The 55837-nt window shown below is 61.8% G+C and carries 57 protein-coding genes (2 of these 57 only partly in view); 26 read left to right on the top strand and 31 right to left on the bottom strand.

Annotation, left to right across the window (positions count from 1 at the left end; all coding sequences use genetic code 11):
- Positions 1-114: the 3' end of a class I adenylate-forming enzyme family protein gene (locus AB8A27_RS21005; protein ID WP_441243581.1), read on the top strand. 1425 nt of this gene lie to the left of the window's left edge; the window shows 114 of its 1539 coding nt (coding positions 1426-1539); its start codon lies off the left edge, out of view; the stop codon is at positions 112-114.
- Positions 115-268: 154 nt separating this feature from the next.
- Here AB8A27_RS21005 and AB8A27_RS21000 read toward each other — a convergent pair whose 3' ends face one another.
- The 3 genes from AB8A27_RS21000 to AB8A27_RS20990 form a co-directional block, all read right to left on the bottom strand.
- Positions 269-496, bottom strand: a complete 228-nt coding sequence (locus AB8A27_RS21000; protein ID WP_441243580.1) for a SlyX family protein — start codon at positions 494-496, stop codon at positions 269-271.
- On the bottom strand, positions 489-1286 hold the full coding sequence (gene trhO, locus AB8A27_RS20995; protein WP_441243579.1) for an oxygen-dependent tRNA uridine(34) hydroxylase TrhO: 798 nt from the start codon (positions 1284-1286) through the stop codon (positions 489-491). The genes AB8A27_RS21000 and trhO overlap by 8 nt, the downstream gene beginning before the upstream one ends.
- Positions 1287-1520: 234 nt before the next feature.
- On the bottom strand, positions 1521-1736 hold the full coding sequence (locus tag AB8A27_RS20990) for a CsbD family protein (RefSeq protein ID WP_371420105.1): 216 nt from the start codon (positions 1734-1736) through the stop codon (positions 1521-1523).
- Between the two features lie 165 nt (positions 1737-1901).
- On the opposite strand from AB8A27_RS20990, the gene AB8A27_RS20985 reads away from it, so the two are divergent.
- Entirely contained in the window at positions 1902-2438 is a 537-nt protein-coding gene (locus AB8A27_RS20985) for a cupin domain-containing protein (protein ID WP_115033206.1), read from the top strand.
- Between the two features lie 45 nt (positions 2439-2483).
- On the opposite strand, the gene AB8A27_RS20980 is transcribed toward AB8A27_RS20985, so the two are convergent.
- The 11 genes from AB8A27_RS20980 to ygfZ all read right to left on the bottom strand — a co-directional run bounded on the left by AB8A27_RS20980 (position 2484) and on the right by ygfZ (position 15855).
- Positions 2484-3821, bottom strand: coding sequence for an amidase (locus AB8A27_RS20980; RefSeq protein WP_441243578.1), 1338 nt, complete (start codon positions 3819-3821; stop codon positions 2484-2486).
- Between the two features lie 71 nt (positions 3822-3892).
- Positions 3893-4861 carry an ABC transporter substrate-binding protein gene (locus tag AB8A27_RS20975; RefSeq protein ID WP_441243577.1) on the bottom strand — a complete coding sequence of 323 codons (969 nt, stop codon included), beginning with the start codon at positions 4859-4861 and terminating at the stop codon, positions 3893-3895.
- 34 nt (positions 4862-4895) lie between these two features.
- A complete protein-coding gene (locus tag AB8A27_RS20970) occupies positions 4896-5753 on the bottom strand; it encodes an ABC transporter permease (RefSeq protein ID WP_441243576.1) in 858 nt (285 codons plus the stop codon).
- Positions 5750-6532: an ABC transporter ATP-binding protein gene (locus tag AB8A27_RS20965; protein ID WP_441243575.1), complete on the bottom strand. Its 783-nt coding sequence runs from the start codon at positions 6530-6532 to the stop codon at positions 5750-5752. The genes AB8A27_RS20970 and AB8A27_RS20965 overlap by 4 nt, the downstream gene beginning before the upstream one ends.
- 195 nt (positions 6533-6727) lie before the next feature.
- Positions 6728-8419, bottom strand: a complete 1692-nt coding sequence (locus AB8A27_RS20960; RefSeq protein ID WP_441243574.1) for a thiamine pyrophosphate-dependent enzyme — start codon at positions 8417-8419, stop codon at positions 6728-6730.
- A gap of 185 nt (positions 8420-8604) precedes the next feature.
- Positions 8605-10113, bottom strand: a complete 1509-nt coding sequence (locus AB8A27_RS20955; protein WP_441243573.1) for a flavin-containing monooxygenase — start codon at positions 10111-10113, stop codon at positions 8605-8607.
- 143 nt (positions 10114-10256) lie between these two features.
- A complete protein-coding gene (locus AB8A27_RS20950) occupies positions 10257-12950 on the bottom strand; it encodes a DUF2339 domain-containing protein (protein WP_441243572.1) in 2694 nt (897 codons plus the stop codon).
- 128 nt (positions 12951-13078) lie between these two features.
- Positions 13079-13585 (bottom strand): tyrosine phosphatase family protein, encoded by a 507-nt coding sequence (locus tag AB8A27_RS20945; protein WP_441243571.1) that lies wholly within the window; start codon positions 13583-13585, stop codon positions 13079-13081.
- Between the two features lie 103 nt (positions 13586-13688).
- A complete protein-coding gene (locus AB8A27_RS20940) occupies positions 13689-14303 on the bottom strand; it encodes a YfbR-like 5'-deoxynucleotidase (RefSeq protein WP_441243570.1) in 615 nt (204 codons plus the stop codon).
- A 27-nt stretch (positions 14304-14330) separates the two neighbouring features.
- Positions 14331-14957: a DNA-3-methyladenine glycosylase I gene (locus AB8A27_RS20935; RefSeq protein ID WP_441243569.1), complete on the bottom strand. Its 627-nt coding sequence runs from the start codon at positions 14955-14957 to the stop codon at positions 14331-14333.
- A gap of 13 nt (positions 14958-14970) precedes the next feature.
- Positions 14971-15855: a CAF17-like 4Fe-4S cluster assembly/insertion protein YgfZ gene (gene ygfZ / locus AB8A27_RS20930; protein WP_441243568.1), complete on the bottom strand. Its 885-nt coding sequence runs from the start codon at positions 15853-15855 to the stop codon at positions 14971-14973.
- Between the two features lie 150 nt (positions 15856-16005).
- On the opposite strand from ygfZ, the gene AB8A27_RS20925 reads away from it, so the two are divergent.
- Positions 16006-17340, top strand: a complete 1335-nt coding sequence (locus AB8A27_RS20925) for a dihydroorotase (RefSeq protein ID WP_441243567.1) — start codon at positions 16006-16008, stop codon at positions 17338-17340.
- Between the two features lie 181 nt (positions 17341-17521).
- On the opposite strand, the gene AB8A27_RS20920 is transcribed toward AB8A27_RS20925, so the two are convergent.
- Complete coding sequence (locus AB8A27_RS20920) at positions 17522-17788, bottom strand: hypothetical protein (RefSeq protein ID WP_441243566.1); 267 nt, start codon at positions 17786-17788, stop codon at positions 17522-17524.
- A 186-nt stretch (positions 17789-17974) separates the two neighbouring features.
- On the opposite strand from AB8A27_RS20920, the gene AB8A27_RS20915 reads away from it, so the two are divergent.
- A complete protein-coding gene (locus AB8A27_RS20915; RefSeq protein WP_441243565.1) occupies positions 17975-19261 on the top strand; it encodes a DUF445 domain-containing protein in 1287 nt (428 codons plus the stop codon).
- Positions 19262-19442: 181 nt separating this feature from the next.
- On the top strand, positions 19443-20213 hold the full coding sequence (locus AB8A27_RS20910) for an esterase/lipase family protein (RefSeq protein ID WP_441243564.1): 771 nt from the start codon (positions 19443-19445) through the stop codon (positions 20211-20213).
- 151 nt (positions 20214-20364) lie between these two features.
- On the opposite strand, the gene AB8A27_RS20905 is transcribed toward AB8A27_RS20910, so the two are convergent.
- Positions 20365-21588 (bottom strand): bifunctional alpha/beta hydrolase/OsmC family protein, encoded by a 1224-nt coding sequence (locus AB8A27_RS20905; RefSeq protein ID WP_441243563.1) that lies wholly within the window; start codon positions 21586-21588, stop codon positions 20365-20367.
- A gap of 348 nt (positions 21589-21936) precedes the next feature.
- Between AB8A27_RS20905 and AB8A27_RS20900 the strand changes: the two genes are divergently transcribed.
- The 3 genes from AB8A27_RS20900 to AB8A27_RS20890 all read left to right on the top strand — a co-directional run bounded on the left by AB8A27_RS20900 (position 21937) and on the right by AB8A27_RS20890 (position 24948).
- On the top strand, positions 21937-22941 hold the full coding sequence (locus AB8A27_RS20900) for a TRAP transporter substrate-binding protein (RefSeq protein WP_441243562.1): 1005 nt from the start codon (positions 21937-21939) through the stop codon (positions 22939-22941).
- Positions 22942-23048: 107 nt separating this feature from the next.
- The gene (locus tag AB8A27_RS20895) at positions 23049-23615 is read left to right on the top strand and encodes a TRAP transporter small permease (protein WP_441243561.1); all 567 of its coding nucleotides are present in this window, start codon (positions 23049-23051) and stop codon (positions 23613-23615) included.
- Between the two features lie 40 nt (positions 23616-23655).
- Positions 23656-24948, top strand: a complete 1293-nt coding sequence (locus AB8A27_RS20890) for a TRAP transporter large permease (RefSeq protein WP_092145799.1) — start codon at positions 23656-23658, stop codon at positions 24946-24948.
- A 9-nt stretch (positions 24949-24957) separates the two neighbouring features.
- Here AB8A27_RS20890 and AB8A27_RS20885 read toward each other — a convergent pair whose 3' ends face one another.
- The 3 genes from AB8A27_RS20885 to AB8A27_RS20875 form a co-directional block, all read right to left on the bottom strand.
- On the bottom strand, positions 24958-25743 hold the full coding sequence (locus AB8A27_RS20885; protein WP_441243560.1) for a FadR/GntR family transcriptional regulator: 786 nt from the start codon (positions 25741-25743) through the stop codon (positions 24958-24960).
- Between the two features lie 73 nt (positions 25744-25816).
- The gene (locus AB8A27_RS20880; RefSeq protein ID WP_441243559.1) at positions 25817-26338 is read right to left on the bottom strand and encodes a hypothetical protein; all 522 of its coding nucleotides are present in this window, start codon (positions 26336-26338) and stop codon (positions 25817-25819) included.
- A gap of 430 nt (positions 26339-26768) precedes the next feature.
- On the bottom strand, positions 26769-27266 hold the full coding sequence (locus AB8A27_RS20875) for a YbaK/EbsC family protein (protein ID WP_441243558.1): 498 nt from the start codon (positions 27264-27266) through the stop codon (positions 26769-26771).
- Between the two features lie 191 nt (positions 27267-27457).
- Between AB8A27_RS20875 and AB8A27_RS20870 the strand changes: the two genes are divergently transcribed.
- Complete coding sequence (locus tag AB8A27_RS20870) at positions 27458-28174, top strand: glycosyltransferase family 25 protein (protein ID WP_441243557.1); 717 nt, start codon at positions 27458-27460, stop codon at positions 28172-28174.
- 18 nt (positions 28175-28192) lie between these two features.
- On the opposite strand, the gene AB8A27_RS20865 is transcribed toward AB8A27_RS20870, so the two are convergent.
- The 3 genes from AB8A27_RS20865 to AB8A27_RS20855 all read right to left on the bottom strand — a co-directional run bounded on the left by AB8A27_RS20865 (position 28193) and on the right by AB8A27_RS20855 (position 31142).
- Positions 28193-29410 carry an O-antigen ligase family protein gene (locus AB8A27_RS20865; protein ID WP_441243556.1) on the bottom strand — a complete coding sequence of 406 codons (1218 nt, stop codon included), beginning with the start codon at positions 29408-29410 and terminating at the stop codon, positions 28193-28195.
- Positions 29407-30282: an amidohydrolase family protein gene (locus AB8A27_RS20860; protein WP_441243555.1), complete on the bottom strand. Its 876-nt coding sequence runs from the start codon at positions 30280-30282 to the stop codon at positions 29407-29409. The genes AB8A27_RS20865 and AB8A27_RS20860 overlap by 4 nt, the downstream gene beginning before the upstream one ends.
- A gap of 89 nt (positions 30283-30371) precedes the next feature.
- A complete protein-coding gene (locus AB8A27_RS20855) occupies positions 30372-31142 on the bottom strand; it encodes an IclR family transcriptional regulator domain-containing protein (protein ID WP_092145785.1) in 771 nt (256 codons plus the stop codon).
- Positions 31143-31248: 106 nt separating this feature from the next.
- Between AB8A27_RS20855 and AB8A27_RS20850 the strand changes: the two genes are divergently transcribed.
- The 6 genes from AB8A27_RS20850 to AB8A27_RS20825 all read left to right on the top strand — a co-directional run bounded on the left by AB8A27_RS20850 (position 31249) and on the right by AB8A27_RS20825 (position 36867).
- Positions 31249-31725 (top strand): MaoC family dehydratase, encoded by a 477-nt coding sequence (locus tag AB8A27_RS20850; protein ID WP_441243554.1) that lies wholly within the window; start codon positions 31249-31251, stop codon positions 31723-31725.
- A gap of 20 nt (positions 31726-31745) precedes the next feature.
- A complete protein-coding gene (locus AB8A27_RS20845; protein WP_441243553.1) occupies positions 31746-32186 on the top strand; it encodes a MaoC family dehydratase in 441 nt (146 codons plus the stop codon).
- Between the two features lie 63 nt (positions 32187-32249).
- Positions 32250-33221: a tripartite tricarboxylate transporter substrate binding protein gene (locus AB8A27_RS20840; protein ID WP_441243552.1), complete on the top strand. Its 972-nt coding sequence runs from the start codon at positions 32250-32252 to the stop codon at positions 33219-33221.
- A gap of 240 nt (positions 33222-33461) precedes the next feature.
- Positions 33462-33587, top strand: coding sequence for a type B 50S ribosomal protein L36 (gene ykgO, locus AB8A27_RS20835; RefSeq protein ID WP_055038661.1), 126 nt, complete (start codon positions 33462-33464; stop codon positions 33585-33587).
- Between the two features lie 101 nt (positions 33588-33688).
- Positions 33689-34333: a tetratricopeptide repeat protein gene (locus AB8A27_RS20830; protein ID WP_441243551.1), complete on the top strand. Its 645-nt coding sequence runs from the start codon at positions 33689-33691 to the stop codon at positions 34331-34333.
- A gap of 215 nt (positions 34334-34548) precedes the next feature.
- The gene (locus AB8A27_RS20825) at positions 34549-36867 is read left to right on the top strand and encodes a mechanosensitive ion channel domain-containing protein (protein ID WP_441244972.1); all 2319 of its coding nucleotides are present in this window, start codon (positions 34549-34551) and stop codon (positions 36865-36867) included.
- Between the two features lie 94 nt (positions 36868-36961).
- On the opposite strand, the gene AB8A27_RS20820 is transcribed toward AB8A27_RS20825, so the two are convergent.
- The gene (locus AB8A27_RS20820; protein ID WP_441243550.1) at positions 36962-37144 is read right to left on the bottom strand and encodes a hypothetical protein; all 183 of its coding nucleotides are present in this window, start codon (positions 37142-37144) and stop codon (positions 36962-36964) included.
- A gap of 204 nt (positions 37145-37348) precedes the next feature.
- Here AB8A27_RS20820 and AB8A27_RS20815 point away from each other — a divergent pair, with 204 nt between their 5' ends.
- The 3 genes from AB8A27_RS20815 (at position 37349) to AB8A27_RS20805 (ending at position 39573) form a co-directional block, all read left to right on the top strand.
- Entirely contained in the window at positions 37349-38068 is a 720-nt protein-coding gene (locus AB8A27_RS20815; RefSeq protein ID WP_441244971.1) for a DUF3750 domain-containing protein, read from the top strand.
- Positions 38069-38142: 74 nt separating this feature from the next.
- Positions 38143-39105 carry an alpha/beta fold hydrolase gene (locus AB8A27_RS20810; RefSeq protein ID WP_441243549.1) on the top strand — a complete coding sequence of 321 codons (963 nt, stop codon included), beginning with the start codon at positions 38143-38145 and terminating at the stop codon, positions 39103-39105.
- Positions 39106-39147: 42 nt separating this feature from the next.
- Positions 39148-39573 (top strand): OsmC family protein, encoded by a 426-nt coding sequence (locus AB8A27_RS20805; RefSeq protein WP_441243548.1) that lies wholly within the window; start codon positions 39148-39150, stop codon positions 39571-39573.
- Between the two features lie 176 nt (positions 39574-39749).
- Here AB8A27_RS20805 and pyk read toward each other — a convergent pair whose 3' ends face one another.
- Positions 39750-41183 carry a pyruvate kinase gene (gene pyk / locus AB8A27_RS20800; protein ID WP_441243547.1) on the bottom strand — a complete coding sequence of 478 codons (1434 nt, stop codon included), beginning with the start codon at positions 41181-41183 and terminating at the stop codon, positions 39750-39752.
- Positions 41180-41788 carry a DUF1036 domain-containing protein gene (locus AB8A27_RS20795; RefSeq protein WP_441243546.1) on the bottom strand — a complete coding sequence of 203 codons (609 nt, stop codon included), beginning with the start codon at positions 41786-41788 and terminating at the stop codon, positions 41180-41182. The genes pyk and AB8A27_RS20795 overlap by 4 nt, the downstream gene beginning before the upstream one ends.
- A 177-nt stretch (positions 41789-41965) precedes the next feature.
- Between AB8A27_RS20795 and AB8A27_RS20790 the strand changes: the two genes are divergently transcribed.
- Both AB8A27_RS20790 and AB8A27_RS20785 read left to right on the top strand, forming a co-directional pair.
- Positions 41966-42268 carry a DUF1244 domain-containing protein gene (locus AB8A27_RS20790; RefSeq protein WP_441243545.1) on the top strand — a complete coding sequence of 101 codons (303 nt, stop codon included), beginning with the start codon at positions 41966-41968 and terminating at the stop codon, positions 42266-42268.
- 185 nt (positions 42269-42453) lie between these two features.
- The gene (locus tag AB8A27_RS20785; RefSeq protein ID WP_068728829.1) at positions 42454-42729 is read left to right on the top strand and encodes a DUF2312 domain-containing protein; all 276 of its coding nucleotides are present in this window, start codon (positions 42454-42456) and stop codon (positions 42727-42729) included.
- 355 nt (positions 42730-43084) lie between these two features.
- Here AB8A27_RS20785 and AB8A27_RS20780 read toward each other — a convergent pair whose 3' ends face one another.
- From AB8A27_RS20780 to AB8A27_RS20755, 6 genes are all read right to left on the bottom strand, one after another.
- On the bottom strand, positions 43085-43603 hold the full coding sequence (locus tag AB8A27_RS20780; protein ID WP_441243544.1) for a hypothetical protein: 519 nt from the start codon (positions 43601-43603) through the stop codon (positions 43085-43087).
- A gap of 471 nt (positions 43604-44074) precedes the next feature.
- A complete protein-coding gene (locus AB8A27_RS20775; protein WP_441243543.1) occupies positions 44075-45739 on the bottom strand; it encodes a DUF882 domain-containing protein in 1665 nt (554 codons plus the stop codon).
- A 284-nt stretch (positions 45740-46023) separates the two neighbouring features.
- On the bottom strand, positions 46024-48210 hold the full coding sequence (locus AB8A27_RS20770; RefSeq protein WP_441243542.1) for a L,D-transpeptidase family protein: 2187 nt from the start codon (positions 48208-48210) through the stop codon (positions 46024-46026).
- A gap of 313 nt (positions 48211-48523) precedes the next feature.
- A complete protein-coding gene (locus AB8A27_RS20765) occupies positions 48524-50026 on the bottom strand; it encodes a sigma-54-dependent transcriptional regulator (protein ID WP_441243541.1) in 1503 nt (500 codons plus the stop codon).
- A 62-nt stretch (positions 50027-50088) separates the two neighbouring features.
- A complete protein-coding gene (locus AB8A27_RS20760) occupies positions 50089-50742 on the bottom strand; it encodes a TerC family protein (protein ID WP_092145758.1) in 654 nt (217 codons plus the stop codon).
- A 136-nt stretch (positions 50743-50878) separates the two neighbouring features.
- The gene (locus AB8A27_RS20755; protein WP_441243540.1) at positions 50879-51220 is read right to left on the bottom strand and encodes a hypothetical protein; all 342 of its coding nucleotides are present in this window, start codon (positions 51218-51220) and stop codon (positions 50879-50881) included.
- A gap of 146 nt (positions 51221-51366) precedes the next feature.
- Between AB8A27_RS20755 and AB8A27_RS20750 the strand changes: the two genes are divergently transcribed.
- From AB8A27_RS20750 to AB8A27_RS20725, 6 genes are all read left to right on the top strand, one after another.
- On the top strand, positions 51367-51660 hold the full coding sequence (locus tag AB8A27_RS20750) for a helix-turn-helix domain-containing protein (protein WP_441243539.1): 294 nt from the start codon (positions 51367-51369) through the stop codon (positions 51658-51660).
- The gene (locus AB8A27_RS20745) at positions 51657-52094 is read left to right on the top strand and encodes a hypothetical protein (RefSeq protein ID WP_441243538.1); all 438 of its coding nucleotides are present in this window, start codon (positions 51657-51659) and stop codon (positions 52092-52094) included. The genes AB8A27_RS20750 and AB8A27_RS20745 overlap by 4 nt, the downstream gene beginning before the upstream one ends.
- A gap of 25 nt (positions 52095-52119) precedes the next feature.
- Entirely contained in the window at positions 52120-54030 is a 1911-nt protein-coding gene (locus tag AB8A27_RS20740) for a M3 family oligoendopeptidase (protein WP_441243537.1), read from the top strand.
- Between the two features lie 173 nt (positions 54031-54203).
- The gene (locus AB8A27_RS20735; RefSeq protein ID WP_092145749.1) at positions 54204-54356 is read left to right on the top strand and encodes an aa3-type cytochrome c oxidase subunit IV; all 153 of its coding nucleotides are present in this window, start codon (positions 54204-54206) and stop codon (positions 54354-54356) included.
- Positions 54357-54438: 82 nt separating this feature from the next.
- Positions 54439-55569, top strand: a complete 1131-nt coding sequence (locus AB8A27_RS20730; protein ID WP_092145747.1) for a Re/Si-specific NAD(P)(+) transhydrogenase subunit alpha — start codon at positions 54439-54441, stop codon at positions 55567-55569.
- An 11-nt stretch (positions 55570-55580) separates the two neighbouring features.
- On the top strand, positions 55581-55837 hold the 5' portion of the coding sequence (locus AB8A27_RS20725; protein WP_092145745.1) for a proton-translocating transhydrogenase family protein. It continues 58 nt past the right edge of the window; 257 of the gene's 315 nt are visible here — the first part of the coding sequence; it begins with the start codon at positions 55581-55583; the stop codon falls past the right edge of the window.

Here is a 55837-nt window from a genome sequence, read left to right as displayed (position 1 = left end):
TTTCAGCGACTCAACGATGTCGTGCTGGTCGATGTGCTGCCGCGCAGCGCCATCGGCAAGGTGCTAAAGCGAGAGTTGCGAGATCGGAAGTTGGCGGCGGACTTGTCCGCGTAAGCGCCGGTCGATCAGCCTGTCGTCCCCGCGCAGGCGGGGACCCATAACCACGGTCGATATAGTCTAAACGACAAGGTTATAGTTGCAGCGTTTTTCCCAGTTCTCCAGTGTGTATGGGTCCCCGCCTGCGCGGGGACGACACCTGAGACCGTCTTCAATAATGCGGCGGAGGTTCATTCCGCGGCGCGCCGCTGTTGCTTTCGGCTTCCTGCAGCCGCTCACCGAGCGTGGCGACTTGCCGCGTCAGCATGTCGATCTGTTTCCACTGAGCGGTGATCGTCGCATTCAGCGTCTCGATCGTGTCGTCCTGATAGGCGACGCGGGTCTCGAGCGCGTCGAGGCGTTCGCGCAAGCCCGTCAGGTCCTTTGCGGTCTCACTCATCGGATGCGCTCTCCCGCAGCATCGCAAAATCTTCCGAATTGATCGGCAGGTCAGGCTTGATCGACTGGCTCTCGACGAGGCCATGGCCGAGCGCGACGCGCTGGTCGAACACGAAGCATTCGCCACGCCAGCGGCTCTCGGCCTCGGGTATCTCTTCGAGATATTTCAGGATGCCGCCCTTGAGGTGATAGACGTCGGCAAAGCCACGCGACAGCAGGTAAGAGCTCGCCTTCTCGCAGCGGATACCACCGGTGCAGAACATCGCGATCTTCTTGTGCTTCTCGGGATCGAGCGTGCGCGCGACGAAATCCTTGAACTGGCCGAAGCTTGCGATCTCCGGATCGACCGCGCCCTCGAACGTGCCCATCGCCACTTCGAACGCATTCCGCGTATCGAGTACCAGCGTGTTCTCGTCAGCGATCAGATCGTTCCAGTCGGCGGCATCGACATAGGTGCCGACGGTCTTGGTCGGATCGGTCTGGGGATCGCCGAGGGTGACGATCTCTTTCTTCAGCCGCACTTTCATGTGCAGAAACGGCATCATGCTGGCGCGAGAGAATTTCAGCTCGAGATGGTTCAGCCGGTCGCTGAACATCACACCTGCCCGAAGCTCCGCCATCAGCGCATCTATGGCAGCGTCGGTGCCAGCCACGGTGCCGTTGATGCCTTCCTCGGCCAGCAGGATCGAGCCTTTGATCCCGAGATTGGTGCAGTACGCACGAAGCGGTTCGCGCAATGCGCGAAAATCCGGCAGCGCGGCAAATTGATAGAGGGCGGCGACCTTGAACATGGCGGGGGTTTACCAGCCGGACCGGCGAGGGGGAAGTCCGGGAACTGACCGAAATATCGTTGCCATCAGGGCTTTGGACCGGATGCTCCCCTGCGCAGGTATTGACCTATGTCATTCCGGGCGCAGCGTAACGAGCTGACGGACAGCAAAAAACCGGCCCCTTTTGGGACCGGCTTCTTTTGCAGCGTCACCCGCAACCGGCGAAGGAGTCAAAACTCCGCCGGCAGAGACATTCTAGAGTTTGCGGTTCGCAAAATCGGATGCCTTATCGGCGGCGTCCTTCGCGGCCTGCTTGGCGTCGCCCACGGCCTTCTGCGCGTGGCCCTTGCCTTCCTGGATCAGGCCTTCGCCCTGCAAGCGATCCGAACCGACGGCCTCGCCAACGCCCTGCTTGGCCTTGCCGATGGCTTCATTCGCGGTTCCCTTGATCTTGTCGGCGGTGGCACCCATAAGATACTCCTGTCATGCTGCAGACGCAGTTCCGAGACCATTCTCGATGCGCGCTGCTTGAGCTTCGCAAAGACAATTGCCAGCTCAATTGAATGTTCCTCACTCCCGGGGAGGTGATGTCGCACGCGGTGGCACCATTTCTTCGGAACCCAAGAAGGCAACGACATGTCCGGCCATGGTCACGACCACACTCATCCGCACGATCATTCACATGATCATTCCCATGACCATGATCCGGATCGCTGGAAGCATGACGGCATTCGCGTGATTCCGGCCGACAAGCTCGACACCAATGTCCCGTCGACGAAGGGCATGGACCGCGCGGCGGCGATCAATTTCGCGCGTGTCGGTGCGCAGAAGCTGTGGGCCGGCACCGTGTCGATCCAGCCGGATGCCAAGACCGGCGCGCATCATCACGGTCATCTCGAAAGCGTCATCTATGTCGTGAAGGGCAAGGCGCGGATGCGCTGGGGGGATCGCCTGCAGTTTACGGGAGAAGCCGGCCCGGGTGATTTCATCTTCGTGCCGCCTTACGTGCCGCATCAGGAAATCAATGCCAGCCGTGACGAAGTGCTGGAATGCGTGCTGGTGCGCAGCGACGGCGAAGCAATCGCCATCAATATCGACATCGAGCCGGTCGAGAAGCCGGAGACCGTGCTGTGGGTTGATCCCACGCATCCAGATGGTGCAGTGAAGAAGTAAGTATCAAGCTGAGGCCCTCGCCCGAGATTGGGCGAGGGCCTTTTGCTATTTGATTTCGGGCAAACCCGGCGAAAACGCCAGCGCACTTTCGATCCACTTCGCAACACGCAGTGTGCGCAAGTCGTTCAGGTAGGGGCCGACCACCTGCAGGCCGAGCGGCAGATGGTTCTTGCCAAACCCGGCTGGCAGCGACAGCGCGGGCACGCCGATCAGGGTCCATGGCGCGCAATATTCGGCATCTCCGGTATAGCTCAGCCCTTCCGGAGCTTCGCCATAGGCTGGCAGTGTCAGCACAGCATCGTAATTCGTCATCTGCGCGGTGAAATCCGCACGCAGCGTTGTCTGCAGCGCCTTGGCCTTGAGATAGGCGGTCGCACTGATGGCGCTGCCGGTCTCGACCAGCTTCTTCAGGTGATCGCTGGTCTTGTCTGGATAGCGCGCGACGAGATCGCCGAAGATCACCGCGCCTTCGGCGGCCAGGATGGTATTGATCGCGTCCCAGTTGCTGCGATCCAGTTCCGGCAGTTCAAGTTCTTCGATCGCTGCACCGGCGCCTCGTAGCCGCGTGACCGAGGCCTCGAACACCTGCTGCTGCTCGCTCTCCGCCTTGGCGAATTTGGCGAAGCGCACCACCGCAAGACGTGGCGACGGCAGCGGTGGCACGCCGCGCTCGACGGAAATCTCGAAACCTGGCACCGGCGCGCCATGCGGATCGCTGTGGCTGGTGCCCGCGAGCAATGACAGCGCATAGGCAACGTCGTCGACTTTGCGCGCGAAGAAGCCAATGTGATCGAGCGACTGGCTCAAATGATGCGCGCCACTCCGCGGGATGGCGCCGAAGCTCGGCTTGAAGCCGACCACGCCGTTGAAGGCTGCGGGGCGGATGATGGAGCCCAGCGTCTGCGTGCCCAGCGCCAGCGGCACGATGCCGGCGGCGACCGATGCGGCCGAGCCCGAAGACGAGCCGCCCGGTGTGTGCTTGCTGTTCCATGGATTGGTGGTCGGCCCGGGATGGCGCCAGGCGAATTCGGTGGAGACCGTCTTGCCGAAGATCGTGGCGCCGAGATTACGCAACCGTTCGACCACCCAGGCATCGCTTGAGGGCACGTGATCGGCATAGACGGCCGATCCGTTGGTGGTCGGCATGTCGGTGGTGGCGATGATGTCCTTGATGGCAACGGGAATGCCGGACAGCGGTCCCGGTTTGCGCACGGTGTCGGTGGGGAGGACCTCGAAGGCCTTCAGTACTGGCTCGGCGGCCTTCGCCTGTGCGAGGCGCTCCGATGCGTAGTGGTCCGCTGCAGATGTGTTGCCTTTGAACAGCCGCAGCAGGTCCAGAACCCCCGCGCCAGATGTTGCGGTGCGCGCGGTTGTATTTGTCATGTGGGTTCGTCCTGAACGTTTCTTCTGGAATCAAGAGAGGCGCGCAGCCGCCGAGCTGCGCGCCTTCGATATTACTTCATCGCCAATGCGGGCTCGATATATTTCTTCACGACAAACTTGTCATAGTCGGGTTGAGCGGCGAGGTTGCCGAGCGCGATCTGGGTGTCCATGGAGATCTTCAGCGAGGGGGCGGAAATATCGACGCTGTCCGGATAGACACCGTCGGCCAGCATGCGCTTGACGGCGGATTCGATCACCGCAGGATCCAGCGTTGGAAATTCCTTTTGCGCAATGGCCACGGTCTTGGCAGGATCTTTCTTCATGAACCGCATCGCCATTTCCATGCCGTTGGTGACGCGCTGCGCCAGATCCGGATTGACGTCATTGCGCGCTGTCACTGACGAGAATGCATAGGCGCCGTAGCTCTTCGGGAAGCCGTAGACCACCTTCATACCCTTGGCGACTACCTGATCGAGGCCGGGTTCGTACATCACGGCGACGTCGGCCTGTTTGGCGAGGAACGGCCCTGGCTCGCTGCCGATCGCGACGGGGATCATCTCCACGTCAGTCTTGCCGTCCATGCCGTTCTCTTTCAGCAGCTTCAGGAACAGCGAGGTGCTGGTGGTCGGCATGGTGCCGACGACCACCTTCTGGCCCTTCAGGCTTTTGACATCGGTGAACTTGAAATCCGGTGAGGTCGCGATCCACACGGCGGCGCCGTTGACAACATTGGCGATGATGCCGACCGGCGCGCCCTTGGAGGCGGCGATGGCGGTCCATTCCGGACCATGGATCGAGAACTGCGCGCTGCCGGAGATCACGGCTGAGAGTGCGACCGTGGGCGAGCCTGCGGTTTCCTTGGTGAGGTCGAGGCCCTGCGCGGTGAAGAAGCCCTCATTGATGGCGACGTAAAGCGGTAGATACAGCATCGACTGGAAGGCCTGCGACAGCACCACCTTTTTGTTCTGCGCCATGGCGGGAGTGGCGAGCAGGATTCCAGCCAGCGCGACCGCGCCGGTGATACGCTTCAACAACGACATGGAACGTCTCCTTGAGTGAGAAGGGAAAGAGAAGTCAAACCTGGACCTGATGCGAGGTGGTTGCCTGTTTCCACGGCAGCGAGGTGCGCTCGATGATGTCGATGACGTAATAGAGCGCGAAGCCGAGGATCATCAGCGTGAACAGTCCGACCCAGACCGAGTTGAGATCGTAGAGGCTCGAAGCCGTGAAGATCATGTGGCCGAGGCCACGCTGCGACGAGATGAATTCGCCGACCACGGCGCCAACCAGGCCAAAGCCGATATTGATGCGGAAGGTGGCGATGATCGATGGCAGCGTGGAGGGGACGACAGCCTTCCAGAACACTTGATGCTTGTCGGCGCCCATCGAGATCATCAGCGACTGCAGGTCGACATCGGCATCCTTCGCGGCCTGATAGGCAGCGATCAGGGCGACCAGAGCTGTGAGCGAGACGGCGAGTGCGACCTTCGAGATCAGGCCGGTGCCGAACCAGAGCACGACAATCGGTGCCAACGCGATCTTCGGGACGGAATTGATGGCGACGATGAAAGGCTCGACCAGTCTGGCGACGAATACCGAATACCAGAGTGCCAGCCCGAACAGCGATCCGAAGATCGTGCCGATGATGAAGCCGAGAATGGCCTCGAACAGCGTGTACCAGGAATCCGACAGCAGCTCGCCGCTCAGGATCAGCTTATAAAACATCCTGAAAATTCCTGACGGAGATCCCATCAGGAAGGCGGAGATATAGCCGGCATGCACGCCGGCCTCCCACAGTGCGAAGAAGATGGCGACGCCAAGAAGCTGCAGTACGGCACGACCAAGCGTAGTGTCGAAGATCGAGCGGTTCTTGCGGATCTTGCGCGGAGCGGCCTTTTTGCGTGCAGGCGTGCCAGACATCACGAGAGTCATGATGTTTTCTCCGTCTGGATATCGAGTTCGGCGCAGAGCGTCTTGAAATAGGTCGAGAACTTCACGTCGTTGCGGGCCGTGATAGGCGACGTCGCCTCGATGTCGATCTCATGCACGACCTTGACCCGCGCAGGGCGGCCGGAGAGCACGACGACGCGCTTCGACAGCGCGACGGCTTCGTCGATGTCGTGGGTTACGAGGATGACGGTCTTGTTGTAGGTCTGGACGGCGTCTTTCAGCACGCCTTCGAGATACAGCCGTGTCTGGTAGTCCAGCGCCGAGAACGGCTCATCGAGCAGCAGGATATCGGGATCCATGATCAGCGTGCGGATCAGCGCCACGCGCTGGCGCATGCCGCCGGACAGGGTCTTGGGATAGGCATTCTCGAAGCCGGCAAGGCCGAACTGCGTGAGATATTCGCGAGCCTTCTCTTCGGCTTGTTTCTGGTCGACGCCGCGCGTCTCCAATCCGAGCAGCACGTTGCCCATCACCGTGCGCCACGGAAACAGCAGGTCCTTCTGCATCATGTAGCCGACGCGGCCGCGCAGGCTTTCGATTTCCTCGCCGCGATAGGTGATCGTGCCGCCATCGGGCTCCAGCAGGCCGGCGATGATGTTGAAGATCGTCGTCTTGCCGCAGCCACTAGGGCCGATGATGCTGACGAAATCACGCTCGTTGATGGTGAAGGAGAGATCGTCGAGTACATTGACGTCGCCGCCCTTGCCGGCAAACGACTTGCTGATGTTCTGGACGCTGAGCTGAACTTGTTTCGGCGGCATGATGCGGTTTCCTGGGTACCGCACATACGCAAGCTGCGTGCCACCTCGGGCACGAAAAAGCCCCAAGCAATCGCGCAGGTTTTCTGCTGAGTGCTTGAGGCTTGAAGCGTTTTGCCCCGGCTTTGGGCAGGCTCGAATTATTCTCGGCGAGAAATTGAGCAGCGACGCCGAAGTGTATTTTTGGCGAACACTTTGTCAGCCCGTCACCGCCATCACCGCTTCTCTGATCTTCGCCAGCGCATAATTGCCAACCATGGCGGCGTCGATATGCGGCAGGTTCGGAATCTCGTCGGCGGCCACCACGCAGTCGACAATCGCCGGCCCGTCGCAGGCCAGCGCATCGGCGATGGCCTTTTTGAGGTCGCCCGGCTGCTTGGCCGTGAAACCTTGCGCGCCGCAGGCACGCGCCAATGCCGCGAAATCCGGGTTGGGGAATTCGATGGCCTCGCGGAACGGTGCGAGGCCAATGCTTTCGGCTTCCAGGGTGATCAGACCGAGCGCCGAATTGTTGTAGACAATCACCTTGATGGGCAGCTTGTGCTGCACGGCGGTCATGAACTCGCCCATCAGCATGTTGAAGCCGCCATCTCCGGTCAGCACGATGACCTGCTTGGTACGGTCGAGAATCTGCACGCCATTGCCTTGACCCACGGACGTGCCGACGGCGGCGTTGTTGAACGAGCCGATGATCCGTTGCGTGCCGTTCTGGCGGATCCAGTTTGCCGACCACAGCGTGTTCAGTCCGGTGTCGAACACGAAGATCGCGTCGGGCCGTGCCAGATCGCTGGCGATGCGCGCTACGGCCTGCGGGTGGACCTTGTTCTTGCTGCGGGCGGGATCGGCCTGCTTGTCGAGCATCTCGTCCCACTTCTTGCGGGCGCGGCGCGTTGTCTCGAAGAACTCGCCGTCAGTCTTGGTCTGCACCCTGTCGAGCAGCATCTTCAACGCGGGGCGTGCCGAACCGATGACGCCAAGGCTCGTCGGTGTGCGCCGGCCGAGCGCTTCGGCGCGTACGTCGATCTGGATGACATTACCTTTGCGCGGCAGGAAGTTCGAATAGGGATAGTCGGTGCCGATCATCACCAGCAGGTCGGCGTCGTGCACGGCATTGTAGACGGCCTTGGTGCCGATCATGCCGAGCCCGCCCATCCATCTGACGTCATCGAACGCCATGATCTCCTTGCCGCGCACCGAATGCACCAGCGGGGCCTTCAACTTGTCGCTGAGCGCGCGCAGGAGTTCGGCGGTGCCGATGGCACCATGGCCGCACATGATGACGACGCTGCCGGCCTCGTCGATGCGGCGCGCGGCTTCCTGTATGGCGGCATCATTGGGCAGGATCTCGCCGCGCGGCACCAGCGTGGCAAGGCTCGCTGTCGCCCCTTCGGCTTTCGACGACAGCACGTCGACAGGCAGCGTCAGATGCGCGACGCCAGGGCCGGCATAGGCGGTGGAGATCGCCTGATGGATCACACCGGGCGCCTGCGCCGCGGTGGTGATGGTCTGGGTGTAGAGCGCGACGTCGCGAAACAGCAGGTCCGGCTCGGTGGTCTGGAAGAAGTCGACGCCTTTGGCTGCCCGCGCCATTTCGCCAGAAAGCGCCAGCACCGGGGCATGATCGCGCGCCGCTTCATAGAGACCGGCGACGAGATGCGTGCTGCCCGGCCCGGTGGAGCCGGCGCAAACGCCGAGCTTGCCGGTGAGCTTGGCCTGGCCCGCGGCAGCGAGCGCCGCGCCTTCCTCATGGCGGACCCCGACCCATTCGATATTGCTGCGCCGGACCGAGTCCGCCAAAGGATTAAGCGAGTCGGCGATCAGGCCGAAAATCTGCTGTACGCCAATCGTCTCAAGCACATGGACAATCTCATCTGCGACAGTTTTCGACATGGGAGCTCCGATTTCTGGAATTGGCTCTCCGCCGGGAGGCGGGCTAATGCAGCGATGCGGTCGGTCCAATTGTGATTGGAGCCGAAAGATCGCACTGCAGCAATAGCTGAGCCGCGAAACGGTTTCATGATCGTCAATTAAGTTCGCGCAATGCTTGGACAAATGCGCGATGTGTTGAACCTTTGTTACATGTATCTGAAGATCGGATCGTCATAGTCGATGGCCGGAAACACGTCCTTGTCGCTCCAGTAGTTCTGGTTGTGCTGCCACTCCTGCTTGTCGCCACGCTTCGGCAGCAGATGCATGCCGCGCATGATGTAGCCCGGGTTGAAGTCTTCGGGGTCGATCCAGGGCAGCAGCGGCATGTCGCTGTCCTCAGGCCGCAGCATCGGCGTCACCTTCGTCGCACCGGTCTCCTCCATATGATTCAATAGCCCGCAGACGAAATCAGCCACGAGATCGACGCGGAGAGTCCAGCTGGCGCGTAGATAGCCGAAGATCCACACCATGTTGGGCACGCCGGTGAACATCATGCCGCGATCGGTCACGGTGTCGGAGAAGTTCAGCGGTGTTTCGTCGATGGAGAAAGCGATATCGCCGAGTACGTTCAGGTTGAAGCCGGTGGCGGTGACGACCACATCGGCATCGATCGTCTTGCCTGATTTCAGCGTGATCCCGCGCTCGGTGAAGGTTTCGATCTCGTCGGTGACCACGGTCGCTTTGCCGGCCTTGATGCTCTGGAACAGGTCGCCATCCGGAATGAACGCGATGCGCTGCCGCCATGGGCGATAGCGCGGCGTGAAATGCGTGGCGATGTCGTAGTCCTTGCCGAGATAGGCCTGCACACCCTTCAGCAGTTCCTCTTTCACCACCTCCGGCTCGCTGTTGGTTCGCTTGGTGAAGGCCTGCTGGTCGAACAGGATCTTGCGGCGGACGATCTCGTGCACCCACTCCTCGTCGACATCCAGCTCGCGCAGCGTCTCCGCCAGCGCGTTGGCATTGCGACCGGTGATGAAGAAGGTCGGCGAGCGCTGCAGCATGGTCACTTCAGCACATTTATCGGCAATGGCCGGCACCAAGGTCGCCGCGGTGGCGCCCGAGCCGATCACAACGACCTTCTTGCCGGTGACATCGAGATCCTCCGGCCAGGTCTGCGGATGCACCATGCGGCCCTTGAACCGGTCCATGCCCGGCCATTGCGGTGTATATCCCTGATTGTGATTGTAATAGCCCTGACACATCCAGAGAAAACGCGTGGTGAAGAACAACGTTTCGCCGGTGTCGTGACGGATGATCGCGAGGGTCCAGAGCTTGTCAGCATTCGACCAGTTGGCGGACAAAATCTTGTGCTTGTAGCGGATATGCGTGTCGAGGCCGTTCTCGGCGATCACATCGCCCATATAGCGCAGGATTTCTGCAGCGGTTGCGATGGGTGCCGAGGTCCATGGCTTGAAGCGATAGCCGAAGGTATGCAGATCACTGTCGGAGCGGATGCCGGGATAGCGATGGGTATGCCACGTGCCGCCGAAACTGTCCTGGGTTTCCAGAACCAGAAAGCGCGTATCCGGATTTTGCTTCGTCAGATGATAGGCGGCGCCGATACCGGAGATGCCGGCGCCGACGACGATGACATCGACATGTTCGGCGGAGTTTTCGACGGACGGTTCTGTGGCAATCTTTCCCTGGACGTTCATGGGCTCCCGATCTTTTTTGGCTCTCGCGCTTGGTGCGCGGATGCTTTTATGCGGCGATCCCCGGCCTGAGGTCGGGGATCGCCGCGATCGGTATCATTGACGATCACAGGGAATGCGCAAGTGGGAATTGCGCTGGAGAGGCGTCAGCTTTCTGCTGCAGGGGCCGCCGCCGGTGACTGCGCGCGCCTCGAGAACAGAATGCGCTGATACAGCCAGCCGATGGCCACCAGCACGAGGCCGAGGCACATGAAGGACAGTGCACGATAGACGCCTGTCAGCGATGACATATCGACGAGGAACGCCTTCAGCACCGTCAGCGCGATCACGATCGCCGAGGCGAGGCGTGCGCGCTGTAATGAGAAGATCACGCCGAGGCCGAGCAGTAAGACGCCGAAGCCAAGCCAGGCAATCGATAGCGTATATTGTTCGGCATCGGTGGTCGTTGCGTTGTAGAAAATCGGCCCGTGATAGATGCGGCGGATTTCCAGTGTCACATAGGCCAGCGCGAGCACCAGCGCGCCGCCAGCGATGGTGTTGCCATAGGCGGGCTTCCTGCGGCCGGCTACGGCGTAGGACAGCAGCAAAGCGAGCACGGCGGGCAGGGCATAACCGAGCAGCAGCAGGTTGAAGACAATGCCGCCGACGTCGATGCGCCAGATCGCCGGGTTGGTGAGAAATAGCAATCCGCCGAGACTTGCGACGCCGGCGAACAGTGTGAGCAACCCGGCACTGACGCTGTGCACGATGCTGCGGCTCCGCTCCCACAGGCGTTCCAGCCCGATCGCCATGGCCAGTGCGACGCAGACCTGCAGCGCGACTTCGGTAAGGCTCGACGACGACCGGTAGACGTCGCCGCCATTCACGAAGTGGCGAATTTCCATGAAGGCCAGCAGCACCGTGAACAGGATCGCTGCGGACTCCACCATGCGTAGTGGTGCGTCATCGCCGCGGCGGCGCATCAGGATGCTGGCAGCCCAGAACGAGGCAGCCGGCACGCCGTAACCCCATAGCAGCCAGTTGAAGATCGGTGTGGTGCCGACGAGATTTCCGACCACGCGCGGTTCCCAGCCGGTACGGGCGACGACGATGCCGGCGAGGATGGCTGCGAGCCAGCGCAGGAACGGGATCGGCCGCTGCATCGAGATCCATGCGGTGCCGAGCGCCATCAGCGACAGTGCGATAGTGAGCCAGCCTTTTTCCAGCGCGAAAGTCAGCCCCAACGCCAGTGCGCCGAGCGTGCCGGTGGCAAACAGCGCGGTGGAGATCGCGAGACCGGGGCGTTGCTCGCGCTTGCTGAGCAATTCGGTCGCGGCCGCGAAGGCTGCACCGATGATCACGGCGAGGATGGCGAAGGGAATCGAGCGATCGAGATGCGCGATACGGGCATAGAGTGCAATCAACAGCGCGAGCGGCGTGAACACCGCGGCGCCCGACCAGATCACCGGAATAACGGCGCTGACGGAGCGGCCCTGGGCGAGGAAGCCGAGCGCGCCGAAGCCAATGCCGAAGATGCCGGCGGATGCGAGATGCAGCGACACCGAGCTTTCCACCGGGCTGGCGCCGATGCCGGCCAGCGGCCCGCCGGGCAGCACCAGCATGTCCAAATTGCCCTGGATGGCCCATTCCAGGAAGACCACGGCGACGAAGCCTGCGGCCACGGCAACCGCCGCAGTGGCGGCTTGGGCATACCAGGCGACGAACAGCGTGCCGGCGACGATCAGCGCGAAGGTCACCATGGCGATGTCGGCATGAAAGCTGGAAAGCACGACCAGTGTTGCGCTGAGCAGGCTCGCGCCGAGTGCACCCGACGAGATGCCTTCGATGCGGCCTTCGTCGGCCGGCGGGCCATATAGGAAGCCACAGACGACCAGCAGCGAAGCGAGGATGAAGCCGGCGAGCACATGGAATGTATGCGGTGCAAGGGCAGGCGTCCCGCCGTCGAGGCCCGGCAGCGTCCATAGCGTCGCGAAGGCGATGGTGGTCAGCGCCAGCCAGCGCCACAGCCGGATACGCGCGAGGCTGAAGGCGGCTGCCATGACAATGGCGAGATAGATATACAGCGCCCAGTAATCCGGCTTGTCGGACGAGACCAGCACCGGCGTGACGAAGGCGGCGGCAATGCCGAGGCCGGCAAGGGCCGGGCCGTGCAGCAAGGCCGCAGCCATGGTGCACATGGCGACAATGCCGAGCAGGGCAAAGGCCGTCCCGGGCACGAGGAAGTTATACAGCGCATAGGCCGCATAGACCGTTGCAAAGGCGACGGCAGTGCCGGCCGCTGTGAGGATCGCCGGAATATTGGCTATGGGCAGTGGCACAATTGATGAGAGGTTTTCCTTGCGGCGCGCGAATTCGCCGACGGCGAGCAGCGCCAGGGCGAACAGGCCGCCGAGCAGTACGCGCACTTCGGGGCCGAGCAGGCCGGCTTCGATGGAATAGCGCACCATGAAGAAGCCACCGAGCGCCAGCGTGAGGCCGCCGACCCAGACCACCCAGCGGGTGCCGATCCGTTCCTCGAAGCCGGGGCGGGCGGTAGGTGGCTCCACGGGCGAGATGGGTTCGGGAGCGGCCTGTGCGGGAACATCCGGCTGCATCGAGAGCGCGGCTTCGCTGGTGACCTCGGCCGAAGCGTCAGATAGGGCTGGTGAGGCAACGATGTCCGGTGCGGTCGCTGTGAGGTCCGGTGTTGCTGCTGCTACCGTCGCCGCAGCCATATGTGGCGTCGCCTCATAGGCGTCGAGCCGGGCACGTAATATCTTCACCTCATTGCGCGCCTTGCGCGCGAAGATGAAGGCAACGATGGCAATCACCAGCGTGACGAAACCGAAATCATCGAACATCGACTATCAAACCTTCAAGACACAGGGCGCGCGTCAATCATGCCCCGGAACAGCGTCCGGGGACATGGCCATCGATATGTGTTGTCGTGGAGAACTTTAGTTCACGCGCCGGCGTGCAATTGCTGGAATTAATCCAGATCGAGGCGAAACGGCTTGCCGACCACGGTCAGATTGCCCGGGCCCATCTCGTCGAGCGCGCGAACCATGCGGCCGCCGCGGCCCAGCGCCTTGTCGGCGAGGGTCACGAGCAGGCGGTTGGGGGACGCGATCGGCGAGGCCGCGCGGATGCGCAGCGCGATGTCGCGTTCGTCGCGGTTCGGATTAAGCATGCAGGCGGCGGCAAAGGCGCTGGCGGTGGAACGCGAGATGCCGGCATAGCAATGGATCACCAGCGGTGAGGCCCGGTCCCAGCCGCGGACGAAGTCCAGCACCTGCGCGATATGGCCCTCGTTCGGCGCGACAAAGCCGTCCATGGCCTCGGTGATGTCGTCGACCTGAACCCTGAGATGATTGGCCTCGCTGATCGACGGCGGCCGCTGCACCTGGGCGACATTGGCCATGATGGTGAGCACGTGGCTCGCAGCCGTGTCCTTCACGGTGGGGTGCAGATCGGCGAGCGAGCAGACGTGGATCATGGCAGTCCTTTGTTGTGCCTGATTATAGACCCGCGTTTGTGGCGAGCAAAGGCGCGGCGCTTTTCTCTTCCTACTCTCTGCGCTCGGGGGAGAAGAAGGCGCATTACCCCAGCAGCGTCTCGAACCGCGTCAGAAAGCGCTTCTCGGCCTTACCTGCGGACCATGGCGTCAGGTAGTCCTCGATCATGGCCTCGGACAAACCGGGATCCTTACCGAATAACCGTTTTGCCTCGGCTTCCTTGAAGCCTGCAAGGCGTGTGGCTTCCAGATAAGCGGCGCCCATATCGGCGGCTTTGATCTGTTTGGTGATTTCCGGGGCCAGTACCGGCGGCAGGCCGAAGCGGATGTGGATCGCGCCGAGCAGGCGATTTTCGATCACCTTGTAGTCGCCGCCGATCACGGCCTTGAACGGCGAGATCATGTCGCCGATGACATATTCCGGCGCATCATGCAGCAGGGCCGCGAGCCGCACACGCTCGTCGGCGCGCGGCATCTGCTCGCGCAACACGGCCTCCACCAGCAGCGTGTGCTGCGCCACCGAGAAAATATGCGCACCGTGGGTCTGCCCGTTCCAGCGCGCGACGCGCGCGAGGCCGTGGGCAATATCGGCAATTTCTATATCAAGCGGCGAGGGGTCGAGCAGATCAAGCCGCCGGCCCGACAGCATGCGTTGCCAGGCACGGGTGGCGACGTCAGTAGAGAATTTCGATTTGGCCATCGGTTCTTGTTCTTGAGTTTCTTGCCGCTACTTCGCCTTGAGGCGCGGCTTGCGCTTCAGGCCCATGCAGGCCTCGTGGCAAAAGCAGGTCACGAGATGATCGTTGACCATGCCTGTGGCCTGCATAAAGGCATAGACGATGGTCGGGCCGACGAATTTGAAGCCGCGCGCCTGCAGGTCTTTCGAGATCTTGGTCGATAGCGGTGTCGAGGCCGGCACGCTGCCATGGGTCTTGAAATTGTTGACCAGCGGTTTGCCGTCGACGAAATCCCACAGGTATTTCGAGAAGCCTGCGCTTTCTTCCATGATTTTCAGATAGCCTTTGGCGCTAAGGATCGCGCCTTCTATCTTGGCGCGGTTGCGCACAATGCCGGCGTCATTCATCAGCGCGTGAACTTTCTTCTCGCTGTAGCGCGCGATCTTTTCCGGTTGAAAGTCATCGAATGCAGCGCGGAAATTGTCGCGCTTGCGCAGGATGGTGATCCAGGAGAGGCCGGCCTGAAAGCCGTCGAGGATCAGCTTTTCGTAGAGTGCCCGGTCGTCATATTCCGGCACGCCCCATTCGGTGTCGTGATAGGCGACATAGAACGGGTCTTCGCCCGGCCACGGGCAGCGTGTCTTGCCGTCGGCGTGCCTGATCGCTGGTTTGCTCATGCGTCAATCTTTTTCATGCAGAGGTCTTCTTCGTGGCCAGCGCGCGCACGGCAGCGGCGTCGGCGAGATGAATGGCGATATCGCCAGCCAGGAAAGCTGCATTGGCGTCGAGCGCATCACTGGCGCGGTCGGTGCGGATCATGGCGAGGCCACGGCCATCGGCGGACGAGCCCATGGTGCCGATCGGCTTGTCCGCAGCGCGGATTTCGGTGCCAGCGGCGGGCGCCGCGCCATCCAGCGTGACGCCGACAATGCGTGTGCGCGCGGTGCCGCGATGCTGCATGCGGGAAACGACCTCTTGGCCGATGTAACAGCCCTTGTCGAAATCGACGCCGGAGAGCTTGTCCATATTGGCTTCGTGCGGGAACGCATCGCCATAGGCAAAGTCGGTACCCCCACGCGGCACGCCGAGGCTGATGCGATGCGCCTCATAGGCTGATGCGCCGACCAGTTCGGCCCCGATTAGCGCCGCCGTCTTCGCGGCGAGATCCGCCGGCACGAGGATACGATAGCCGAGCGCGGCATCGCGTGGGTCCGCGAAGGTCAGATCCGGCTTCATGCCGGGTTCGCCGTCCCACACCGCGAGTACGCCGAGCGCATCGGAGAGATTTTCCACCGTCACCTTGGCGCGCAGTTTGTAGAAGCCGAGCTTGGTGGCCAGCGGTTGCGCCAGTTCGCGCGCGCAATCGATCAGCAGGCCGCCGCCATGGCCGCTTGGTGCTTCGGTGACGAGAAAGTCGGCGATAATCTTGCCTTGCGGCGTCAGCAGCGCGCCGAACCGTGCTGTGCCCGGCGCCACCACCTCGATCTCGGAGGTCACGAGGTTGTTGAGGAAACCGCGGGCGTCATCGCCGGCGATTTTCACCACACCCCGATCGGGGAGGAACGCTGCTTTCATGAGTAAAATCTCGAAAAAATCCAGGAAACGAGCCGGAAACGAGGGGGAATCGCGGCTAGCGGATATGACAGTCAAAGTTAAGCCGCTAAGATGCCGACAACAAGGCCCGCGCTCATCCTGCGCGGCATCCACAGGCTGTGACGAGACCAGATGACCCAGACATTCGATACGATTTTGAAGAACGGCACCGTCGTCAATCAGGACGGCGAAGGCCTGCGCGATATCGGCATATCCAGTGGCCGAATCGCCGCCATCGGATCGCTCGGCACGGCTTCGGCCGCCGAGGTGATCGACTGCAAGGGGCTGCACATCCTGCCGGGCGTGATCGACACCCAGGTGCACTTTCGCGAGCCGGGCCTTGAGCAGAAGGAAGATCTGGAGACCGGATCACGCAGCGCCGTGATGGGCGGCGTTACCGGCGTGTTCGAAATGCCGAATACGAATCCGCTGACCATCGACGAGGCGACCTTCACCGACAAGGTGAAGCGCGGCCATCATCGCATGCATTGTGACTACGCCTTCTTCATTGGCGGCACCCGCGAGAACGTACAGGACCTGCCGGAGCTGGAACGTGCGCCTGGCTGCGCTGGCGTGAAGGTGTTCATTGGTTCATCCACCGGTGCGTTGCTGGTCGAGGACGATGACAGCCTCCGTCGCATCTTCCAGGTCATCAAGCGCCGCGCCGCATTCCATGCCGAGGACGAATATCGCCTCAATGAACGCAAGAACCTGCGCATCGAAGGCGACACCCGTTCCCACCCGGTGTGGCGCGACGAGACTGCGGCGCTGATGGCGACGCAGCGGCTGGTCAACCTTGCGCGCGAGACCGGCAAGCGGATCCATGTGCTGCATATCTCAACGAAAGAAGAGATCGAATATCTGCGGGACCACAAGGACGTCGCGTCCTGCGAAGCGACGCCGCATCATCTGACCATGGCGGCGCCGGAATGCTATGAGCGCCTCGGCACGCTGGCGCAGATGAATCCGCCGGTGCGCGATGCCAGTCATCGCGACGGCATCTGGAATGGCATCCATCAGGGCATCATCGACGTGCTCGGTTCCGACCACGCGCCGCACACGCTCGAGGAAAAGAAGAAAGTCTATCCGGCATCGCCTTCGGGAATGACCGGCGTGCAGACGCTGGTGCCGATCATGCTGGATCACGTCAACGCCGGCCGTCTGTCGCTGGCACGCTTTGTCGATCTGTCGAGCGCGGGTCCAGCCCGACTCTACAACATCGCCATGAAGGGCCGCATCGCCGCGGGCTATGATGCCGACTTCACCATCGTGGATCTCAAGCGCACCGAGACCATCACCAATGACTGGGTGGCCTCGAAGGCCGGCTGGACGCCCTATGACGGTGTGAAAGTCACCGGCTGGCCGGTCGGCACCTTCGTGCGCGGCCGCCGCGTGATGTGGCAGGGCGAACTGGTCACGCCGTCGCAGGGCGAGACGGTGAAATTCCTGGAAACGCTGAAGGCGTGATGGCGTGCGGCATTGCCGTATCGCTCAACTCTCCGCTGTCATCACCCACGGAAGCGGGTGATCCGGTAAACGCCATCGGAGTGTGAAGCTGTGAAGCCAGTCTCTACTGGGTCGCCCGGTCAAGCCGGGCGATGATATTTGAGTCTGTTGAAGACGCCTGAGGATAACTGGTGCTTAGCCGTTACTGCCGTGCCAGTGTCAGCGAGAACTCGCCATTGCGCACGCGACCGGGCAGGCCCTCGACGAACTTCGCCACGGCGTCTTCGCCATAGGTGCTAACGAGCTCGGCAAAGGCTGCGAACAGGCTGGCCTGCGCGAGGCAATCGCCATCGACGCCGTCGTGCCGTGCTTCCGCCCAGGCTTCGTTGAGATAGCTCAGCGCTGCCTGCTTCTGTTCCTGATCCGGTAGCGGATCGCGGGCGGGGCGGTACGACAATGATTCGCTCATGAAATTCCCAAAACGGTCTTCGGCGCGCATCAAAGCGAAGCGCGCCTCGCAAGTTCGAATCGAGATTTACCACGCGGAGCAGGTTCCGCGAGCGACATCTTTAGGAAAGGTTAACAACAGCGACTCACATTGTCCGACATTATGTTAACAGCGGGAACCGGCCATCTTGACCGGTTGAGGAAGCCTATGGACGCAAACAGTTTTTCGTCTTTCGCGAGTCCCGGCGACGCTGCGCGCGCAGCAGAGCTGCGCCGCGTCAAGGCGGTTGCGGCGCTGGTGCTGGCGAGCTGTCTGGTGGTGTTCATAACGGCGAAAATCCTGCTGCCGATTCATCCCGTGTTCGGATTCGTTGCGGCCTTTGCGGAAGCCGCGACCATTGGCGGGTTGGCGGACTGGTACGCCGTTGTCGCGCTGTTCCGTCGGCCGCTGGGTCTGCCGATTCCGCACACCGCGATCATCCAGGCGAATCAAAATCGCATTGCCGACAAGCTGGGTGAATTCATTGAGGTGCATTTCCTCGAAGCCGGGCCGGTCGAGGCAAAATTACGTGAGGTTGATTTTGCGAGTTTCGTTGCAGACTGGCTGAGCGATAAAAAGCGTAGCGCCGATCTCGCGCGTTTCTTGCTGCGGCTGTTGCCGGAGGCGATGTCGGCGACGGAAACGTCTGGTCTCAAAACCTTCATTGTCCGCCGCGTGATGACGCAGCTGCAGTCGGTTGATCTCGCGCCTATCGCTGCCGGCACCATGCGCGGTTTCATTCGCGACGGTCGCCATCAGGGTCTGCTCGACAATCTGCTCGGCGCCATGCATGGCGCGCTGACCGAGCCGGACACGCTGGCCGTCATCAAGAACAAGATTCGCGACGAGCTGCCGACGTTGCTCAAACTCTATCGCGCCGATGCGTTCCTGCTAAAGCGCATCGTCGCGTCGGCCACGACTTTTTTCGACGACGTGCGCAAGGATCCCGCGCACCCGTTCCGCGGCGAGTTCGATCGCATGCTGCTGTCCTTCGTCGATCGGCTGGAGACCGAGCCCGGCTTCACCGGCCGCATCGATGGGTTGAAGCGCGATCTGCTGGCGCGGCCCGAGCTTGCCGAACTCGGGCGTAATCTCTGGAACAATGCGCGCAGTTTCATCGAGCGCAGTGCATCGGGCGAAAGCAATGTACTGGCACATCATCTCGCCAATGTGTTCGTCGAGGCCGGCGCGGCGCTGCGCGCCGATGCCGAGATGCGCGGCGAGATCAATCAGGGCATCGTCGTGGTGCTGCGGACGTTCATCGCCGACCAGAAGAGCGGTGTGTCGAGTTTTATTGCCGATCAGGTGAAGGGCTGGGACATGCAGCAGCTAATCGGTGTCATCGAAGTCAATATAGGCCGCGATTTGCAATATATCCGCTTCAACGGTTCGCTGATCGGCGGGCTCGCCGGGCTGGTGCTTTACACGATCGAAGTTCTGTTGCGACTGCTGTGAGAGCTGTTCCGCATTGCGGAAGCGAGGCGGCCGGTGGGTATCGGGGTGCGCTTGAACTGCAGCAAACACGACCTTAACTTCAGTGAATTGATACTTCGGTGAGTGGCGTGATTCCCTCCCTGTGAGGCTGCTTTCAAATCAATCGATATGACCGGCCAACGCGCCGGCGAGAGGAAACCAGATGTCGGCTACGGCCCAGGCGCAACGTCCCCCATCCAAAACCCTGATGTTTCTTGAAGGCCGTGCGATCCACGAATTCGGCGCCTTTCTCGGCGCGCTGCCGCTGCTGAATCTCGCGCCGCGCGGCGATGGTCATCCGGTACTGGTACTGCCGGGCCTCGTGGCCTCGGATGTTTCGACGGGGCCGCTCCGCACGTTCCTCAAGGGCCGCGGCTATGCCGTCAGCGGCTGGAAGCAGGGCCGCAATCTCGGCCTGCGCGATGGCGTGCAGGGCAGCATGGTCGAATTGCTGAAAGAAATGAACGAGACGCACGGCCGCAAAGTGAGTCTTGTCGGCTGGAGCCTTGGCGGCCTCTACGCACGCCAGCTCGCCAAGATGATGCCGGACCGCGTTCGTTCGGTGATCACACTGGGTAGCCCGTTTGCCGGCCATCCCAAGTCCACCAATGCCTGGCGCGTCTATGAATTCGCCAGCGGCAAGCGTGCCGATGACACCGACGACGATTTCGGTGGCGCGCTCGCCGATACGCCGCCGGTCCCGACCACCGCGATCTACAGCCGCACCGACGGCGTCTGTGCCTGGCAAGGCTGTATGGAGAAGTCATCGGCGATGTCGGAAAGCATCGAGGTCGAGAGCAGCCATTGCGGCATGGGCCATCACCCTGCGGTCGTCTATGCAGTGGCCGAACGTCTCGCGCAAAAGGAAGGCGCGTGGGCGCCGTTCGATCGCTCCGGCTGGCGTAGCCTGGTCTATCCGGACCCTAACAGGTAGGGGGCACGCACCCCACTTTCCGCCGTCATTGCGAGCTCTGACGAGTTGGCAAGGCCAATTCGTTTGGGCGAAGCAATCCAGAAGGCTGCAAGCAAAGACTGGATTGCTTCGTCGCAAAGGCTCCTCGCAATGACGTGGAGAGGTTCGCGGATTACTCCGCCGCCTTAGTCACGATCCGTATCTCCGACGTTAGTGTCCGGTGTACCGGGCATTTGTCAGCGATTTCCATGAGCTTTGTGCGTTGCTCGGCATCGAGCTTGCCGTCGATCGTGATGACGCGCTCGATCTGGTCGAGCATGCCGTCCTTGGTCTCGCATTCCTCGCAGTCTTTGGCGTAGATCTTCTTGTGGTTCAGCGTCACCGTGACGTGGTCCATCGGCAACGCCTTGCGATCCGCATAGAGCCGCATGGTCATGGCGGTGCAGGCGCCGAGCGCGCTGAGCAGCAGATCATACGGACCGGGCCCGGTGTCCTCGCCGCCGGCGGCGATCGGCTCGTCAGCGAGCATCTGATGCGGGCCGACAGTGATGACTTGCTGGAATTTGCTGGCGCGCGTCTCGCTCACCATCACCCTGCGCGGCTCTTCGGGGAGGCTTGCTACGGGCGTGACGGCGGCGGCATCGAGATAGCGTCCGGCCCAGGCGGCGATGACATCGGCGACATAGATCGCGTCATGCTTTTGCGTGAGCAGATGATCGGCGCCGGCCAGCGAGACGAAGCTCTTGGGATGTTTGGCAGCGACGAAAATCTTCGTCGCGTTGTCGATGCCCACTATGTCGTCGGTGGGCGCGTGCATGATCAGTAGCGCCTTGTGAAGCCTCGTCACCTTGGCCATCAGATTATGCTCGGCGATGTCGTCGAGGAATTCGCGCCTGATGCTGAATGGCCGACCGGCGAGCTTGACCTCGACCTCACCCTTTTCGCGGATTGCGTCGACATGTTCGGCGAACATGTCGGTGACGTGGGCGGGATCGGACGGCGCCGCGATGGTGACGACGGCCTTGGCTTCCGGCACCTGTTCAGCGGCGGCGAGGATCGCTGCGCCGCCGAGGCTGTGGCCGATCAGGATCGCGGGCGCCTGCCGTATCTCGCGCAGGTGGTCGGCGGCCTTTACGAGATCGGCGACATTCGACGAGAACGTGCTATTGGCGAAATCGCCCTCGCTGGAGCCGAGGCCAGTGAAGTCGAAGCGCAGCACGGCGATGCCCTTGAGCGTCAGCGCCGTGGAGATGCGCCGCGCCGCGAGCGCGTCCTTGCCGCAAGTGAAGCAATGCGCGAACAGCGCATAGGCATGGACCTCGCCATCGGGCAGGTCGAGCGCCGCCGCCAGCATATGGCCGGCCGCGCCGGGGAATTGAAAGCGTTCGGTTGGCACGGATGGCTCCTATCGTGACAGATGTCTCTATTCTACACCGATTCCGCTCGGTCAGCGGATGCCAAACACCTATGCAGGAGTGACGTTCGAGCTGCCGCCTCTTCGCGCTGCACCTCGGGTTGAACTTTAGTCCTGCGCGGTCGCTGGAGCATGCGCTTGCCGACCCCCGGTGTCGGTGCTAGATGTCGGGTCATCGTACAACTTTGTGGATGCGCTGCCGATACAAGCCGATGGACGGCGGGCCGGCTCGCTCCTAGAGTTGCGACGACAAGATCGACCCCACAAAGGGGCGAACCAGAATAACGGCCAAAGCGCCGCATCGGGAAATTCATAGGGAGGATTTCGTCCATGAAGAGAAGAGATGTCGTCAAAGGCGGCCTGGCCGCGCTTGCGGTCGGTGCGACCGGTCTCGGGCGGCTTACGCCGGCGCAGGCGCAAACCAAGATGGTTCTGAAGGCCTCCGACGTCCATCCGCTCGGCTACCCCACGGTCGAGTCCGTGGTGCGCATGGGCAAGAAGCTGGATGCGGCCACCAATGGCCGGCTCACCATCCAGATGTTTCCGTCCATGCAGCTTGGCGGCGAGAAGGAAGCCATCGAACAGGCCCAGGTCGGCGCATTGCAGATCGCCCGTATTTCAGTCGGCGCAGTCGGCCCGGTGGTCGATGACGTGAATGTCTTCAATATGCCGTTCGTGTTTCGCGATTCCAAACACATGGAAGCCGTCCTTGATGGCGAGATCGGCGCTGAACTGCTGAACAAGATCACGGCCAACGAAAAAACCGGCCTGGTCGCGCTCGGCTGGATGAATGCCGGCTCGCGCAATATCTATAACAGCAAACGTCCGATCAAGAGCCTGGCCGATCTCAAGGGTCTCAAGATACGCATGATCGGTAACCCCCTGTTTATCGACACCATGAATGCGCTCGGTGGCAACGGCGTCGCCATGGGCTTCGATCAGGTGTTCAGCGCCATGCAGACTGGCGTCGTCGATGGGGCCGAGAACAACCTGCCATCCTTCGTGGCGCAGAACCACTTCCAGGTCGCCAAATATTTCTCGATGACCGAGCATCTGATCATTCCGGAATTGCTGGTGTTCTCGAAGGCATCATGGGCGAAGCTCACGCCCGACGATCAGGCGCTGCTGAAGAAATTCGGCCGCGAAGCGCAGCTCGAACAGCGCGTGCTCTGGTATGAGGCAGAGAAGACCGCGCTCGACAAGATGAAGGAAGTTGGCACCGACATCGTCACGTCCATCGACAAGCAGCCGTTCCGCGATGCCGTGAAGCCGGTGTGGGACAAATACGGCGCGAAATACGCCGACATGACCAAGCGCATCGCTGCGGTGAGCTAGCAGCGGATTTGCTCGTCGGATTTTCAACGTGTCGTCCCCGCCTAGCACGCCAAAGGCGTGCGCGGGGCGGGGACGACGGCCGAGAGATTTGCGTTCCCAGAGGTCCAATGTCCGAAGCCGTCTCCAAAACAATGATGACCGAACGGGCGGAGACCATCAGTGCTCCCGCCGCCGCTTTTCGACGCGCCATGAACGCATTGTACTGGACTGGTGCCGTGTTCTCGTGTCTGGCGCTCGTGCTGATCTCTGCGATCATCCCGTGGGCCGTCTACACGCGTTACATTCTGAATAGCGCGGCGTCATGGCCAGAGCCGCTGGCGGTGTTGCTGACCATCGCGGTGACGTTTATTGGCGCTGCGAATTGCTATCGCCAGCGCATCCACATGAACATGACGGTGGGGACCAACCTGCTGCCGCCCCACGCGCGTGTCGCGGCTGCTTTCGTTAGCGAGTTGCTGATGGCTGTCGTGGCGCTGTTCATGGTGATCTGGGGCATGAAGCTGGTGATGACCACCTGGGGCAATTCGGTGGATGAATTTCCCTGGTTGTCTGTCGGGATCACCTACATGCCGATCCCCGTGTCCGGCGCGATGATGTTTCTCTTTGTCGTCGAACGCCTGACCATCGGTCCGCCGCCGCAGGATGGCAGCGACGCACACATACCTCTCGACTAGCTTCGCCGATTAGCTCCGGCCAGAACAAAGAAAATCCGACATGGACATCGCCGTTCTTCTGCTCAGCATGTGTCTGTTCTTCGCCGTCGGCATGCCGATCGCCTTCGCGCTGGCGCTCTCGGCGCTGGTCGGTGCGCTGTGGATTGATCTGCCGGTCGCGGCCGTGATGCAGCAACTCTCCAGCGGCGTCGGCAAGGTGTCGATGCTGACCGTGCCGTTCTTCGTGCTGGCTGGCGCCATTATGGCAGAAGGCGGCATGGCGCGACGGCTGGTGGATTTTGCGGCCGTGGTGATCGGCTTCACGCGCATTCGCGGCGGCCTGTCGCAGGTCAACATTCTGGCCACCACCATCATGTCCGGAATCTCCGGCTCGTCGGTCGCGGATACGTCGGCGATTGGCTCGGTGATGATCCCGCAGATGGCGGCGAAGGGTTATCCCCGGGTGTTCGCCACCAATGTGACCATCTCCGCTTCGGTCCAGGCGATCCTGGTGCCGCCAAGCCACAATGCGGTGATCTATTCGCTCGCGACCGGCGGCGTGGTTTCGATCACCAGCCTGTTCCTGGCAGGTATCGTGCCCGGGTTGCTGCTTGGCTTTGCGATCATGCTGTTGTGTCTCTACTTTGCCTATCGCGATGGTCATCCGAAGGGCGAGCCGGTGCCAGTGAAGCAGGCGCTGAAGATGCTGGGGGACGCCACCTGGGGCATCGTCACGCTGGTGATCGTGCTCGGTGGCATTCTCACCGGCGTGTTCACACCGATCGAGGCTGGCGCCGTGGCGTGCGTCTGGGCCTTCTTCGTCACGATGTTCATCTATCGCGACTACAAATGGTCCGAGCTGCCGATGCTGACCTACCGGACGCTGCAGACTGTGGCGATGGTGCTGACGTTGGTCGCGACCGCGTCATGCTTCGGGTATGTCGCGGCGATGATGCAGATGCCGATGCACATGACCGAATTCTTCGTTGCTATCTCATCGAACAAATATGTGCTGCTGATGTGGCTCAACATCATGCTGCTGATCCTCGGCACTGCGCTGGACCTCGCGCCGCTGCTGCTGATCTGCACGCCGATCCTGTTGCCGGTGGTGAAGAATTTCGGCATCGATCCCGTGCATTTCGGCATCGTCATGCTGCTCAATCTCGGTATCGGCCTGCTGACACCGCCTGTTGGCACCACGCTGTTCGTCGGCTGCGCCATCGGCAAGGTCTCGGTGGACGAGGTCATGCGCGGCATCTGGCCATTTTACTGGGTGATGTTCGCGGTCTTGATGATCGTGACTTACGTGCCGTGGTTCTCGATGGCGCTGCCGCACGCGTTCGGCTTCAGGTGAGAGCTGGAGCTACTGCACCGGCTCCACCGACAATTGCTTGTAACGTTCCTTGCCGTTCAGCAGGTGCCGGCGCATGGCGTCGCGAGCCTTGCGCGGCGAGCGTGCACTGATCGCATTGACGATGACCTGGTGCTCTTTCTCGACGCTTTCGAGATAGCGCTTTTGCAATTCGACCTTGCCGTCGAAGGTGCGGATGCTCTGGCGCGGTATGATGAGGCCGCCGAGGAATTCCAGAAAACCGACAAAGCGTGCATTCTGCGTCGCGACGGCAATGGCGAAGTGGAAGTCGAAATCCTCTTTCACTGCGCGGTCGCCATTGGCAATGGCGCGGCTGAAGGTCGCCGCGGCCTTGGCAATGGCTCTGATCTGGGCAGCGGTGGCGCGCTCGCTGGCTATGGCCGCGGCCTCCATCTCGACGGCCGTGCGCAGTTCAAGAATTTCGATCACGCTGCCGAGTGAGCCCAGACCGTCTGGGTCGATGGCATAGGGCTGCTGATCGGGCTCGCTGTTGACAAAGGCACCGGCGCCCTGCCGGGTGGTTACAAGGCCCCGGGCGCGGAGCGCCGCAATCGCCTCGCGAACGACCGTGCGGCTGACGCCCATAGCCGCCATCATGGCCTGCTCCGTCGGCAGGCGCGCGCCTGCCGGCAAGCGACCTTCGGTGATCTGGGCGGCGATACGCTCGACCACCTCCTCGGTGCGGCGGCGCACGGGATTGAGCGGTCGCAGCAAAGGCGTGCCTGCGGCCCCATTGGTCGTCTTGCGCCTGGTGCGTGGCTTAGCTTGTCCGGTCATCGTACAACCGGGCTATCACCGCCGGTGTCGCTGTGCAAGTTTGCTGCGCGCGGCATATCGCGGCGCCGCGTGCCTACATGGCTTCGAGTTCGGGCAGCTTGAGATCGCATTCGACCCAGGCACCGTTAATGGCGAAGCGCTGGAACGGCGAGTCGGGCACCGGAGCCTGCAACGGCGCGAGGAACTGCGCGTCGGCAGGGCTGCGCAGGTGAAACTGGACATGGCTGGCGGAGAGGGCATTGCGGGACAGCCAGACCATACCGGAAAACAGCTCGATCAGCAGTTGTCCGTATTTGTCGAGACCGGCACTCCCGAGGTCGTAGGTCGGCGACACGGTCATGAAGCGGCAACGCAGCACGGGACCTTCGAATTTGGGCATCAGCAGTTTGCTGACCTGACAGAAGGCCTGCGGAACGGTGCCGTCGTAGAGGCCGTACAACCCACCCTTGCCGCCTTGCATGACCGGGTCCAAAGCGGCGAAAATCCCCTGGGTGTAAGTGGAGAAGTCTTCCTCGGCTGCCTCGGCAGCCTTCCGCCACTGCGACTTCAGTGAAGCCCAGCTTCTGTCGGCGTCGGTGATCGGCAAAAGCCGCATCTCGAGATCCTCCAGCCGATTTACACACGGCCGGACGCAACCTTAGCTATACACCCTCAAGATTTTGATAACGGGGAACTCGGCGCCACCGGCCTTGCGCGACCGCGGACGCCTACAGAGCGCGCTCAGGCGCCGGCAGACTGCAATCCGGCTGCAGCTGCGGCCACGATCGACACCACGACCTGCTTCCAGGTCGTCGACGACTGCGGGCGATGAGACGGGGCTTTGAAGCGCATGGTTCTTGTCCGGTTGGGCTGCAAATATTGCTGTGCAGCCGGTCGTCCTCAGGGACGACACCCGGAAAATCGTGCCTTGCGCGGGGGAAGTCGATCCCCCGGCAAAAATAGCAATATCCGTGCTGCTCTCGTGCCGGGCGGCGGTTGGCTTGTTCTCTGCGGGAAATGAACGGCAGTGAATTATTCTCGCTGCCTCACCCCATCGCGGGAGCTTGCTCCTGCACTATCGCTGGCTCCTGGCAAACATCGACCCAGCTGGCCCCGGTCAGTTCAGCCATCCGTGCCGGGGACATGCGCACCGAACTATTGACCGAGCCCGCCGCCGGCCACACCTCGGCGAATTCCTTCAGCGACACGTCGCAGTAGACTTGTAATGGCGTTGCCAGGCCGAACGGGCAGACGCCGCCGACCGGATGGCCGGTGAGGGCAACAACCTCGTCGGCCCCCAGCATGCGGGGCTTGCCGCCAAGTGCATCGCGTGCCTTCTTATTGTCGAGCCGCGCTGTACCCTTGGTCACCACCAGCACCACCCGGTCGCCGACCCGCACCGACAGCGTCTTGGCGATTTGGCCGGGTTCGACGCCCAACGCCTCGGCGGCGAGAAGGACCGTGGCCGAGCTTTTGTCAGTGACGGTGACGGATAATTCGGGGGCGTTGGCGGTGAGAAAAGCGCGGACGGACTCAAGGCTCATGATGTGGTCTCGATAATGTACCGTCACGCCGTCTCACATGTCGCGGGCAAAAGGAAGTCACATCCGCGCATTGGGGAACTGGGGCGGCGCTGCCGCGCGGCATGCGTGCCATTCCCTCACGCCGGTTTTGACCTTATACGGGCTCTTGTCCGGCTCATCGCGCCGGACGTTGTTCCGGGGACCCCTCTTCGATGCTGCCGGCCTATGTGATTCATGCCAAGTCGTTGCCCGAGCGCACGGAGCATATCCAGCGCGAGCTCGACCGTGCGGGCATCGAGTTCGAGTGGGTGCTGGATTTCGATGCCGATGAGATCACCTCTGATGTCGATCGCGCCTATTTCGCCGAAGGCGCCGACCTGACGCTGAGGCAGAAATCCTGTTCCTTGAAGCACATCGTCGCCATGCAGCGTATCCGCGAGCGCGGCCAGGATATGGCGCTGGTGTTTGAGGACGACGCTCTGCTGGTGCCGGATTTTTGCGAACGGTTGAAGCGCGTACTTGATGAAGCTGCGCACTGGCCGCGCCCGCGCATCCTGCATCTCGGTGCCGCGACGAATTTCTACACGCCGGCATCCCAGTTGCGGCCCGGCCAGATCGTCTATCCCGGCAATCGCGTGCGTAACATGGAAGCTTATGTGCTGGGCGCGCCCGAGGCCTCGGCGCGGCTTGACTGGATCGCGCGACATCCGATGCATGAGCCCATCGACATCGCCTTTAACACCGGCGATCCTGCCATGGGCATCCCGTTCCTGTGGCCGGAACCGCCACTGGCCGAGCAAGGCTCGCTCAACGGCGTGTTCAAGAGCTCACTCGATCGCAAAGGGCATGCGCAATTGCAGCTGCGCATACAGTTTGCCGTGCAGAAGTTCAGGCGGCGCTATTTGAAGCGGTGGCTGAAGCTGAAGTAATTGGCGGCGTCCGGCCGGTCATTCCGAATCTGTATTGCGCACCAACGCGCCCAGCAATCCCACTGCCAGACAGTACAGCATTCCTTGCGTCACCGCCGAGATGTGACTGTTGAATAGTCCGCCGATCACGTTCTGCAACACGACCGCCTGGCCGAGGATGCTTGCATAATCGCGCGCGAGAAAAAGTCGTGCATGCGCGATCCACATGGCCCACAGCAGCAGCCCGCCGATCAGGCCGACCTGCAGCACCGTATGAAGCGTTTGATTGTGCGGATCGGGCGTGGCTTGGCCATAGGGCGACGGCTTCGTCGCCTCCATGCTCTGATACAGCGGCTTGATGCTTCCGGTGCCGTGGCCGACGATGGGCGAGGCCTTTACGAAGCCGACCGCCTTGCTCCAGAAATCCAGCCGCGATGCAGTCGAGATTGTTTCGCCGCCGGCGGTCTGGCCGCTATTGGCATTGATGTCCGAGTTGATCTCTGCGATCCGGCGCTGGGCTTGTGGCGAGGTCAGCAGTGCGATGCCGATCACGATCATGGCTGCGATCGCGACAATGGCAGAGCGCCGCCAGCCGCCGGCGTGGATGACGAATAGGCCGAGCAATGCAGTGGCCATGATTGCGCCGGTCTTCGACACATAGATCAGGAAAATGTCGGCAAAGAACAGAAGTGCGAGCACGACCATCGCAATGGCGCGGCGGGTGTCCTGCGCCCAGACACGGATCGCGCCGATCGCCAGAGCGAAGGCGCAAAGTGCGAAGCAGCCGGATTGAACCGCGTTGTCCTTGAAGGGGACGCCGGGCGCCTTGAACCAGCCCCATGGTCCTGTTGGCCACAGGAACGCAGCCCATGACAGGGCGAGAAGACCTATGCAGGCGGCAAGAAAGCCATAACCGATATGTAATGCTTGTTTCGGCGTAAATGCCGTTGCCATCACCAACGGGATCAGCAGCAGCTTGGCGTAGGGACCGACCCATCTGATCGCGCCGCTGAGCGGCTGCATCGACCAGAGCATGCCGACCAGGATCAACGCGAACAGCGCGACCGGCAGATAGGCCGCGGGCCTCCGCAACGTGGCGATGAAACGATCACGGTCGAGTGTCAGCAGCGCGAGCACTGCAAAGATCGACACGGCGATAGCCTGACCGCTGGTTGAGAACGGCAGCGAGAAGCCGGTGGCAATGGCAGCGATCTGCCGGGCATCCGCAAGTTTGCGCGGCAGATCGTTGTTCGTCATATGCCCAGGAGTTTCCGTGCGTTGTTCTTCAGGACCTTCGGACGCACCTCGTCGCGAATGTCGAGCTTGGCGAAATCGGCCATCCAGCGATCCGGCATGATCACCGGCCAGTCGGAGCCGAACAACATCTTATCCTGCAGGATCGAATTGATGTAGCGCACCAGGATCGGCGGAAAGTATTTCGGCGACCAGCCGGACAGGTCGATATAGACGTTGGGCTTGTGGGTCGCGACCGACAGCGCCTCTTCCTGCCAGGGGAAGGAGGGATGCGCCAGAATGATCTTCAGGTCCGGAAAATCGACCGCAACGTCGTCCATATACATCGGGTTGGAATATTTCAGCCGCATTCCCATGCCGCCGGGCATACCGGAGCCGACGCCGGTCTGGCCGGTGTGGAACAGCGCGATAGCGCCGCCCTCCTGGATCGCCTCATAGAGCGGATAGGCCATGCGGTCGTTGGCGTAGAAGCCCTGCATGGTCGGATGGAACTTGAAACCCTTTACGCCGTATTCGGAGATCAGCTTGCGCGCCTCGCGCACGCCGAGCTTCCCCTTGTGCGGATCGATCGACGCGAAGGGGATCAGCACATCGGAATTCTCCTGCGCGATCTCCAGCATTTCGTAATTGTTGTAGCGGCGGAAGCCGGTTTCGCGCTCGGCATCGACCGGGAAGATCACTGCAGCGATCTTCTTCTCGCGGTAATAGGCGGCGGTTTCCTGTACGGTCGGCGGATGCTTGTGCGGCGACTTGAAATACTCGGCCATGCGGGCCTGGAAATCGTCATAGCCGTCGTCGGCGTGGCAGCCGCATGGCTCTTCCGCATGGGTGTGGATGTCGATGGCGACCAAGTCGTCCGGATTGAGCAATTTCATGTCCCGCGTCTCCCGCACTGTCATCATTATCGTTGGCGGTTGCTCTAGCAAACCAGCCTGATGAATGAAAGGCGCGGAACGCTGTCGGCCTAGCCGGTGGAGAAGGACTGTGTCCGGATATCCTGCGCGGTGCGGCGGAGCGGGATCAGGTATTTCTCCTTAGCCGTCGCCTCGTCCATGGTGCCCGAGATGGCATTGATGCTGATCGCCGCCACGACCCGGCCGCCGTGGTCGCGGACGGGGACGGCGATGCCGCAGATCGCGGGATCGAGCTCTCCATCGATCCAGGCATAGCCTTCGGCCTCGACACGTTCGAGCTCGCGTTCCAGCAGTGCGGGATCCGTGATGGTGCGTGGGGTGATCTGCTTGAATTCGGTGGTGGCGAGATAATGCGCGCGCTGGTCCGGCGGGAGGGCCGCTAGCAGGACACGGCCGAGCGAGACCACATGGGCGGGCAGGCGGCTGCCGACGGCGAGATTGGCCGAGAGAATGCGCTGTGCCGGCAATCGTAGCGCATAGACGATCTCGGTCTCGTCCAGCACAGCCAGCGAGCAGGATTCGCCGATTTCGTTGCGCAGGTCTTCCAAAGCGCGTTGCGCATAGCCCCAGTAAGGCAGTGCATTGAGATAGGAAAGACCAAGCCCCAGCGCCCGCGGGCGTAGGCTGAAATAGCGACCATCGGCTTCGCAGTATTTCATCACGATCAATGTCGCGAGCATGCGGCGCGCGGTGGCGCGGCTGAGGCCGGCGCTGGCGGCCACTTCCGAGAGCGTGTGCCGGCCCGGCGGGCGACCCAGTGCTTCGACGGCCGCAAAACCACGGGCAATCGCCCGAACGAAACCATCGCTGTCTTTGGCCATGCATCATCCTACCGGTTCGGACTTGTCAGTCCCGGGAAACCGCGCCTATAACTGTTCGTAAGGCGGTCATAAAGTTCGCCTGGTGAACGATAGTGGAGAAAGCGCTATGGCGCAAGCGAAAGCTTTTGAAACCGATTTCTGGAAGGACGCGAACCTGCGCAAGGTTTGGGACGAGATCGTCCCGGGCGAACCACGCAAGACGCTGCCTTATGTTCTGACGAAGGAGGCGATCCAGCTTTATTGCCGCTCGGTGGGCGAGAACCACCCATTGTATTTCGACGAGGCTTACGCGAAGGCGTCGCCCTATGGCGGTCTGATCGCGCCGCCGTCGATCCACATCCTGCTGATGTTCTCCTGCACGCCCACCGATGACTGGATGCGCACACCCGGCACCGTCAATGCTGGCCAGTCCTGGAGCTACAACATCCCGGCACGGCCCGGAGATACCATCACCCTGCAGGCCCGCGCGCTCGACAAGTTCATCAAGCGCGAGCGGCTGTTCGTGGTCCACGACAACGTGTTCTTCAACCAGCGCGGCGACGTCATCTGTTCTGGCCGCGGCCAGACCATCCGCCCGATGTGAGCGGGGCAAGGAGATCAATCATGACAACCAGCTTTGACAAACTCTCCACCGGCGACACCATCGACGGTCCGAGCTTCGCAGTGTCGCGCGAGTCGATCCGGCTCTTCTGCGACGGTTCGCTCGATTACAATCCGCTGCATCTCGACGACAACTACATGAAGAACTCGTTCGGCAAGACCAATTTCGGCGGCATCATCATGCATGGCATGAATAATTTCGGGCTGATCACCCGCATGCTGACTGACTGGGCCTATCCCGCAGGTGCGATCCATCGCCGTCTCGAAACGCGCTGGGTCAAGCCGGTGAAGCCCGGCGACACGATCCAGCCGGTTGGTATCATCAAGGCCAAGCAGACCACCGAGAAGTCGCGTTGGGTGCTGATCGACGTGATGGTGAAGAACCAGAACGACGAGAAGGTCGCGACCGGCGAGGCGATGGTCGAATTTCCGCTGACAGCCTAGTGGCTGAATGCAACGGCGTGCGGCATAGTCCGCACGCTGGACAAGAACAGGCAAGGGATTGAAATGAAGAAGCTCATGAGGCTCGCCCTGTCGTGTCTGGCGATGACTTTTGTCATGTTGTCGGGTGCGCTGGCGCAGAATTTTCCAGTCAATCAGATCAAGATCATCGTGCCGTTTCCGGCAGGTGGTACGACGGACATCCTCGCACGGTTCGTCGCGCAATATCTGGGCGAGAAGCTCGGCGCCACCACGATCGTCGAGAACCGGTCAGGCGCATCGGGCACGATCGGTTCGGAGGTCGTGGCGAAATCGCCCGCCGATGGCAGCGTGTTGCTGATTACGGCCACGCATCACGTGATCAATCCGAGTCTGCGCAAGAGCCTGCCCTACGATACGCAGAAGGATTTCTCGCCGATCGCCGTGGTCGCGACAGCCCCGAACGCGCTGGTCGTGACAAAGGATTTCCAGGCCAAGACCGTTGGTGAGCTGATCGAGATGGCGAAGAAGCAGCCAGGCAAGCTGTCATTCGGCTCTTCGGGAATCGGCGGCGCCAATCATCTGTCGGGCGAATTGTTCAAGCAGATGGCCGGCATCAATATCGAGCACATCCCTTACAAGGGCGCGGCGCCGGCCATGAACGATCTGATTGGCGGCCATATCCCGATCATGTTCGATACGCTGCCTACGGTCCTCCCGGCTGCGGAAGGTGGCACCATTCGCGTGCTTGCGGTGACCAGCGCGCAGCGCGCCGCGTCGTTGCCCAATGCCCCGACCCTCGACGAGGCCGGTGTAAAGGGCTTTGAGGCCACTGCCTGGTTCGGCATGTATATGCCGCAGGCCAATGGCAACCCGGCCTATACGAAGCTGGTCGCGGCCATGAAGGAGATCCTGGCGGCACCGGCGACCCGCGAGAAATTCGCCACCCAAGGTGTCGAGCCGGGCAAGCTGACGGGAGCTGAATTCACCGCTTTCGTCGATTCGGAGATCAGGAAGTGGGGCGCGGTGGTAAAAACCGCGAATGTCCCGCAAGAGTGATCGCACCGGTTTGAGGCTCCGGTGGCTGTTCCCGGACCCTTCAAATCACCAAAATACCTGCAAATATCGATCCGGCGGTCGCCAGATGCCCGGATCGGATTGACAGTCCGGCGCCCGATGGCTTAGAAACCGCGGGTCCCGGGCGACTTGGTCGCCAGCGGGTTCAAGCTCATTTTCGCTGATTTCGGACTGCCGCGCACGGCCTTTGACGTCAGTATCGCAAGCTATCAGGATTGACCGATGAAAGTCCGTAACTCGTTGAAATCGCTGCGTGGTCGTCACCGCGACAACCGTCTGGTCCGCCGCAAGGGCCGCGTCTACGTGATCAACAAGACCCAGCGCCGTTTCAAGGCTCGCCAGGGTTGAGTTGTTGATCAGCCGGCATTTTGCCGGCTGGCCTCACGACATCACAGGTGTTTGACGCGCTGCTGCTTTGCAGCGCGTTTTTTCGTGTCTAGACTTGCGGCATGGCTTTACGAATCCCGGCCGCAGCTTTTGGAATTCTGCTGAGCGCATTTCTGGGCGCAGCGCCTGTTTATGCGCAGGTCAAAGATCCGCAGATCGTGACCCCGGATGCGCCGAAGAAGATTCCCGAGCCACCTGCCAAACTGCCGAAGGTCAATGCCGACAAGACGCGAGGCCTCGATTTCCTGTTTGGGGCGCTGAAAGCGGCGCCGGACGAAGCCAGTGCCAAGCACGTCGAAGGCCGGATCTGGGCTCTGTGGTCGCAGACCACGAGTGACACGACCGCGCTGCTGATGACCCGCGCCAAGACGGCGCTGGATGCCAAGCAGGTTGATCTGTCGCTGCAATTGTTGAGCGCCGTGGTGAAGCTGCGCCCCGATTACGTCGAGGGCTGGAACCGGCGCGCCACGCTGTACTACCTGCAGAACGATTACACTCGCTCGCTGCAGGATATCGAGCAGGTGCTGAGACGCGAACCCCGGCATTTCGGTGCTCTGGCGGGGCTCGGCATGATCATGCAGGAGCTGGGGGACGACAAGCGTGCGCTTGATGCGTTCCGCAAAGCGCTTGCGGTCAATCCGCATCTCGAAAAGGTGCCGGAGCTGGTCAAGACCCTGACCGAGAAGGTCGAAGGCCGCGATATCTGAAATTCCCTGAAAGTCGGCGTGCTCGCGGGACATCGCGGGAACATCGCCCTGCTTTGACGCATTCCTGCTGCCCGCGATGGAAAAACAAGACATCGTCGCCGAGGAATCAAACTTCTGACACAGGAAACGGGCGAAAAGGGCGTTTTCCGAGCCACAGGAAGGGACACCTTTTGGCGCTGAAGTCATTTCCGCTATTCGCCTTGCTATGTCTGCTGATGGCCGCACCGATGGCTGCTGTGCCCAGTCCTGCGCTGGCGCAGAAAGCCGATGCGCCATCGGCGCCTGCGGCTTCGACGCTGTCCCCCGATCAAGCTAAGGCTGCACTCGAAACCCTGCAGGACGACGCCAAGCGCAAGGAGATGATCGACACGCTGCGCGCAATCGCCACCGCCACACCCGCGGCGCCCGAGAAGAAACCAGCCATTCCGCTCGACGCCGATAGCCTGGGTGCGCAATTGCTGGTGTCGATTTCAGATCAGCTCGGCGATATCACGAATGAAGTCTCGGCAGCCGTGCAATCGGTCACGCGCTTTCCGGCCCTGTGGTACTGGCTGCAACGCAGCGCTAACGATCCCGCCACCTATCATCTCCTGTTCGATATCGCCTGGAAGCTTGTTATCGTGTTCGGCGGCGCGCTGGCTGCGGAATGGCTTGTGGTCTGGCTGCTGCGGAGGCCGCAGGCGGCGCTCGAAGCGCGCATTCCCTTTGTCGCACGCGCGCCGGCGGCGGTGATTGAGCGCGCTGATCCGCCGTCTTCCACGGCCGATTTCACCGAGGCGCCCGATCTCAACAAGCGGCGGCGCAGCCTGACCCGGGCCTGGCAGTCGTTGCTGCGGCTTCCTTACGTCGTCGGCCGTTTGCTCTTCGAATTGATTCCGATTTTCGTCTTCACAGGCACGGTATCGCTGTTGCTCGGTACCCAGATCGGCGATGCCGGGATCACGCGCCTCGCGATCCTTGCGATCGTCAACAGCTATGTGGTGGCGCGGGCCATCATCTGCGCGATGCGCGCGCTGTTCGGGCCGCTCGCTCTGTTCAGGGTGAAGGAGGAGACCGCAGCCTATCTCGAAATCTGGACGCGCCGCATCGTCGGCGTCGGCGCCACTGGCATCGCAATCGCCAATGTCGCCCTGATGATGGGCCTCTATCGCTCCGCGCATCTCGCGCTGATCAAGCTCGTGATGCTCGTCGTGCATCTGTTTGTCGTCGTCATCATCCTGCAGTGCCGGAAGCCGGTTGCCGATGCGCTCCGCGCCCCGGTTGGGGCGACGGGCTTCCTGAGCGCGATGCGCAATCGCCTTGCCGGTCTCTGGCATGTGCTGGCGATCGTTGTCGTGATGGCCGCCTGGACCATCTGGGCACTCAATATCCAGAACGGTTATGCATTGCTGCTGCGATACATCGCCGGCACGGTCATTGTCGCGCTGGTGACCCGGCTCGTCTCGATGGTTGCGTTGAGCCTGATCGATCGCGGTTTCCGCATCAAACCGGAAATCCTGCAGCGCTTTCCGGGTCTTGAGACGCGTGCCAATCGTTATCTGCCATTGTTGCGCAAGGTCGTCGCGACAATCATCGGGGTGATCGGCCTGGTCGCCTTGCTGGAAGTGTGGGGCGTCAATGCTGTTGTCTGGTTCTATGGCGGCCAGATCGGCAGCCGGGTCGTCTCGGCTGTCATTACCGTCGGCATCGCTGCCATTGTCGCTGCGGTTGTGTGGGAAGGTAGCAATGCGCTGATGGAGCGTCAGCTCACGGCGCTGACGCGCGACGGTCATTTCGCCCGCGCAGCACGTCTGCGCACGTTCCAGCCGATGCTGCGTACGACATTGCTCGGCGTAATCATTGCGGTGGTTGCGCTCACTGCGCTGAGCGAGATCGGTGTCAATGTCGCGCCGCTGCTCGCCGGCGCCGGCATCCTCGGCATTGCCATTGGCTTCGGTTCGCAGAAGCTGGTGCAGGACGTGATTACCGGCTTGTTCCTGCTTCTGGAAAGCACCGTGCAGGTCGGAGACAACGTCACGGTGTCGGGTCTGTCAGGCGTCGTCGAGAACGTCTCGATCCGTACCATCCGGCTGCGTGCCGGCGATGGTTCGGTTCACATCATTCCCTTCAGTGCGGTGACCACCATCACCAATGCCAGCCGCGGTGCAGGCAATGCAGCTGTCAGCGTCAGTGTCGCTTACAAGGAAGATACCGATCGCGCCGGCCAGTTGCTGAAGGACATTGTGGAGCAGATGCGCAGTGAGGCAGGTTTCAGGCCGCTGATCCGCAGCGATCTGGAATTGTGGGGCGTCGACAAGGTCGATGGTTCGATGGCGACGATCGTCGGTCAGATCCGATGTACCGATTCCGGCCGCTGGGCAGTGCAGCGCGAATTCAATCGCCGCATGAAGATTCGCTTCCAGGAAGAAGGTATCGAGATCGCGTCGCCCGGACAGACCGTTCTGATGCAGTTGCCTCCGCCGACCACTGAAGTTGCAGAAGGCGACGATGCTGATGTCCAGCAGAGCAATTCGGCACAGCGCCGCGCGAGCTAGCACTTATCGCTGCTTTTCGACGATGTGGACCGAAAGAGAACGACAAAGAAGAGCCAGAAGACAAGGACGATCCAGGATAGGCGCGTCAGTCGATCTAGTGCAGGACGTTATTGCCAGGCCGGACAGAAGCGAACTGCGGTGAAGCGGCATAGAGTTGCTGCAGTTCCGCTTCCAGTTGCTCGTTGACCATCAGCAAAGCCTTGAGCGCGCCGCGCAAGTCGCCATTGCAGGTCGCAATGATTTCGTCGATCAAAGTATCAGTGGGGCGGGGCGTCATAAAACTATCTCCAGTTCAGATCGTGGCGTCAGTCCGCCGCGTGATCATGGCGACAACCGGGCGGGAACAAATGCGTTCCTGTGGATAGCGTGGACAGTTCGGGAAGAGCCATTCGTCGCGACCGCCGTGGCAAAGCTGCAAAACGCCCCCATATCCACAAGATTGCTTCCCTCCACGGGCCTTTCCTCGGTGAGAAAATTTGTGATTGTGCTGCTCGCGCTGCTCGTCCTTCCTATTGTTGTGTCGGCGGCCAGGTACTGGATGGGGGACCGTTCGGTAGATTGGCAGAGCGCGGATCGTTCCAGCGCCGGCCTGTTGCCGCCGGCCGCGGCGCATCCCGAGGCGCTGGTGCGCGTCTTCGCGGCGCGGACCGTGCGCTGGCGCGGTATCTTTGCAGTCCATAGCTGGATCGTATTCAAGGAAAAGGGCGCGTCGCGCTATACGCGCTACGACTATACGGCGTGGGGCGAGCCCATTCGCCTGAATGGTTTTGCTGCTGACGGTCGCTGGTTCGGCGATGTGCCGACCGCCATCGCATCCGCCGATGGTGACGCGGCCACGGCGATGATCCCGAAGATTCAGACAGCAATCGCCGGCTACTCCTGGCGCTCATACGGCGATTATCGGGCCTGGCCGGGGCCGAACTCCAATACCTTTGTCGCAGCCATTCTGGCCGCCGTGCCCGAATTGCAGGTGGCGTTGCCGCCCACCGCCATCGGCAAGGATTTTCCCTACGCCGGCAATGCCTTTGGCTGGACACCCTCCGGCACCGGTGTGCGCGCTACGCTGGGCGGCTATCTCGGTGTCACCGCAGGCTGGGTTGAAGGGATCGAGCTCAATCTGCTCGGTGCCGTATTCGGTCTCGACATCCGCCGGCCCGCGATCAAACTGCCGGGCATTGGACGTCTTGGCGTCAGCGCGTAAGTGGCGCGCGGCGCGAAACCTTCAGGGTACCGTCGCGTAGCTGGATCGTGCGCAAAATTTCCCGGATATTGGCGATGATCTCGGTCACTGTGGTGGCCACACTATGCGTACTTGCCGTGGCTACGCAGGTCGGCGTGTTCGTATTCGAGCGCAGATATCTGCCAACGGGTGAGCTTGTCGATGTTGAAAGCGGCCGTCTGCATGTGGTGCAGGTCGGACCACGCGATGCATCCGGACCGCCGATCGTCCTCATTCACGGCGCTACGTCGAACATGGAGACCATGCGGCTGCCGCTCGGCAATATGCTGGCAGAAAAACACCGCGTCATCCTGATCGACCGTCCCGGCTTTGGCTGGAGCGCGCGTGACGATGTGTCGGACTCTTCTCCGGCGATGCAGGCGAGGATGATCGATGAAACGCTCGAGAAACTCGGTGTCGATCAGGCGATCGTCGTGGTGCATTCGCTTGCCGGCGCATTGGGGGCGCTGATGGCACTGGACTATCCGCAGCGTGTCGCAGGACTGGTCATGCTGGCGGGTGTCACTTATCCCTGGTCCGGTGGCGTTGGCATCTATAACACGGTCGTCACCACGCCGGTGATCGGCAAGCTGCTGGCCTATACGATCACGCTACCGCTTGGCTATTTTCTGACGAACATGGGCGGACGCGCAGTGTTTGCGCCGCAGATCATGCCCGAAGGCTATATCTCGCAGACGGCAACGCAGCTGGTGCTGCGGCCGCGCAACTTCCTCGCCAATGCCTGGGATCTGGTAACATTGAAGCCCGCCGTCGTGGCGCAGGCATCGCGCTATGCCGATATCAAAGCTCCGACCGTGGTGATCACAGGCTCTGCCGACACCATCGTATCGCCGGAGATTCATTCGCGTCAGTTCGCGAAAACCGTGCCGGGCGCCAAACTAATCGTGCTGCCGAACGTTGGTCACATGGTGCAAAACGCTGCACCTGATCTTATCATGAGGGAGATCGAGGGCATGATCTCGGCCGCTGACACAAAACCGAAGGCCGCCTTGCGCTAACCTCCCGTTCGATCGACTTCAAACCAAATTGAGGAGAATTGCATGACCACGACTTTCGGTTCGGCCAAATGGCAGGGTGGCATCAAGGACGGCAAGGGATCGATTTCCACCAAGAGCGGGGCGCTTGCCGATTATCCCTACGGTTTCGCCAGCCGCTTCGAAGGCAAGCCAGGCTCCAATCCTGAAGAACTGATCGGCGCGGCCCATGCCGCCTGCTTCACCATGGCACTGTCGCTGATCCTCGGTGAAGCCGGGTTCAAGGCCGACAATATGGAAACGAAGGCAGACGTGACGCTGGAGAAGCAGGGCGACGGTTTCGCCATTACCAAAGTGCACCTGACGCTCTCGGCCTCCATTCCCGGCGCTGACAAGGCGAAGTTCGACCAACTCACGGCGATGGCCAAGGCCGGCTGTCCGGTGTCGAAGGTGCTGAACGCGGAAATCACGCTCGACGCCACGCTGGTTTAAGTAGCGCAGACCTCATAGCCGTCATTGCGAGCCCTGACGAATTGCAAAGCAATTCGTTTGGGCGAAGCAATCCAGAAGCAACAAGCGAAGACTGGATTGCTTCGTCGCAAGGGCTCCTCGCAATGACGGGGAGAGATCAAAGGCTCCGCGTATGCTGGGAGAAACCGCGGTATGAACTACATATCCGCGTCGTTTGGCCCGACATAAGCGATGCGCACCATGTTGGTCGCACCCGGCGTGCCGAGCGGCACGCCAGCGACGATGATGATGCGCTGGCCGGCTTTGGCGAAGCCGTCACGGAAGGCGATGCGTGCGGCGCGGTCGACCATGTCGTCGAGGTCCTTCGCATCCTCCGCCACCACGCAGTGTACGCCCCACACGACCGAGAGCTTGCGACCGGCGGCGAGGTTCGGCGTGATCGCGACCACTGGCGGCTTCGGCCGTTCACGGGCGACGCGGACGGCGGTGGATCCCGAGCTGGTCCAGCAAATGATCGCAGACAGATCCAGCGTTTCTGCGATCTGTCGTGCGGCGTCCGCAATGGCGTCACCGGCGGTTGGTTCGGGCTCGGGGCGCTGGGCCATCAGCACGGAGCGATAGGTCGGATCGCGCTCTACTTCCTCGCCGATGCGGTTCATCGTCGAGACCGCTTCCACCGGGAATTTGCCGGCAGCGGATTCGGCCGACAGCATGACAGCGTCCGCGCCTTCATAAATGGCGGTGGCGACGTCGGAGACTTCGGCACGAGTTGGCACCGGGCTCTGGATCATCGATTCCAGCATCTGCGTGGCGACGACGACGGGTTTGCCGGCGCGGCGGGCCATGCGCGTCATGCGCTTTTGTAGACTTGGTACCCGTTCCAGCGGCAGTTCGACGCCGAGATCGCCGCGCGCCACCATCAGCGCGTCTGACGCTTCCAGAATGGATTCGAGGCGGTCGATGGCCTGCGGCTTCTCGATCTTCGACATGATGGAGGCACGGCCGCGCACCAGCCGCTTGGCTTCATGCACGTCCTCGGCGCGCTGCACGAAGGACAATGCGACCCAGTCGATGCTGGTTTCCAGCGCGGCCTCGAGATCGGCGCGGTCCTTCGGCGTCATGGCCGAGACCGGCAGATCGGTGTCGGGCAGGCTGACGCCCTTGCGGTCCGAGATGCGACCACCGACCACGACGCGGGTCAATGCGCGTTCGCTAGTGGTTTCCTCGGCAATCAGCCGCAGCTTGCCGTCATCGATCAGCAGCGCATGGCCGGGGCGAAGTGCTGCGAGAATTTCCGGATGCGGCAGGTGCACGCGGGTGGCGTCGCCGGGCGCGGGATCGGAATCCAGCACGAAGCTCTCGCCGTTCTTGAGCTGCACGCCGCCGTCGGCAAAGGCGCCGACGCGCAGCTTCGGGCCCTGCAGGTCGACCAGAATACCGATCGGGCGGCCGTAGCTGCTCTCGACATTGCGGATGGTCTTCACCAGCTCGCGCATCTTGTCATGCGGCGTGTGGCTCATATTGATGCGGAACACGTCGGCGCCGGCCTCGAACAGCTTGCGGATCATCGCGCTGTCCGAGGAGGCGGGGCCGAGCGTGGCCAGGATCTTGATGCGGCGTTGACGTCTCATTGTTTGCCTCCCGGCGGAACTGATGGCGGCAGGGTTGTTGACCCGCCCGGGGGCGCGCCGCCTGGCGTGTTGGGCAGATTGGGGAAGCCCGCACCGGGCGCACCTGGTGGTGGTCCGGTCGGCCCCGGAATGCCCGGCAGCTTCGGCGGCTGTTCGTTGGTTTCGGTCAGTTGCACCGTCCAGGCGCGCTGTTCGCCGGTATCGACCTCGAAAAAGCCGGTCCGGTCAAAGCCGCGCGCGAGGCAGTTTTCGGTGCCCTTGATGGTGAATTCCTTGTCGCGGGAGCACATGAAGGCCTGACCCGACCACTCACCGCCCCGGTCGTAGTCGAGTGCATAGATATAATAATACCGCGCAACAAGGGTTCCGCGCAGCAGGGTTTCGCAGGCGCGCGATGAGACGTTCCACCAGCCCTCGGTGGTCCAGCCTTCGGCATCCTTGTAGCCCAGCGCGATCCCGACCCGGCTCGAGGTGTTGTTGCACAGCCGGAAATCAGCCGCCGCAGGGCTCGTCCACAGGCACGACAAGGCCAGCGCCAACACCGGCAACAGGGCGGCGACGCGGACGCGTCGAAAAGGGCGGTGGCGGGAATCTGGTGCGATCATGCGGCGAAGCTATCTCAATTCATTGACGATTTCGCGTGACCCGACGGGCCTGTCAACGGTCACGGAACCAATTCTGCCCCGCCAGGCGGTTTGCGTTGTGATATGGCAAAATCTGTGACAGCGCCCATGTTACATGAAGACGACGGGCCGGTATCGGGTGCAACAGCGAGACCATTGATGGCGATAGACGACAAGATCCAGACCGAACTCGAGGCCGCCGCCTTTCGCCGGCTGGTTGACCATTTGCGCGGTCGCACGGATGTGCAGAACATCGACCTGATGAATCTGGCTGGCTTCTGTCGGAACTGCCTGTCCAACTGGCTGAAGGATGCCGCCGACGCCAAGGGCGTGGCGATGACCAGGGATGAGAGCCGGGAAGCGGTTTACGGCATGCCTTACGAGGCCTGGAAATCGCTGTATCAGGCCGAGGCCAAACCGGAACAAATTGAGGCCATGAAGAAAGCGCACAGCGGGCACTGACGATTTCTCGTCTTTTCAGGCATGAAATCAAAGCTGTGGGGGCGCTGTGGATGACCGCGATGGCGCCTTGACGCAAGGCGCTGTGGTCTTGAGTGTCATTTCCTTAAGATTAATGCGCGCATAACGCTGCGCACTTCAATCGATCCAACACCCTTCAAAACAACATCAGTTCCCAGGAGTTTTCGATGGCCACCTCTGCTGCGTCCGTGCTGGACGATCAGGCGACACATTCTTTCGCCAAGGATCAGCTCAAGGCTATCGTCGAGCGCATCGAGCGCCTTGAAGAGGAAAAGAAGACGATCTCCGACGATATCAAGGACGTCTATGGCGAAGCCAAGGGCAACGGCTACGACGTGAAGGCGCTGCGCACCATCATCCGCATGCGCAAGCAGGACGCCAACGAGCGTGCCGAGCAGGAGACGATCCTCGAGACCTATCTGCAGGCCCTGGGAATGCTGTGAGGCTGTTGGCCTCATTGCGATTACTGTCATCCCCGCTCAGCGTGCCAAAGGCGCGTGCAGAGCGGGGATCCAGGATCCACTGACTTTTCAATTTTCCTACTGACACCACCGCATACTGGATCATCCGCTTTCGCGGATGATGACAGGCTGTGTGGTTGGAAGACTTGAGTGCGCTCTTAGCGCAGCGACGCCGTGCGCAGCACGAATGCTGTCGTCGCGAGCGTCATGGCTTGTGCGAATGTTGCGATCAACAACGCGAAGCCAGTTGCAACAATTGACCTGATCATTCTGACCTCCCTTCCGCTGGGCAGAGGCGGCCGTTGGGCCGCCTCTTTTGGCCCTATCAAGTGAGGTTCTATTGACACATATACATCACGCCATCAGAGCCTTTGATCATGGTGCCGGGATCGCAGACAATGCCGTTGCGAGCCTTGTAGTCAGCCCAGCCGCTGTGGCCATACCACGGGCCGTCCGCGTAGTAGGCCTTCTGTAGGTAGAACGGCGTCGATTCGATTGGGCCGCCATAATAGGCGTTAGCTGCCAGCGCTCGGCTCCCGACATACGGCCTGTTGTAGTAAGGGCCGGTGCCCCAAGCTGGCGATGTTGCCGCGACGGCGGCTGCTGTGCCGACCAAAGCCGCGCCCGCGAGACCGGCGCCGACGACGCCCGCGCCGTAGCCGTACGCAGCCCGCCGGTTTTGTCGACGGGCAACACCCGCAACGCTGACGGGGGTAAGTGGGCGACCGACCCGAGCTTGGGCGCTCTCGACTGACAGTGAGACCCCGCTTTGTTCACACCAGCCAAAAGAAAGCAGCGTCGCGAACGTAAACGTCGAAGTCGCAATGGCAATCTTGCTGAGGCTTAACGGTTTCATGGAAACGTCCTCCAGTGACAACTGCCCCATTAAAAAGTGCGCCGCGGCGTTGGAGGAAGTGTTGCGCTAGATCAAAGTGTTTCAACGGATTACCAGCCCTGGATAAGGTAGAAACACTGACACGTTAGGGCTCTCCTGCTCGGAGACGTGCGATAGTCTTGCTGGGAAGCGCTGCACGCAACAGCGGTAAAATCGGAAGCAAGTCGCAGCCTGGAACGGATGTCGCCGATAACGCCGCGCTGACCTCGACCTCGGCAGAGATGTCCTTCAACGGCGGTTGGTCGTCGCTGCCACCTTCGATGGCGAATTCTCCGACATCAGCCGCAGCTATGCCGGCAAGGGTGTGATGCGTTACGCGTGGTAACGCCACGCGCGCTCGCGTCGCCGGCACCGGATCGTCGAATAAACATTGTCGGGCCAAGCCGGCCGTGACGTGGAGAGTGCCACGTTGTTTCAACGTGTTCGGCGCTCTTAGCGCAGCGACGCCGTGCGCATCACAAATGCGGTCGTCGCGAGCGACGCGGTCGCCGAGCCGGTGAAGCGGTCGCAGACCAAGCCGAGCTGCGGATCATCCGAGAACGTCATTGCCACCACCGCCTGCGGCTTGACGAAGTGCGCGCGCAGGATGGTCATGTCGCCGTCGCCCATCACCGATGCCGACATCGACGTGGTCGCGCTTGGCGCCAGGATCATCGCGCGCATCCAGACATGGTCATCGGGAATGGCGGCTGCGGTGAGGCGGGTCGCGACAGTAACGGCACTGCTCTGGCCCTGGGCGCCCTTCGCGACGACGGTCGTGATGTTATTCACCGCCATCGGGTTCTTGGCGACGGAGGCCGGACGCATGCTGCGCGGGATCGGCGCACTGGCGGCGACGACATTGGCGCGATCAACCGGGGAGTTTGCCGGCGGCGCGTAGGCCATGGCCTTGGCGAAACTGGACTCGCTCGCGGCCGGCTGCGGATCGACCACATTGGCCAAGGCCTGGCGGGCGGTGATCGCGGCGACCTGCTGCGGCGTGGCCTGCTTCGGCGCCGGCATGTCATCCCAGAAGCCGCGGGCATTGATGATATCGGCCGGCGTCTGGGGCCGGTTGTCGGCCTTCGCTGCAGGGGCGGGCGCGGGAATGGGCGCCTTCGGGCGCGGCAGCGGAACGGTCTCGGTGTCAGCGGAGGCCAACTGATAGGTCGCGGCTGCGGCCGGCTTGGAGCGCGGCATCGGAACGGGGTCCGAAGACTTCGCCTCAGCCTGCTTGGTTTCGGCCTGCTTCGTATCGACCGGTTTCGCAGGCAGCGCGGCGGCCATCATGCCCACAGGCGACGGCTTGGCGGGCGCGATCGCGGCGGCTGCGCTCTCGTCTTCGTCGTCATTCGACTTGCCGCCACGGAACAGCGAGGCGAACAGGCCGGGCTTGCTCTTGGCAAAAGCTGCGCTGTCGCCATCGCCGCGCTTCTCGATGTCAGCCATCGCCAGCTGATAGCCAGCCAATGGACGGCCGTCGGTGGGGAGATGCACGGTGCGGCCGTCGGGGAAGACGCGCGCCAGCTGGTCATGCGTCATGCGCGGCCAGTGACGGATGCTGCCGGTGTCGAGATGCACGAAAGGCGAGCCGGAGGTCGGATAGAAGCCGACGCCGCCGCGCTGCAGGCGCAAACCGGCGAAGCGGATCTTTTCCAGCGCCACGCCGGGAATGAAGAAGTCCATCGCGTGGCCGAGCATATGCTGACTGGCGCGGGCGACGCCGGAGGAGCGGCGGCGGAGCATGGCATTGGTGGCGGGAGAGCGATAGGCAGAGATGATCTGGATCGGCGCCTTGCCGTCGACGTCGCGGTAGACTTCCCAGAGGATGTCGAACAGGCGACGATCCATGTTGGTCTGGTCCTGGCTGCGCCAGTCGCGGAGGAAGTAATTGATCTTCTTCATCGCGTCGTCGTCGTAGCGGCCATTGCGCTTGAACGTGACGGTGAGGTCTTCGCCTGAATGGGTGTGGTGGAACGAGAGGGTGCGGGTTTCGTCGAGGGCGGTTGCGTTATGGACGGAGCTGGCACCTGCCATCAGCAGGACTGAAGCGAGGCCGGCATGAAAGCCAGCGCGCGATGTGCGCAATCTCGTTTTGCGTGCGAAACCGCTCAGCACGTATGAACCCACCCAAGTCGACAACTCTCTCGCTACCCCATGCGGCGACAGAGAGTGAACGCACTCTTAAAACGGGAGGGTTAACCGAGATTTACAACCCATCCCCCCAAGCGGGCTTTTCAGCCAGCCCTTAAACTTAACCCATTGAGTATGGCGAAAAATAGCCCGCTGCCGGGTTCCAGATGGACGATGGTTAATCCTGGGAGAGGGCGAAACGTAAAAAGGGCTCCACCGTAAGGTGAAGCCCTTGATATATCTTCCAAATCTTGGTGTCGACGCCGCGTTTAGCGAGTCACCGTCCGGCGCGGCCTCTGGCCGGGTGCCATCGGCTGTGGTGCCGGGGCACCGCCGCCGAACAGGCGCTCGAAGAAGGACAGGCCGCCATTGCTGGCCATGCGCGAGCCGTTGTCGTTGAAGGCTACGCCCTGCGGGATATCCGCGCGCGGGCGCGAATAGCTCGGCTGGGCCCGGGCGACAACCTGCTCCAGATCCTTGTTCTTGCCGCCGCGGAGCAGCTGCATCATCTGCGCGTCACGGCCGTAGATGTCCTTGCGCAGCTGCAGTTTGCCGGCGTCATCGACGAAGGCAGTCTGGTAAGTGATGTTCACCGGGATCGGCGTCGGGAATTTAAGGTCGATCTCGCTGCGGCCATACATGCCGCGAACCTTCTCCGGCGTGTAGTGCTCGTTCGGCATCGTGATGTTCAGCAGCGTCGCGGCATACTGATCCGGATTCTGTACGCGCATGCAGCCGTGGCTGAAGGCGCGCTCGTCGCGGCCGAACAGGTTCTTGTCCGGTGTGTCGTGCTGATAGACGAGGAACTTGTTGGGGAAGTTGAAGCGGATCCGGCCCAGGGCGTTGGCTTCACCGGGGGGCTGCGCAATGTGGATGCTGCCGTCGGCGTTGCGCGTCAGCTTGAGACCCATGCGGTCAAGCACCGTCGGGTCCTGCTGCAGGGCGGGCAGGTATTCGTTGTAGATGATCGACGGCGGGACGTTCCAGGTCGGGTTGACCGTGATGTACTTCATCGTCTCGGTCAAAAGCGGCGTGGCGTGATTGCCCGGCTTGCCGACGACGACGCGTGTGGTCCAGACCTGCGCACCGTTCTGCATCACCTTCAACGTATAGTCGGGGATGTTCAGGATCACATAGGCGTTGCCGATCGCAGATGCACCAAGCTGACGCGGCAGCCAGCGCCAGCGCTCCATGTTGACCAGCACCGTATCGATGTGGCGATCGCGCTTCGGCGAATTCATCGCGCGTACGGTGGCCTCGTCGAGCACGCCGGTGGCCTTCAGATCGTTGCTGGCCTGATACTTGCGAACGGCGTCCGCAACAGCAGCATCGTATTTGGTGTCGGCCGGATTCTCGACGTTGAGGCGAGCGCGCAGCAACGGCACGCGCGGGTCGTCCATCACGGTCGGATTCGGGGTTTTCTTCGTGGCCTTGGCGAAACGCAGAGCCGGGCCTTCGCCAATGGGCTGTACCGGCGTTGCGGTTTCACCGCGCAGTTCAGCGAGCTTCTTCTTCAGCTCCTGATAGCCCTTGTGCGGCGGGTTGTAGGCGTCGAGGGCTGCCGAAGCGTTCTTCGCCGTCGAGATATTGGCGAGAACTTCCGCCGGATCGGTCGGATGCTCCGGATACAGGATGTCGCCGGTCACCTGCGACCAGTGCATGCGGCCGCTCTGTGCCTGGCGGGCATAGTCGAGCATGCTGGCGGTGAGCTTCAGCTCGGCTTCGGCGAGCGCATCGGGCGAAGTCGCTGCGGCAAAATCCGGCACTGGATAATCGGCAGCGTCGAGGCCGTCAGAAGCGGCGTCCTTGAGGCGCGCAATGACGCCCTTGGCGGCAGCGGTCGTTGCGCCGCCCTGGGTCCAGATCGGTGCGAAGTCACGTGCGGTGTAGAACTTCTCGACCGCGGCGCGCTCGCCCTTGCGGTCGAAATAACGGGTGGCCTTGGCGCCGAACATATCGCGCAGTTTCTCGGCGACGGGCTGATCGCTGGACGCAACGGTGGTCGCGGGTTTGGTGATGTCCTTCGCGACGTCCTTGGCGGGGGCAGCGGCAGGGGGTGCAGCAGGTGCAACAGCGGTGGCGGCTGGCGGCGCTGCTGCGGCGGGCGCAGTGGCAGCCTCGCTCGGCTTCACATCCTCAGGTGCTTTCGCCGCCTCGGTTGCCTTTGGCGTATCGGTCGAGGTCGAGCCGATGGTCTTCTCGGACGCCCGGGTTGCGTCGGGCACGGACGCGGTGGTCTCGGCCTTGGGTGCATCAGCCTTGAAGTCGGCGGCGGTCGGCGGGGCTACGTTGGCGGGTTCCGGGCGCGGCACCGCAGCATCGATAGCGAGTTCGGAGACACTGTCGCGAGGTGATGTGCTCTGGGCAGCAGCGGCAGCGGAGACCGTCAGGAATGTTGCAGCCACGGCCATCAGCACGCGGTCAAATCCGGAACAGCCCTTCGAATAGTCTCGCATTCTCGCACCTCATTGGGTGAGCTGCTCCGTCATGGAACAGTTCTAGTCTGACGTCACCAGCTTCGGCTGAAGCAGTCGCGTTGTTGTCTGCTCGCTCCGATTCAGAGCTCTTTAATATGCAGACGATACACGCGCCCGGCACAAGCGCTAGCGCTTGTCGGACAAGTCACAACAAACTGACCTCAACCTCCCCGGTTTGCAACGCAAACCGGGGTTTCACCGATGCTTTTGGCTTTGTGTGTCACCAGACCGCAACGGTTCAAGTTCCGTAGCGATCGCAACAACATGTTCAATCGCGTGCGAGGCGAGAAGTTCAGTTCGACGATGCGGAATCTGCAATCGATGAATCCTTCTCCGCTGCCTCATCGAGCTTGCGGTAGAGGGTCGACCGGCCGATCTTGAGACGCCGTGCGACTTCCGACATCTGGCCGCGATAATGCGCAATGGCAAACCGGATGATCTCGGATTCGAGATCTTCCAGTGGCCTTACTTCGTTCTCGGCTGTCAGCATGGACAGGCTTCCAGCGGCGAGGGATATCGGGGCTGCGTCGATGCCCGGTACCATGGTCGGCGCCATCGTGTGGAAGACGGGGTCTACAATCAGCGGCGCAGCCGTCGATGCAGCGATCGATGGAGCGTGCGCGGTCGTTTGCGGGAAGTCGGCCAGTCCGAGTTGATCGCCTTCGCTCATCACCACGGCGCGGTAGACGGCGTTTTCCAGCTGCCGGATATTGCCCGGCCAGTCGAGTTGCGTGAGCATCGTCATGGCGTCGCCGGCGATGCTGGTAATCGGTTTGTTCTCCTCGGCGCAGAAGCGCGCCAGGAAATGTCGCAGCAGATATGGAATGTCCTCGCGGCGCGCCCGGAGCGGCGGCACCGTCAGCGGCAACACATGCAGGCGATAGAACAGGTCTTCGCGGAATTGCCCGGCTTTGACGAGATCGAGCAGCTTGCGGTTGGTGGCCGAGATGATGCGGACATCGACCTTGACCGGCTTGCGCCCGCCCACGGCCTCGACCGAACCTTCCTGAAGTGCGCGCAGCAGCTTCACTTGTGCCGATAGCGGCAGCTCGCCGACTTCGTCGAGAAACAGCGTGCCGCCGTGAGCCTCGACAAACTTGCCGAGATGCCGGTCGGTGGCGCCGGTAAAGGCGCCCTTCTCGTGGCCGAACAGGATCGACTCCACGAGGTTGTCGGGAATGGCGCCGCAGTTCACGGCGACGAATGGTTTGCTGCGGCGCTCGCCTGAGCCATGAATGGCGCGTGCGATCAATTCCTTGCCGACGCCGGACTCGCCTTCGATCAGCACGGGAATCGTGGAAGTCGCCGCCTTGCGTGCGGTGTGCAGCACGGCGTCCATGCCGGCATTGCGGGTGATGATGTCGGCAAAAGTGAGCTTGCCTTCGCGGCTGTGCCTGATGCGCTGCAATTCGCCTTTTAACGCGCTGGTATTGAGCGCATTGCGCAGGCTCACCTGCAGACGTTCGACGCCGACAGGTTTGACGACGAAATCATGCGCGCCGGCCCGCATGGCGGATACAACATTCTCGATGCCGCCATGGGCGGTCTGGACGATGACGGGAATGCTGAGGCCGCCATCGCGGATCTTGTCGAGCACGCCCATGCCGTCGAGGCCGGGCATCATCAGGTCGAGGACCAGCGCGTCGATCGAGGGCGCTTCGGGATCGATCAGCCGGGCCACTGCAGCGTCGCCGCTATCGACCGTGATGGCCTCATAGCCGCAGCGCTGCACCATGTTTTCGAGGAGGCGGCGCTGGACGGCGTCGTCATCGGCGATGAGGATTCGTTCGGCCATGGCAACTCCAGAGCGGGTATGTCCCGATTTGAGCCACCATGGCGATCAAAGCCTTAATGCTTTCATAACACCGGGGCGAGGTAAGCGGTCGCATAGGGCCAAACTTCGCGGGTGCCGCGATAGATCATGTCGCCCGCCACGTAGAGAATGATGGCGAGGCCGACATAGGCAATCCAGCGATGCTTCTGCAGCAGCTTGGCGATGAATGAAGCGGCGAGACCCATCAGCGCGATCGACAGCACTAGGCCGAAGATCAGGATGGCCGGGTGTTCGCGCGCCGCGCCGGCAACCGCGAGCACGTTGTCCAGCGACATCGAGACGTCGGCGACGGTGATCTGCCAGATCGCCTGACCCAGCGTCTTGCGCGGGCCGTTGGCCGTGCCGTCGGCATTGAGCTGGTTCTCAAGCGCGTCGAGATCGTGCTCATGCCCGGCGCGCAATTCGCGCCACATCTTCCAGCACACCCACAGCAAGAGAATGCCGCCGGCCAGAAGCAGGCCGATGATCTGCAGCAGTTGAACGGTGACGCTGGCGAAGCCGATACGCAGGATGGTGGCGGCGACGATGCCGATCAGAATGGCTTTGCCGCGCTGTTCCTTGGGGAGGCCGGCGGCCGCGAGGCCGATCACGATGGCGTTGTCGCCGGCGAGAACCAGATCGATCATCACGACCTGGAAAAGTGCAGTCATAGCTTCAGCGGTGAAGAACTCTGTCATGTGGGCCACTCCGTATGAACGTCCAGTCCGACATCACAGTTCGGGTGAACTGCCAGAGGGGCCCGGGCCAGGACGTGCTTGTTAAAAGTCGTACTTTGCAAACATGCGGGTTTGATCCCGCGGTTGATCCGATCCGTTACTCGGGTTGATCCGAGAGGGTGACGAGCCGAACCATCTGGTCGGGCTCAATGAAGAAACTGATTCCGACCCCGATGAAGGTCAGGACGCCGGCGACATCGAACCAGGTTGCGCGTCGCGCGAGACTTCGCGGAAGCAACGCGCCACCGGCCATCAATGCTGCAAGTGCGAATAGCAGGGTGGCGACCATCGGCGCCAGCGCGTCGAGCGAGACAAATGCGCGCAAGGCCAGTGCCGCGGTCAGCGCCAGCAGAAGGCTTGCGGCAAACAGCTCCTTGACCCGGTGAGGGGCAGGAGGCGCATACTTGCAGTCGATGCTGTTGCGATCCGTAAAGGCCATCGTTGTCCCGTCGGGTATCGTTTCATCCCGTCCGCAACGTTCTTGCAGCTCGATAGTCGTGCTACGGGAAGTCGTCAGTTCTTTAATTCGTATTGGATAGTTTCGTAATCATGAAACGTGGCGAAAATCAAGGGGATTTCGCTGGAGTGCAGCGCGGCAAAGTCTTGCCGGAAGCGCGGCAGTTGCGAAAACAGGCTGGGGATTGGCTGAAAGCGCGACGCGCGGAAGCCGGGTTGTCGCAGGTCGATCTCGCCGCAAAACTCGGTCTCAAATATTACACGTTCATCTCGCAGGTTGAGAACGGCTTCAGTCGGGTGCCCACCGAAACGATGGAAGCATGGGCCATTCAGCTCGGTCTGGAGCCGGCCGCCTTCGCAAAACATTTGCTGGTCTATTACGAACCGGAATTGCACCGGCTGCTGTTTGGAGCACCCAAATGAACGTCATCGCATTTCAGCGCAAATCGCTGCAGGGCGCGTGGAGCGAGACCGAGCTCGCCACGCTTGCCGACACGATCAATCTCGGGCATCGCGGCCGCGAATGGGAGACTGGCATTACCGAGAATGGCGATGCGCAGCTCTATCTGCTGGGACCGCAGCCGGAACAGTCCTGCGAATTGTGCGTATCGCGTGTGGGTGGCCGATATATTCTCGAAGACGGTACCGGCCGCCTGTTGTTCGAGCATCGCAGCTTGCCGCTGGTGGCGGCGCATGCCCGCACTGCGCTGCGCGGGACGCGATGGTGGCTTGTCGCACGGATTGTCATGGTGTGGTGTACGATTCGCCATATGATCAATGACGAGATCGAACCCTTGATGATCGAGGGCGAAGAACTGCTTGTCCATTTCGCTCCGCAGCTCGCTGCTTTCGTGTGACGGCTGCACCCAACCGAAAGTATTCATGACGAAATCTGCGACCGCCCGAACCGCCAGGCCTTCTCGAAAGACCGCTTCCCGCAAAACTGTTTCGCGCAAATCCGCTCCGGCCAAGAAAGCGGTGAGCAAGGTGGCGTCGAAATCATCGGCCAAATCGCCGGGAAGCAAGCTGCCGGAATGGAATCTTGCGGATCTCTACACGGCCATCGATGCGCCGGAGATTGCCGGAGATCTCGACAAGATCGACGCCGAATGCGCGGCCTTCGAAGCCGATTACAAGGGCAAGCTCGCGGAAGAGACGGCCAAGCCCGGCGGTGGCGTGTGGCTCGCGGGAGCTGTTCGCCGTTATGAAGCGATCGACGATCTCGCAGGGCGGCTCGGCTCCTATGCCGGCCTCATTCATGCCGGCGACAGCGTCGATCCGGCGATTTCGAAATTCTATGGCGACGTCTCCGAGCGCATCACCGCGGCGTCGGTGCATCTCTTGTTCTTCAGTCTCGAACTTAACCGCATCGATGACGCCGTGATCGAACAGGCGATGCAGACGCCGGAGCTTGGCCACTATCGGCCGTGGATCGAAGACAGCCGCAAGGACAAGCCCTATCAGCTCGAAGACCGCGTCGAGCAGCTGTTTCACGAGAAGTCCCAGACGGGTTATGGCGCCTTCAACCGCCTGTTCGACCAGACCATCGCGGGGCTTCGCTTCAAGCTCGGTGGCAAGGACCTGGCCATCGAGCCGACGCTGACCATGCTGCAGGACCGCGCGCCGGCCAAACGCAAGGCGGCCGGGCAGGCGCTGGCGAAAACCTTCAAGGCCAATGAGCGCACCTTCGCGCTGATCACCAATACGCTGGCCAAGGACAAGGAAATCTCAGACCGCTGGCGCGGTTTCCAGGACATTGCGGATTCCCGCCATCTCAACAACCGCGTTGAGCGCGAAGTCGTCGATGCACTGGTCGCGTCCGTGCGCGCGGCCTATCCACGGCTGTCGCATCGCTATTATCAATTGAAGGCGCGCTGGTTCGGCAAGAAGAAGCTCGCCCATTGGGACCGCAACGCGCCGCTGCCATTCGCACCGACCGGCACGATTCCGTGGTCGGACGCGCAGGACATGGTGCTATCAGCCTATGGCGCGTTCTCACCCGACATGGCGAATATCGCCAAGCGCTTCTTCACCGATCGCTGGATCGATGCGCCGGTGCGGCCGGGCAAGGCGCCCGGTGCCTTCTCGCATCCGACCACGCCCTCGGCGCATCCCTATGTGCTGATGAACTATCAGGGCAAGCCGCGCGACGTGATGACGCTCGCCCATGAACTCGGTCATGGCGTGCATCAGGTGCTTGCGGCGCGCAACGGCGCGCTGATGGCGCCGACACCGCTGACGCTGGCCGAAACCGCCAGCGTGTTCGGTGAAATGCTGACCTTCAAGCGGCTGCTGTCGCAGACCAAGAGCGTCAAGCAGCGCCAGGCATTGCTCGCGGGCAAGGTCGAGGACATGATCAATACCGTGGTGCGGCAGATCGCGTTCTATTCATTCGAGCGCGCTGTTCACACCGAGCGCCGTCACGGCGAACTCACCGCGCAGCGGCTCGGCGAGCTTTGGCTCAGCGTGCAGACCGAAAGCCTCGGGCCCGCGATCGAGATCAAGCCGGGTTACGAGAACTTCTGGATGTATATCCCGCACTTCATCCATTCGCCGTTCTACGTCTATGCCTATGCTTTCGGCGATTGCCTCGTGAACTCGCTCTATGCGGTCTACGAGAACGCTCAGGAAGGTTTTGCCGAGCGCTATCTTGCGATGCTCGCTGCCGGTGGCACCAAGCATTATTCGGAGCTGTTGAAGCCCTTTGGTCTCGACGCCAAGGATCCGACCTTCTGGGATGGCGGCTTGTCGGTCATCGCCGGGATGATCGATGAGCTGGAGGCGATGGGGTAGACGCCCCCTCGCTTCAATTCGACAGGGCGAAAAATTAGGCAGATGCAGTCATCCACCGGCCTGATGCACTGCGGTATGCAAAACCCGCCGTGGTATGCCACGAACCGTTGCTCTCCCTATTCAATTGCGCTAATTCCGTGGCAACATACGAAAGTACGAGGCGGGAGACCCTGATGTCCGATCACAGCGAAGTCGCTTACACCACGGCCGATGGCAATGACTATCCGGCGCATGAGCAGACCTATGAGGGTTTTCTTATGTTGGTGAAGTGGGGCACCATCGGCGTCGTCGCTATCGTGGCCCTGATGGGCATCTTCCTCACCTGATCTATCGCCGATTGCGCCGCCCGGTTCGGGTGGCGTCCTGTCCTGTTTGCTCACGCGCGGGCCATGCGCCGCCGGAGGCCCCATGAAGATTGCCGTTGCCAAGGAAATCGATCCGTCTGAACCGCGCGTGGCGATCTCGCCCGACACGGTGAAGAAGTTCAAGGCGCTCGGCGTCGATGTGGCGATTGAGCCGGGAGCGGGCATCAAGTCCGGCCTGCCGGACCAGGAATTCACTGCTGTCGGCGCCACAATCAGCGCCGATGCGGTGAAGGACGCCGACATCGTTATCAAGGTAAAGCGTCCCGAGGCGTCCGAGCTCGCTGGCTACAAGCGCGGTGCGCTGGTGATCGCGATCATGGACCCCTATGGCAACGACGCCGCGCTGAAGGCCATGGCCGATGCCGGCGTGTCGGCGTTTGCGATGGAGCTGATGCCGCGCATCACCCGCGCGCAGGTGATGGACGTGCTGTCGTCGCAGGCCAATCTCGCCGGCTATCGCGCGGTGATCGAGGCTGCGGAATATTTCGGTCGCGCCTTCCCGATGATGATGACGGCGGCTGGTACGATCCCGGCGGCCAAAGTGTTCGTGATGGGTGTCGGCGTCGCCGGCCTGCAGGCAATCGCCACCGCGCGCCGTCTGGGCGCCGTGGTCACCGCGACGGACGTGCGCCCTGCGACGAAAGAGCAGGTCGAGAGTCTCGGCGCGAAATTCCTCGCGGTGGAAGACGAGGAATTCAAGAACGCGCAAACCGCTGGCGGCTATGCCAAGGAAATGTCCAAGGAATATCAGGCCAAGCAGGCCGCGCTCACTGCCGAGCACATCAAGAAGCAGGACATCATCATCACCACCGCGCTGATCCCGGGCCGGCCCGCGCCGCGCCTCGTCACCGCCGAGATGGTCGCGTCGATGAAGCCGGGTTCGGTGCTGGTCGATCTCGCCGTCGAACGCGGCGGCAATGTCGAGGGCGCCAAGCCCGGCGATGTCGCTGACGTGAACGGCATCAAGATCGTCGGCTTCACCAATGTCGCAGGCCGCGTCGCCGCCTCGGCGTCCAGCCTCTATGCGCGCAATCTGTTCTCGTTCATCGAGACGCTGGTGAACAAAGAGACCAAGTCGCTCGCCGTGAACTGGGACGACGAGCTGGTCAAAGCCACCGCGCTGACAAAAGACGGCGCCGTCATCCATCCGAATTTCCAGCCGAAGACCGCTTAAGGAGCGCTGCCATGGATCATGCTTCACTGGTCAGCCCGTTCGTCTTTCAGCTCTCGATTTTCGTGCTCGCCGTGTTCGTCGGCTATTTCGTGGTGTGGTCGGTGACCCCCGCGCTGCATACGCCGCTGATGTCGGTGACCAACGCGATCTCGTCGGTGATCGTGGTTGGTGCGCTCCTGGCAGTCGGCGTCAAGCTGGCGGGCAGCGGCGGTGTGCTCGCCCGTGGCTTCGGCTTCGTGGCACTGATCTTCGCCTGCGTGAATATCTT

This window comes from Tardiphaga sp. 768_D3_N2_1, from assembly GCF_052076105.1.
In the GTDB taxonomy this organism is placed as follows: Bacteria; Pseudomonadota; Alphaproteobacteria; order Rhizobiales; family Xanthobacteraceae; genus Tardiphaga.
Note: the sequence above shows the minus strand (reverse complement) of the source record. Positions and strands in the feature narration are given on the sequence as shown.

Coding starts and splice junctions, on each gene's coding strand:
- AB8A27_RS21000 (WP_441243580.1), bottom strand. CDS start 496: ATGAGTGAGACCGCAAAGGACCTGACGGGCTTGCGCGAACGCCTCGAC.
- trhO (WP_441243579.1), bottom strand. CDS start 1,286: ATGTTCAAGGTCGCCGCCCTCTATCAATTTGCCGCGCTGCCGGATTTT.
- AB8A27_RS20990 (WP_371420105.1), bottom strand. CDS start 1,736: ATGGGTGCCACCGCCGACAAGATCAAGGGAACCGCGAATGAAGCCATC.
- AB8A27_RS20985 (WP_115033206.1), top strand. CDS start 1,902: ATGTCCGGCCATGGTCACGACCACACTCATCCGCACGATCATTCACAT.
- AB8A27_RS20980 (WP_441243578.1), bottom strand. CDS start 3,821: ATGACAAATACAACCGCGCGCACCGCAACATCTGGCGCGGGGGTTCTG.
- AB8A27_RS20975 (WP_441243577.1), bottom strand. CDS start 4,861: ATGTCGTTGTTGAAGCGTATCACCGGCGCGGTCGCGCTGGCTGGAATC.
- AB8A27_RS20970 (WP_441243576.1), bottom strand. CDS start 5,753: ATGACTCTCGTGATGTCTGGCACGCCTGCACGCAAAAAGGCCGCTCCG.
- AB8A27_RS20965 (WP_441243575.1), bottom strand. CDS start 6,532: ATGCCGCCGAAACAAGTTCAGCTCAGCGTCCAGAACATCAGCAAGTCG.
- AB8A27_RS20960 (WP_441243574.1), bottom strand. CDS start 8,419: ATGTCGAAAACTGTCGCAGATGAGATTGTCCATGTGCTTGAGACGATT.
- AB8A27_RS20955 (WP_441243573.1), bottom strand. CDS start 10,113: ATGAACGTCCAGGGAAAGATTGCCACAGAACCGTCCGTCGAAAACTCC.
- AB8A27_RS20950 (WP_441243572.1), bottom strand. CDS start 12,950: ATGTTCGATGATTTCGGTTTCGTCACGCTGGTGATTGCCATCGTTGCC.
- AB8A27_RS20945 (WP_441243571.1), bottom strand. CDS start 13,585: ATGATCCACGTCTGCTCGCTCGCCGATCTGCACCCCACCGTGAAGGAC.
- AB8A27_RS20940 (WP_441243570.1), bottom strand. CDS start 14,303: ATGGCCAAATCGAAATTCTCTACTGACGTCGCCACCCGTGCCTGGCAA.
- AB8A27_RS20935 (WP_441243569.1), bottom strand. CDS start 14,957: ATGAGCAAACCAGCGATCAGGCACGCCGACGGCAAGACACGCTGCCCG.
- ygfZ (WP_441243568.1), bottom strand. CDS start 15,855: ATGAAAGCAGCGTTCCTCCCCGATCGGGGTGTGGTGAAAATCGCCGGC.
- AB8A27_RS20925 (WP_441243567.1), top strand. CDS start 16,006: ATGACCCAGACATTCGATACGATTTTGAAGAACGGCACCGTCGTCAAT.
- AB8A27_RS20920 (WP_441243566.1), bottom strand. CDS start 17,788: ATGAGCGAATCATTGTCGTACCGCCCCGCCCGCGATCCGCTACCGGAT.
- AB8A27_RS20915 (WP_441243565.1), top strand. CDS start 17,975: ATGGACGCAAACAGTTTTTCGTCTTTCGCGAGTCCCGGCGACGCTGCG.
- AB8A27_RS20910 (WP_441243564.1), top strand. CDS start 19,443: ATGTCGGCTACGGCCCAGGCGCAACGTCCCCCATCCAAAACCCTGATG.
- AB8A27_RS20900 (WP_441243562.1), top strand. CDS start 21,937: ATGAAGAGAAGAGATGTCGTCAAAGGCGGCCTGGCCGCGCTTGCGGTC.
- AB8A27_RS20895 (WP_441243561.1), top strand. CDS start 23,049: ATGTCCGAAGCCGTCTCCAAAACAATGATGACCGAACGGGCGGAGACC.
- AB8A27_RS20890 (WP_092145799.1), top strand. CDS start 23,656: ATGGACATCGCCGTTCTTCTGCTCAGCATGTGTCTGTTCTTCGCCGTC.
- AB8A27_RS20885 (WP_441243560.1), bottom strand. CDS start 25,743: ATGACCGGACAAGCTAAGCCACGCACCAGGCGCAAGACGACCAATGGG.
- AB8A27_RS20880 (WP_441243559.1), bottom strand. CDS start 26,338: ATGCGGCTTTTGCCGATCACCGACGCCGACAGAAGCTGGGCTTCACTG.
- AB8A27_RS20875 (WP_441243558.1), bottom strand. CDS start 27,266: ATGAGCCTTGAGTCCGTCCGCGCTTTTCTCACCGCCAACGCCCCCGAA.
- AB8A27_RS20870 (WP_441243557.1), top strand. CDS start 27,458: ATGCTGCCGGCCTATGTGATTCATGCCAAGTCGTTGCCCGAGCGCACG.
- AB8A27_RS20865 (WP_441243556.1), bottom strand. CDS start 29,410: ATGACGAACAACGATCTGCCGCGCAAACTTGCGGATGCCCGGCAGATC.
- AB8A27_RS20860 (WP_441243555.1), bottom strand. CDS start 30,282: ATGAAATTGCTCAATCCGGACGACTTGGTCGCCATCGACATCCACACC.
- AB8A27_RS20855 (WP_092145785.1), bottom strand. CDS start 31,142: ATGGCCAAAGACAGCGATGGTTTCGTTCGGGCGATTGCCCGTGGTTTT.
- AB8A27_RS20850 (WP_441243554.1), top strand. CDS start 31,249: ATGGCGCAAGCGAAAGCTTTTGAAACCGATTTCTGGAAGGACGCGAAC.
- AB8A27_RS20845 (WP_441243553.1), top strand. CDS start 31,746: ATGACAACCAGCTTTGACAAACTCTCCACCGGCGACACCATCGACGGT.
- AB8A27_RS20840 (WP_441243552.1), top strand. CDS start 32,250: ATGAAGAAGCTCATGAGGCTCGCCCTGTCGTGTCTGGCGATGACTTTT.
- ykgO (WP_055038661.1), top strand. CDS start 33,462: ATGAAAGTCCGTAACTCGTTGAAATCGCTGCGTGGTCGTCACCGCGAC.
- AB8A27_RS20830 (WP_441243551.1), top strand. CDS start 33,689: ATGGCTTTACGAATCCCGGCCGCAGCTTTTGGAATTCTGCTGAGCGCA.
- AB8A27_RS20825 (WP_441244972.1), top strand. CDS start 34,549: ATGGCCGCACCGATGGCTGCTGTGCCCAGTCCTGCGCTGGCGCAGAAA.
- AB8A27_RS20820 (WP_441243550.1), bottom strand. CDS start 37,144: ATGACGCCCCGCCCCACTGATACTTTGATCGACGAAATCATTGCGACC.
- AB8A27_RS20810 (WP_441243549.1), top strand. CDS start 38,143: ATGATCTCGGTCACTGTGGTGGCCACACTATGCGTACTTGCCGTGGCT.
- AB8A27_RS20805 (WP_441243548.1), top strand. CDS start 39,148: ATGACCACGACTTTCGGTTCGGCCAAATGGCAGGGTGGCATCAAGGAC.
- pyk (WP_441243547.1), bottom strand. CDS start 41,183: ATGAGACGTCAACGCCGCATCAAGATCCTGGCCACGCTCGGCCCCGCC.
- AB8A27_RS20795 (WP_441243546.1), bottom strand. CDS start 41,788: ATGATCGCACCAGATTCCCGCCACCGCCCTTTTCGACGCGTCCGCGTC.
- AB8A27_RS20790 (WP_441243545.1), top strand. CDS start 41,966: ATGGCGATAGACGACAAGATCCAGACCGAACTCGAGGCCGCCGCCTTT.
- AB8A27_RS20785 (WP_068728829.1), top strand. CDS start 42,454: ATGGCCACCTCTGCTGCGTCCGTGCTGGACGATCAGGCGACACATTCT.
- AB8A27_RS20780 (WP_441243544.1), bottom strand. CDS start 43,603: ATGAAACCGTTAAGCCTCAGCAAGATTGCCATTGCGACTTCGACGTTT.
- AB8A27_RS20770 (WP_441243542.1), bottom strand. CDS start 48,210: ATGCGAGACTATTCGAAGGGCTGTTCCGGATTTGACCGCGTGCTGATG.
- AB8A27_RS20765 (WP_441243541.1), bottom strand. CDS start 50,026: ATGGCCGAACGAATCCTCATCGCCGATGACGACGCCGTCCAGCGCCGC.
- AB8A27_RS20760 (WP_092145758.1), bottom strand. CDS start 50,742: ATGACAGAGTTCTTCACCGCTGAAGCTATGACTGCACTTTTCCAGGTC.
- AB8A27_RS20755 (WP_441243540.1), bottom strand. CDS start 51,220: ATGGCCTTTACGGATCGCAACAGCATCGACTGCAAGTATGCGCCTCCT.
- AB8A27_RS20745 (WP_441243538.1), top strand. CDS start 51,657: ATGAACGTCATCGCATTTCAGCGCAAATCGCTGCAGGGCGCGTGGAGC.
- AB8A27_RS20740 (WP_441243537.1), top strand. CDS start 52,120: ATGACGAAATCTGCGACCGCCCGAACCGCCAGGCCTTCTCGAAAGACC.
- AB8A27_RS20735 (WP_092145749.1), top strand. CDS start 54,204: ATGTCCGATCACAGCGAAGTCGCTTACACCACGGCCGATGGCAATGAC.
- AB8A27_RS20730 (WP_092145747.1), top strand. CDS start 54,439: ATGAAGATTGCCGTTGCCAAGGAAATCGATCCGTCTGAACCGCGCGTG.